The sequence below is a fragment of the Micromonospora sp. NPDC050686 genome (assembly GCF_040654475.1).
In the GTDB taxonomy this organism is placed as follows: domain Bacteria; phylum Actinomycetota; class Actinomycetes; order Mycobacteriales; family Micromonosporaceae; genus Micromonospora.
In genome coordinates, this window is the sequence record NZ_JBFAID010000056.1 from 1 (window position 1) to 43,808 (window position 43,808).

General features: G+C 74.6%; 43 protein-coding genes and 1 pseudogene. 23 read left to right on the plus strand and 21 right to left on the minus strand.

What is annotated here, in order from left to right; translation table 11 throughout:
• Nucleotides 1–404, minus strand: a 404-nt coding sequence (locus tag AB0H57_RS27030) for an HAD-IIIA family hydrolase (protein ID WP_357511230.1), incomplete at its 3' end; no start/stop codon positions are given.
• A gap of 285 nt (nucleotides 405–689) precedes the next feature.
• Between AB0H57_RS27030 and AB0H57_RS27035 the strand changes: the two genes are divergently transcribed.
• Together AB0H57_RS27035 and AB0H57_RS27040 are read left to right on the plus strand one after the other, a co-directional pair.
• Entirely contained in the window at nucleotides 690–1,136 is a 447-nt protein-coding gene (locus tag AB0H57_RS27035; protein WP_357511150.1) for an SRPBCC family protein, read from the plus strand.
• A 155-nt stretch (nucleotides 1,137–1,291) separates the two neighbouring features.
• Complete coding sequence (locus AB0H57_RS27040) at nucleotides 1,292–2,059, plus strand: polyprenol monophosphomannose synthase (RefSeq protein ID WP_357511152.1); 768 nt, start codon at nucleotides 1,292–1,294, stop codon at nucleotides 2,057–2,059.
• A gap of 150 nt (nucleotides 2,060–2,209) precedes the next feature.
• Here AB0H57_RS27040 and AB0H57_RS27045 read toward each other — a convergent pair whose 3' ends face one another.
• Complete coding sequence (locus AB0H57_RS27045) at nucleotides 2,210–3,808, minus strand: NAD(P)/FAD-dependent oxidoreductase (protein ID WP_357511154.1); 1,599 nt, start codon at nucleotides 3,806–3,808, stop codon at nucleotides 2,210–2,212.
• A gap of 72 nt (nucleotides 3,809–3,880) precedes the next feature.
• On the opposite strand from AB0H57_RS27045, the gene AB0H57_RS27050 reads away from it, so the two are divergent.
• Nucleotides 3,881–5,314, plus strand: a complete 1,434-nt coding sequence (locus AB0H57_RS27050) for an aldehyde dehydrogenase family protein (protein ID WP_357511156.1) — start codon at nucleotides 3,881–3,883, stop codon at nucleotides 5,312–5,314.
• Nucleotides 5,315–5,374: 60 nt separating this feature from the next.
• On the opposite strand, the gene AB0H57_RS27055 is transcribed toward AB0H57_RS27050, so the two are convergent.
• Nucleotides 5,375–5,797 (minus strand): ChaB family protein, encoded by a 423-nt coding sequence (locus tag AB0H57_RS27055; RefSeq protein ID WP_357511158.1) that lies wholly within the window; start codon nucleotides 5,795–5,797, stop codon nucleotides 5,375–5,377.
• 160 nt (nucleotides 5,798–5,957) lie between these two features.
• Between AB0H57_RS27055 and AB0H57_RS27060 the strand changes: the two genes are divergently transcribed.
• The 4 genes from AB0H57_RS27060 to AB0H57_RS27075 all read left to right on the plus strand — a co-directional run bounded on the left by AB0H57_RS27060 (nucleotide 5,958) and on the right by AB0H57_RS27075 (nucleotide 8,322).
• On the plus strand, nucleotides 5,958–6,938 hold the full coding sequence (locus AB0H57_RS27060) for a YihY/virulence factor BrkB family protein (protein WP_357511160.1): 981 nt from the start codon (nucleotides 5,958–5,960) through the stop codon (nucleotides 6,936–6,938).
• A gap of 87 nt (nucleotides 6,939–7,025) precedes the next feature.
• Nucleotides 7,026–7,442: a DUF2795 domain-containing protein gene (locus tag AB0H57_RS27065; protein WP_357511162.1), complete on the plus strand. Its 417-nt coding sequence runs from the start codon at nucleotides 7,026–7,028 to the stop codon at nucleotides 7,440–7,442.
• A gap of 55 nt (nucleotides 7,443–7,497) precedes the next feature.
• Nucleotides 7,498–7,959: an SRPBCC family protein gene (locus AB0H57_RS27070; protein ID WP_357511164.1), complete on the plus strand. Its 462-nt coding sequence runs from the start codon at nucleotides 7,498–7,500 to the stop codon at nucleotides 7,957–7,959.
• A gap of 102 nt (nucleotides 7,960–8,061) precedes the next feature.
• Nucleotides 8,062–8,322, plus strand: a complete 261-nt coding sequence (locus tag AB0H57_RS27075) for a hypothetical protein (RefSeq protein ID WP_357511166.1) — start codon at nucleotides 8,062–8,064, stop codon at nucleotides 8,320–8,322.
• A gap of 129 nt (nucleotides 8,323–8,451) precedes the next feature.
• On the opposite strand, the gene AB0H57_RS27080 is transcribed toward AB0H57_RS27075, so the two are convergent.
• A complete protein-coding gene (locus AB0H57_RS27080; RefSeq protein ID WP_357511168.1) occupies nucleotides 8,452–9,741 on the minus strand; it encodes an MFS transporter in 1,290 nt (429 codons plus the stop codon).
• Nucleotides 9,742–9,902: 161 nt separating this feature from the next.
• Between AB0H57_RS27080 and AB0H57_RS27085 the strand changes: the two genes are divergently transcribed.
• Nucleotides 9,903–10,115, plus strand: coding sequence for a hypothetical protein (locus AB0H57_RS27085; protein ID WP_357511170.1), 213 nt, complete (start codon nucleotides 9,903–9,905; stop codon nucleotides 10,113–10,115).
• On the opposite strand, the gene AB0H57_RS27090 is transcribed toward AB0H57_RS27085, so the two are convergent.
• Nucleotides 10,112–10,561: a hypothetical protein gene (locus tag AB0H57_RS27090; protein ID WP_357511172.1), complete on the minus strand. Its 450-nt coding sequence runs from the start codon at nucleotides 10,559–10,561 to the stop codon at nucleotides 10,112–10,114. The two genes, AB0H57_RS27085 and AB0H57_RS27090, sit on opposite strands and share 4 nt — an antisense overlap.
• Nucleotides 10,562–10,725: 164 nt before the next feature.
• Between AB0H57_RS27090 and AB0H57_RS27095 the strand changes: the two genes are divergently transcribed.
• Nucleotides 10,726–11,091, plus strand: coding sequence for a DUF6401 family natural product biosynthesis protein (locus tag AB0H57_RS27095; RefSeq protein ID WP_357511174.1), 366 nt, complete (start codon nucleotides 10,726–10,728; stop codon nucleotides 11,089–11,091).
• A 66-nt stretch (nucleotides 11,092–11,157) separates the two neighbouring features.
• Here the strand turns inward: AB0H57_RS27095 and AB0H57_RS27100 are convergent, their stop codons facing one another.
• Nucleotides 11,158–12,027 carry a hypothetical protein gene (locus AB0H57_RS27100; protein ID WP_357511176.1) on the minus strand — a complete coding sequence of 290 codons (870 nt, stop codon included), beginning with the start codon at nucleotides 12,025–12,027 and terminating at the stop codon, nucleotides 11,158–11,160.
• Between the two features lie 190 nt (nucleotides 12,028–12,217).
• Between AB0H57_RS27100 and AB0H57_RS27105 the strand changes: the two genes are divergently transcribed.
• From AB0H57_RS27105 to AB0H57_RS27115, 3 genes are all read left to right on the plus strand, one after another.
• The gene (locus tag AB0H57_RS27105; RefSeq protein WP_357511178.1) at nucleotides 12,218–14,374 is read left to right on the plus strand and encodes a SpoIIE family protein phosphatase; all 2,157 of its coding nucleotides are present in this window, start codon (nucleotides 12,218–12,220) and stop codon (nucleotides 14,372–14,374) included.
• A 10-nt stretch (nucleotides 14,375–14,384) separates the two neighbouring features.
• The gene (locus AB0H57_RS27110; protein WP_357511180.1) at nucleotides 14,385–15,062 is read left to right on the plus strand and encodes an HAD family hydrolase; all 678 of its coding nucleotides are present in this window, start codon (nucleotides 14,385–14,387) and stop codon (nucleotides 15,060–15,062) included.
• Between the two features lie 84 nt (nucleotides 15,063–15,146).
• Entirely contained in the window at nucleotides 15,147–16,436 is a 1,290-nt protein-coding gene (locus AB0H57_RS27115) for a cation:proton antiporter (RefSeq protein WP_357511182.1), read from the plus strand.
• A gap of 54 nt (nucleotides 16,437–16,490) precedes the next feature.
• On the opposite strand, the gene AB0H57_RS27120 is transcribed toward AB0H57_RS27115, so the two are convergent.
• A complete protein-coding gene (locus AB0H57_RS27120) occupies nucleotides 16,491–17,432 on the minus strand; it encodes an FAD-dependent oxidoreductase (RefSeq protein ID WP_357511232.1) in 942 nt (313 codons plus the stop codon).
• Between the two features lie 92 nt (nucleotides 17,433–17,524).
• Here AB0H57_RS27120 and AB0H57_RS27125 point away from each other — a divergent pair, with 92 nt between their 5' ends.
• Nucleotides 17,525–17,740, plus strand: a complete 216-nt coding sequence (locus AB0H57_RS27125) for a DUF3072 domain-containing protein (RefSeq protein WP_357511184.1) — start codon at nucleotides 17,525–17,527, stop codon at nucleotides 17,738–17,740.
• Here AB0H57_RS27125 and AB0H57_RS27130 read toward each other — a convergent pair.
• The 3 genes and pseudogenes from AB0H57_RS27130 to AB0H57_RS27140 form a co-directional block, all read right to left on the minus strand.
• Nucleotides 17,734–18,241, minus strand: a pseudogene (locus AB0H57_RS27130) (metallophosphoesterase). The gene AB0H57_RS27125 and the pseudogene AB0H57_RS27130 overlap by 7 nt on opposite strands.
• Nucleotides 18,242–18,362: 121 nt before the next feature.
• Nucleotides 18,363–19,142: a glucose 1-dehydrogenase gene (locus AB0H57_RS27135; protein ID WP_357511186.1), complete on the minus strand. Its 780-nt coding sequence runs from the start codon at nucleotides 19,140–19,142 to the stop codon at nucleotides 18,363–18,365.
• Nucleotides 19,139–20,980, minus strand: coding sequence for a glycoside hydrolase family 15 protein (locus tag AB0H57_RS27140; protein ID WP_357511188.1), 1,842 nt, complete (start codon nucleotides 20,978–20,980; stop codon nucleotides 19,139–19,141). Before AB0H57_RS27140 ends, AB0H57_RS27135 begins: the two co-directional genes overlap by 4 nt.
• Before the next feature lie 121 nt (nucleotides 20,981–21,101).
• Here AB0H57_RS27140 and AB0H57_RS27145 point away from each other — a divergent pair, with 121 nt between their 5' ends.
• Nucleotides 21,102–21,689 (plus strand): general stress protein, encoded by a 588-nt coding sequence (locus AB0H57_RS27145; RefSeq protein WP_357511190.1) that lies wholly within the window; start codon nucleotides 21,102–21,104, stop codon nucleotides 21,687–21,689.
• A gap of 66 nt (nucleotides 21,690–21,755) precedes the next feature.
• On the opposite strand, the gene AB0H57_RS27150 is transcribed toward AB0H57_RS27145, so the two are convergent.
• Nucleotides 21,756–22,343 carry a DUF1684 domain-containing protein gene (locus AB0H57_RS27150; RefSeq protein ID WP_357511192.1) on the minus strand — a complete coding sequence of 196 codons (588 nt, stop codon included), beginning with the start codon at nucleotides 22,341–22,343 and terminating at the stop codon, nucleotides 21,756–21,758.
• A 36-nt stretch (nucleotides 22,344–22,379) separates the two neighbouring features.
• Nucleotides 22,380–22,934, minus strand: a complete 555-nt coding sequence (locus AB0H57_RS27155; RefSeq protein WP_357511194.1) for a GNAT family N-acetyltransferase — start codon at nucleotides 22,932–22,934, stop codon at nucleotides 22,380–22,382.
• 160 nt (nucleotides 22,935–23,094) lie between these two features.
• On the opposite strand from AB0H57_RS27155, the gene AB0H57_RS27160 reads away from it, so the two are divergent.
• Both AB0H57_RS27160 and AB0H57_RS27165 read left to right on the plus strand, forming a co-directional pair.
• A complete protein-coding gene (locus AB0H57_RS27160; protein WP_357511196.1) occupies nucleotides 23,095–23,577 on the plus strand; it encodes a MarR family transcriptional regulator in 483 nt (160 codons plus the stop codon).
• 12 nt (nucleotides 23,578–23,589) lie between these two features.
• On the plus strand, nucleotides 23,590–24,570 hold the full coding sequence (locus AB0H57_RS27165; protein ID WP_357511198.1) for a pirin family protein: 981 nt from the start codon (nucleotides 23,590–23,592) through the stop codon (nucleotides 24,568–24,570).
• A gap of 59 nt (nucleotides 24,571–24,629) precedes the next feature.
• Here AB0H57_RS27165 and AB0H57_RS27170 read toward each other — a convergent pair whose 3' ends face one another.
• On the minus strand, nucleotides 24,630–24,758 hold the full coding sequence (locus AB0H57_RS27170) for a hypothetical protein (protein WP_255610116.1): 129 nt from the start codon (nucleotides 24,756–24,758) through the stop codon (nucleotides 24,630–24,632).
• A gap of 126 nt (nucleotides 24,759–24,884) precedes the next feature.
• Between AB0H57_RS27170 and AB0H57_RS27175 the strand changes: the two genes are divergently transcribed.
• The gene (locus AB0H57_RS27175) at nucleotides 24,885–26,474 is read left to right on the plus strand and encodes a phospholipase D-like domain-containing protein (protein ID WP_357511200.1); all 1,590 of its coding nucleotides are present in this window, start codon (nucleotides 24,885–24,887) and stop codon (nucleotides 26,472–26,474) included.
• Here AB0H57_RS27175 and AB0H57_RS27180 read toward each other — a convergent pair.
• Complete coding sequence (locus AB0H57_RS27180; RefSeq protein WP_357511202.1) at nucleotides 26,403–27,365, minus strand: hypothetical protein; 963 nt, start codon at nucleotides 27,363–27,365, stop codon at nucleotides 26,403–26,405. The two genes, AB0H57_RS27175 and AB0H57_RS27180, sit on opposite strands and share 72 nt — an antisense overlap.
• A gap of 376 nt (nucleotides 27,366–27,741) precedes the next feature.
• Between AB0H57_RS27180 and AB0H57_RS27185 the strand changes: the two genes are divergently transcribed.
• Complete coding sequence (locus tag AB0H57_RS27185) at nucleotides 27,742–28,569, plus strand: SigB/SigF/SigG family RNA polymerase sigma factor (RefSeq protein ID WP_357511204.1); 828 nt, start codon at nucleotides 27,742–27,744, stop codon at nucleotides 28,567–28,569.
• A gap of 77 nt (nucleotides 28,570–28,646) precedes the next feature.
• On the opposite strand, the gene AB0H57_RS27190 is transcribed toward AB0H57_RS27185, so the two are convergent.
• Nucleotides 28,647–29,375, minus strand: a complete 729-nt coding sequence (locus tag AB0H57_RS27190; RefSeq protein ID WP_357511206.1) for a methyltransferase domain-containing protein — start codon at nucleotides 29,373–29,375, stop codon at nucleotides 28,647–28,649.
• Between the two features lie 91 nt (nucleotides 29,376–29,466).
• Here AB0H57_RS27190 and hrpB point away from each other — a divergent pair, with 91 nt between their 5' ends.
• Nucleotides 29,467–32,040, plus strand: a complete 2,574-nt coding sequence (hrpB, locus tag AB0H57_RS27195) for an ATP-dependent helicase HrpB (RefSeq protein WP_357511208.1) — start codon at nucleotides 29,467–29,469, stop codon at nucleotides 32,038–32,040.
• Between the two features lie 65 nt (nucleotides 32,041–32,105).
• Here the strand turns inward: hrpB and AB0H57_RS27200 are convergent, their stop codons facing one another.
• Nucleotides 32,106–32,834: a protein phosphatase 2C domain-containing protein gene (locus AB0H57_RS27200; protein ID WP_357511210.1), complete on the minus strand. Its 729-nt coding sequence runs from the start codon at nucleotides 32,832–32,834 to the stop codon at nucleotides 32,106–32,108.
• Between the two features lie 228 nt (nucleotides 32,835–33,062).
• On the opposite strand from AB0H57_RS27200, the gene AB0H57_RS27205 reads away from it, so the two are divergent.
• The 3 genes from AB0H57_RS27205 (at nucleotide 33,063) to AB0H57_RS27215 (ending at nucleotide 38,060) form a co-directional block, all read left to right on the plus strand.
• Nucleotides 33,063–35,681 (plus strand): glycoside hydrolase family 9 protein, encoded by a 2,619-nt coding sequence (locus tag AB0H57_RS27205; protein ID WP_357511212.1) that lies wholly within the window; start codon nucleotides 33,063–33,065, stop codon nucleotides 35,679–35,681.
• A 114-nt stretch (nucleotides 35,682–35,795) separates the two neighbouring features.
• Nucleotides 35,796–36,398 (plus strand): HAD family phosphatase, encoded by a 603-nt coding sequence (locus tag AB0H57_RS27210; protein WP_357511214.1) that lies wholly within the window; start codon nucleotides 35,796–35,798, stop codon nucleotides 36,396–36,398.
• 90 nt (nucleotides 36,399–36,488) lie between these two features.
• Nucleotides 36,489–38,060, plus strand: a complete 1,572-nt coding sequence (locus AB0H57_RS27215) for a GNAT family N-acetyltransferase (RefSeq protein ID WP_357511216.1) — start codon at nucleotides 36,489–36,491, stop codon at nucleotides 38,058–38,060.
• A gap of 1 nt (nucleotide 38,061) precedes the next feature.
• On the opposite strand, the gene AB0H57_RS27220 is transcribed toward AB0H57_RS27215, so the two are convergent.
• From AB0H57_RS27220 to AB0H57_RS27240, 5 genes are all read right to left on the minus strand, one after another.
• A complete protein-coding gene (locus AB0H57_RS27220; RefSeq protein ID WP_357511218.1) occupies nucleotides 38,062–38,319 on the minus strand; it encodes a UBP-type zinc finger domain-containing protein in 258 nt (85 codons plus the stop codon).
• Nucleotides 38,316–39,896: a Na+/H+ antiporter gene (locus AB0H57_RS27225; protein WP_357511220.1), complete on the minus strand. Its 1,581-nt coding sequence runs from the start codon at nucleotides 39,894–39,896 to the stop codon at nucleotides 38,316–38,318. The genes AB0H57_RS27220 and AB0H57_RS27225 overlap by 4 nt, the downstream gene beginning before the upstream one ends.
• A gap of 35 nt (nucleotides 39,897–39,931) precedes the next feature.
• On the minus strand, nucleotides 39,932–40,897 hold the full coding sequence (locus tag AB0H57_RS27230) for a TIGR03885 family FMN-dependent LLM class oxidoreductase (protein ID WP_357511222.1): 966 nt from the start codon (nucleotides 40,895–40,897) through the stop codon (nucleotides 39,932–39,934).
• An 89-nt stretch (nucleotides 40,898–40,986) separates the two neighbouring features.
• Nucleotides 40,987–42,399: an NADP-dependent succinic semialdehyde dehydrogenase gene (locus AB0H57_RS27235; RefSeq protein ID WP_357511224.1), complete on the minus strand. Its 1,413-nt coding sequence runs from the start codon at nucleotides 42,397–42,399 to the stop codon at nucleotides 40,987–40,989.
• A gap of 12 nt (nucleotides 42,400–42,411) precedes the next feature.
• Nucleotides 42,412–42,675, minus strand: a complete 264-nt coding sequence (locus AB0H57_RS27240; RefSeq protein WP_357511226.1) for a DUF6343 family protein — start codon at nucleotides 42,673–42,675, stop codon at nucleotides 42,412–42,414.
• Nucleotides 42,676–42,872: 197 nt separating this feature from the next.
• Between AB0H57_RS27240 and AB0H57_RS27245 the strand changes: the two genes are divergently transcribed.
• On the plus strand, nucleotides 42,873–43,721 hold the full coding sequence (locus AB0H57_RS27245) for a GDSL-type esterase/lipase family protein (protein ID WP_357511228.1): 849 nt from the start codon (nucleotides 42,873–42,875) through the stop codon (nucleotides 43,719–43,721).
• Nucleotides 43,722–43,808 lie beyond the last annotated feature (87 nt).

The window sequence follows — 43,808 nt, forward strand, 5'->3', positions numbered from 1 at the left end:
CCGGCCGCCCCGGCCGCGATGACGTCCGCTCCGATGTCGCCCACCAGCACACACCGCGCCGGAACGGTGCCCAGCGCGCCGGCCGCCGCGTACACCATGCCCGGCGCCGGCTTGCGGCACCGGCAGCCGGCCCGGTCGTCGTGCGGGCAGACCTGCCAGTCGTCGAACGGGCCCAGCAGCTCCTCGACCCGCGCGTTGACCCGGGCCAGGTCGGCCGCGCCGAACAGGCCCCGGGCCAGCCCGGACTGGTTGGTGACCACGCCCAGCCGCAACCCGGCCGCCCGCAACCGGTCCAGCGCCTCCCGCACCCCCGGCAACGGCCGCACCTTCTCCGGGTCACCGTTGTACGGCACGTCCTCCACCAGCGTGCCGTCCCGATCCAGCAGCACCGCGTCGAACAGGATCCCCGGGGCACCGGGCGACGCCGCCCCGGCGGGCCGGGCGGTCGGCGGAAAGGGCCGGTCGAAGCCCGGGTCGACCCGGGCTGACCTGCGCTGATCCTCCTGGTCCCGTCGCACGGGCGGCGGGTTCCCGGGGCCAGGAGGAGTAAACGTCGGTCCCCGGCGGCGACGGCAAGGCGGCGCCGGCCCGCGGGGCAGCACCCGGTCGGTCCGGCGTTACCCGCCGCCCCGGAGAAGCTAACCCCGCCGCTCCGTTACCGGGGGTCGGACGGGGGGTACGAGGTGCCCGTGGCGATTGTGGAAAGAGTGATCGACGGCTCCCCCGAGCAGGTGTTCAAGATCCTCGCCGACGGGTGGACGTACAGCGACTGGGTGGTGGGCACGGCTCACGTCCGGGACGTCGACGACGACTGGCCGCGGGTGGGTTCCCAGCTGCACCACCGGGCCGGGCCGTGGCCGTTCTCGCTGCAGGACGCCTCCACGGTCCTGCTCAGCGACGCGCCGCACCGGCTGGTGCTGCGGGCCGGGCTCTGGCCGGCGGGCGAGGCGATCGTCTCGTTCGCGCTGGAACCGGTCGGCCCGGGCGCGACCCGGGTACGCCTCGGCGAGGACTTCGCGGCCGGCCCGCTGCGCTGGATCCGCAACAAGCTCAACGACCTGGTGCTGCACCACCGGAACAAGGAGACGTTGAACCGGCTCGCCGACATCGTGACCCGGCAGAAGTCGGACGAATGACCCAGCCGGCCCGCCGGCTTGCGCCCGACGCCGGGCGCTGACGCCCGGGCGCCCCCGACGCCGCCCGCCCCGCCGTGGGGGGGAGCCTCGGCACGCGTCGTATCGCAACTGGCTACCCTCTCAGGGAAACCCGTTGGCGAACCGAGGAAGTCGTGATGATCGAACCCGTGCAGTTGCCCTCGCCGTGGCGGGACGCGCGCCTGACCGTCGTCGTGCCGACGTACAACGAGGCGGGCAACATCCCGGTGCTGGTCGAGCGGCTCCTCGCACTGCCGCTGACCGGGCTCAAGGTGCTGGTCGCCGACGACAACTCGCCGGACGGCACGGGTGAGGTGGCCGACAAGCTGGCCATCGAGCACCCGGACCGGATCCAGGTGGTGCACCGCGCCGGCAAGGAGGGCCTCGGCCGGGCGTACGTCGACGGCATCAGCCGCGCCCTCGACGGCGGCGCCGAGTACGTCGCGCAGATGGACGGCGACCTGTCCCATCCGCCGGAGGCGCTGCCCGGCATGCTCGGCGCGCTGCTCTCCACCCAGGCCAGCGTGGTGATCGGCTCCCGGTACGTGCCCGGTGGTGAGCTGGACGAGAACTGGCCGCTCTACCGCCGCGCGCTCAGCGGCTGGGCCAACCTCTACGTGCACACCCTGCTGCGGGTGCGGATCCGCGACCTCACCGCCGGCTTCAAGATCTGGCGCGCGGACGCGCTGCGCGAGATCGGGCTGGACCGGGTCCAGTCCAACGGCTACAGCTTCCAGGTGGAGATGCACTACCTGGCCACCAAGCTCGGACACACCATCCTCGAGGTGCCGATCCGGTTCGAGGAGCGGCGCGACGGCGCGTCGAAGATGACCACCGCCACCAAGGTGGAGAGCGCGCTGATGCCGTTCATGCTGCGCAGCCGGCACCGCAACCTGCCGCGCTGAAACCCGCCACCCCGCGATGGCCGGGCCGGGAGGGGCCCGGCTTACGGCAAGTTGGCCCTATCCAGGCCGGCGGAGGACGCGAGTTGCGGCAAGTCGGGCCCCTCCCACCACCGACACGCCGGCATGGTGGCGAGCGACGCGGCCGGCCGCTCAGCGGTACACGGCGCGGTGCGCCGCGCCGACGACGCCCGCGTAGAGACCACCGGTGACTGCCCGGTCCCGGGCCAGGGCCGCCCGGGCGGCGTTCGCGCCCGGCGCGCCGTGCACCCCGCCGCCCGGGTGGGCGGACGCGCTGGCCAGGAAGAGCCGGTCGACCGGGGTGTCCGCGCGGCCCAGGCCGGGGACGGGACGCAGAAACAGCTGCTGGTACGCGGCGGCCGTGCCGCCGCCCAGCGCCCCGCCGACCAGGCTCGGCTCCGCCGCCTCAAGGTCGGCCGGCCCGGCCACGTGCCGGCCCACGATCAGCGAGCGGAACCCGGGGGCGGCCGACTCCAGCACGTCCTCCATCCGCGTCACGTGCGCGGCGACCTCCTCGGCCCGCCAGTTCCGCCGGAACGGCAGGTGGGTGTAGGACCAGAGCGACTCGGTGCCGGCCGGCGAGTGGCTCGGGTCGGCCACCGACATCTGGCCCACCAGCAGGAACGGGTCGGCCGGCACCTCACCCCGGGCCAGCGTGGCGGCGTAGCTGGTCAGCCCGTTCAGGTCCGCTCCCAGGTGCACCGTGCCGGCGGTGGCGAGGGCCCGGTTGGTCCACGGCACCGGCGCCGAGAGCGCCCAGTCCACCTTGAGCGTCGAACCGTCCCACCGGAAGTGGGCCAGATCCTCCACCAGGCGGGGCGGCAGCCAGGCGGCGCCGACCAGGTCCAGGTAGAGCGCGGGGGCCGGCACGTCGGCCACGACGGCGCGGCGGGCCCGCCAGTGGCTGCCGCCGACGGTGCGTACGCCCATCGCCCGTCCCCGGGCGGTGAGCACCCGGTCCACCCGGGCACCATAGAGGATCCGGCCGCCCCGGGCCACCAGCCGGGCCACCAGCGCGTCGGTGATCCGCTGGGCGCCGCCGACCGGTACCGGCCAGCCGACCTGCTGGCCGAGCATGGCCAGCAGCCAGCCGTACATCCCGGAGCCGGCCTCCTCGGGGGACAGGTCGCTGTGCAGCGCGCAGCCGGCCAGCAGCGCCGGCCCGCCCTCGCCCTCGAAGAGCTCGGCGCCGAGCTTGCGGACCGGGACGACCAGCCGGCGGGCCAGCCGCAGCGCGCCGGCCACCCGCAGCCGCCGCAGCAGCGCCAGGCCGCCGCGGACCGGCGGGAACGGGGTGGTGATCACGTCCAGCATCGGCCCGGCCACGGTCTGCCATTCGGCGTACGCCTGCTCCCAGCGCTTCCCGTCGCCGGGGGCGAACTCCTCCAACGAGGCGGCGGTGGCGGCCAGGTCCCGGTTGAGCACGGCGGCCCGGCCGTCGGGCAGCAGGTGGGCCAGCACGTCCGGGGCGTTGGTCCAGGTCAGCCCGTGCCGATCGAGGTCCAGCGCGCCCAGCACCGGCGAGGCGTAGCCCAGCGGGTAGAAGGAGCTGTAGAGGTCGCTGAGGTAACCCGGGGCGGTCACCCGCGCCGAGCGCACCGCGCCGCCGGGCGCCTCGGTCGCCTCCAGCACCAGCACGTCCCAGCCCGCGTCGACCAGCAGGTTGGCGGCCACCAGGCCGTTGTGGCCCGCTCCGATGACGACCGCGTCGGCGGCCTCGGTCGGCGTCATCCGATCCGCCTACCCGGCCGGTTACCGGGCGAAACGCGTTTGCCTCGCGGGGACCGGGGCATCCACCGCGACATGTACAGGGTTGAACAGCTCATCGGTGGAGTGTGGGGCGCGGGCGGCGAGGGGGGCGAGCTGGTCGTGCACGACCCGGCCGACGGCTCTCCGGTCAGCACCGTCCCGGTGGCGACGGCGGACGAGGTGGCCAAGGCGGTGGAGGCGGCGCGCGGCGCCGCCGCGGAGTGGGCGGCGACCCCGGCCGCGGAACGGGCGGCGGCGCTGCACCGCGCGGCGGACGCGCTGGAACGGGCCGCCGACGAGTTGGCGGCGGCGACGACGGCGGAGATGGGCAAGCCGCTGGGCGACGCCCGGGGCGGGGTCGAGGCGGGCATCGGCACGCTGCGACAGTACGCCGAGTTGGGCCCGCTGCGCGGCGGCCGGACCCTGCACGGCGGCGGCGACGCGATCGACTTCATGGCACCCGAGCCGCGCGGCCTGGTCGCCGCGATCACCCCGTGGAACGATCCGGTGGCGGTCTCCTGCGGGCTGCTCGGCGCCGCCCTGGTCACCGGCAACGTGGTGCTCTACAAGCCGAGCGAGCGCACCCCGGCCACCGGCTGGCTGCTCACCCGGATCCTGGACGGCGCGCTGCCCACCGGGGTGCTCTCCCTGCTGACCGGGGGCGGTGAGGTGGGCGCGGCGCTCGCCGGGCAGCCGGTCGACGTGGTCGCCCACGTCGGGGCCACGGCCACCGGCCGGGCGATCGCTGCGGCGTGCGCCCGCACCGGCGCGAAGGCGCTGCTGGAGAACGGCGGCAGCGATCCGCTGATCGTCGACGCCGGGATCGACCCGGTGTGGGCGGCCGAGCAGGCCGCGGTCGGCAGCTTCGCCAACGCCGGGCAGATCTGCGTGGCGGTGGAGCGGATCTACGCGCACCGGGACGTGGCGGAGGACTTCGTCGACGCGCTGGTCGAGCGGGCCGGCGCGCTGACCGTGGGTCCGGGGCGGGACGCGGCGACCGAGCTGGGCCCGCTGGTCGACCGGCGGCACCGCGACCACGTGCACGGGCAGGTCACCGCGGCGGTGGCGGAGGGGGCGCGGCTGCGCGTCGGCGGCACACTGCCGGAGGGCGCGGGGGCGTTCTACCCGGCCACCGTGGTGACCGACTGCCGGCACGAGATGGCCCTGGTCCGGGAGGAGACCTTCGGTCCGGTCGCCCCGGTGGTGGTGGTCGACTCGTTCAGCGAGGCGCTGCGCTGCGCCGCGGACTCGCCGTACGGGCTGGCGGCCACGGTGCTCACCGCCTCGATGAGCCACGCCCAGCGGGCCTGGCGGGAGCTGCCGGTGGGCACGGTCAAGGTCAACGCGGTGTTCGGCGGTGCGCCGGGCGGCGCCGCGCAGCCGCGCCGCGGCAGCGGCCAGGGCTTCGGATACGGCCCGGAGCTGCTGGACGAGTTCAGCACGGTCAAGGCGGTGCACCTGGAGGCGCCGGGCGGCGGCCACTGGTGACGGCTACGCCGGAGCCCGGGACCGTGCGGGTCCCGGGCTCCGGTGCGTCGTACCGGTGGGTCAGCGTCCCCCGCGGGCCTTGTTCTTCTCGCGGGTCTTGGTGGTCTGCCGGTTGTTCGCCTTCTGGATCGCCTTGACCAGTTCCGGCTTGGTCATCCGGGACCGGCCCGGCACGTCCAGCTTCTTCGCCACCTCCATCAGGTGGTCCTTCGGGGCGTTCGCGTCCACCCCGCCGGCCGTGGAGGCCCGCCGGGCGGGTCCGCCACCGGCGGCCTGCTGGTCGCTGGGGCCCTTGCGGCCCTTCGGCTCCCAGTGGTCACCGACCTTCTCGAACTCGTGCTTGACCGCGGCGAAGGCGGTGCGGTGCGCCCGCTCCCCCTCGCCGTACGTCTCGACGGCCGAATCGTGCGTCTTCTCCCAGGTTCGCTGCGCCTTGTCCGGGGAGCGCCGCAACGTGCTGGGCAGTACCTCGCGCCCGGGCATGTCGTCCTCCTCCGCGTCGATCGCTTCCTCGTTTGACGGTTCCCCCGGCCGGCACGGGCAAACTCGCGGGCCGGGTTTGTCGATTTCCGGCCCCGGGTACCGCCGGACGCGAGCCGGATGGCGGGTCGGTCGTCCGGCCGGCGGGCGACAGGGGGCGGTCATGGCAGCGACGACGGAGCCGGCCGCGACGCCCGGCCCGGCCCGGCGGCGGCTCCCGCACCGGGTACGCCAGCTGAGCTGGCCGACCTGGCGTGGGGTGCTGGCCCGCAGCGGTCGCAACTTCGTCAAGGACAACTGCGCCGACTGGGCCGCCGCGCTGACCTACTACGGGGTGCTCGCCCTGTTTCCGTCCACCATCGTGGTGGTCGCCCTGGTCGGCCTGGTCTCCGACGGGGAGCGCACCGTCGACACCGTGCTGGGCCTGGCCCGGGACATCGGCGCGGGCGCGGTGGTCGGCAACGAGAGCTTCGTGACCGTGGTACGCGGCGTGGTCGACCAGCGCAGCGGCGCGAAGGTGCTGCTGAGCTTCGGTCTGCTCGGCGCGCTCTGGTCGGCGTCGAACTTCATCGGCGCGTTCACCCGGGCCTCCAACGCCATCTACGGTGTGCCGGAGGGCCGGCCGGTCTACCGGCTGCGGCCGACGCAGATCGGCCTGGCCGCGCTCTCCCTGCTGCTGCTCGCGGTGGTGGCCACCGGCCTGATCGTCAGCGGCCCGGTGACCGACGCGGTGGGTGATCTGATCGGCGCGGGCGGCCTGGCCCGTACGGTGTGGGGCGTCGCGAAGTGGCCGGCGCTGGCCCTGGTGGTGATGGTGCTGCTGTCGCTGCTGTTCTGGATCGCGCCGAACGTGCGCCAGCCCCGGTTCCGCTGGCTCACCCCCGGCGGCGCGGTGGCCCTGGTCTCGTGGGTGCTGGTCTCGTTCGGCTTCGGCCTGTACGTCGCCAACTTCGGCTCGTACGACGTGACCTACGGCAGCCTGGGCGCGGTGATCGCCTTCCTGGTCTGGCTCTACCTGTCCAACTGCGCGCTGATGCTCGGGGTGCAGATCAACGCGGAGTTGCAGCGGGGCCGGGTGTTGCAGAGCGGGGCCGGTGATCCGGGCGAGCCGGTCCTGCCGGCCCGGGAATCGGCCGATTCGTGACGGGTTTCCTCCCGGTTCGGCGGCCGATGACCGGCCCGACCGGCCGACCCCGGTTTACCGGCCGCCCGCTCGGGCATGTCTGACGGCATGGAACGAGGCAACAGCAAGCACTCGCCCAGGGTCGACGACAACATGCGCCAAGACGTCGAGGGCCTCGTGCAGGGTCCCGGGACGGGTGGCTCGCGGGTCGAGGAGTTCCGCCAGCCGGAGCCCGCCGGCGAGGACCAGCCGGAGCCGAAGACCGTCACCGCCGGCCCGCAGCGTAGCGGCAATCCCCAGGGGATGAGCTCGGACGACGTGGAGGCGCGCAGCCGCCTCGGCAAGTTCATCACCATGACGGCCCTGCCCGGCGACCGGGAGACGCTGCTGGCCAACGCGCGGGAGAACCAGGCGCCGGCGGACATCGTCGACGCCCTGGGACGCCTGCCGGAGGGCACCCGTTACCAGACGATTTCCGAGGTGTGGGCCGCACTCGGGCACAAGAACGAGACGACCCGCTGGTGAGGGTGGGCCGGCCCACGGCCACCCCGTGCCGCCAGCGGTCAGAGGAGGAACCTGCATGAGTGGCGTTATGGAGCACGTGGACGTCGCCGTCCCGATCCGGACGGCGTACGACCAGTGGACCCAGTTCGAGGAGTTTCCCCACTTCATGGAGGGCGTGCAGGAGGTCCGGCAGCTCTCCGAAACGATGACCCACTGGACGGTGGAGATCGCCGGGGTGAAGCGCGAGTTCGACGCCGAGATCACCGAGCAGCTGCCCGACGAGCGGGTGGCCTGGAAGTCCACCGGCGGCACCCAGCAGGCCGGCGTGGTGACCTTCCACCGGCTGGACGAGGGCCGCACCCGGGTCACGCTGCAGATGGACTTCGAGCCGCACGGTGTGGTCGAGCAGGCCGGCGACAAGCTGGGCGTGGTCGACCGCCGGACCAAGGGCGACCTGGAGCGCTTCAAGCAGTTCATCGAGCGGCGCGGCCAGGAGACGGGCGCCTGGCGCGGCTCGGTCGACCGTCCCACCCCCTGACCCCTTCCCCGTTACACACCCGCGACGACGGCTGCCGGTCACCGGCGGCCGTCGCTGCGTGCGCGGCCGTTTGCCCGCCCGACGCCCGGGTACCGGACAGGGATGACGGACAACGACAGGGTGTGGCGGGACGAGCAGAAGACCCCGCTGGGCGAGTTGGACCGGGCCATCGCCCGCTCGACGATCGACGGGCAGGCCGACGACGCGACCGGCAACGACGCCGGCGAGGAGGCCGCCTTCGGGCACGGCCCCGAGCCGGTGGACCGGGGCGCCGGGCCGGAGGCCGAGCGGCGCGAGATGACCGACACCGAACGCGCGTACCGCCCGTCGACCACCGGACGGACCGGCCCCGACACCATGTGACCTTCCGCGCCCGCCGATCCGGCACGCCGCCCGCCGACGGGCCGCGGGCCGGTCGGATGTCCGGGGGTCCGCGGCGCGCAGGTCAGCGGACCGGTCCGGCGTGCCCCCCGGAGGCTCGCGGCGGCCGGGTCAGCCGTCGGCCGGGCGGGCCGGCGACCGGCCGGCCAGCAGGTGCAGCAGCAGGAGCAGCACCGCCAGCCCGGTGACGGCCGGCCCGAGCAGCGTCACAGAGGTGTGGCTGAACAGCACGCCGAGCCCGGACGGGATCAGCGCGCCGCCGAGCCCGGCCGCCCCGATCTGCAGCCCGATGGCGCGGTCGGCGTGGGCGGCGCCGACGCGCTGGGCGGTGGTGAGGGTGAGCAGCGGGAACACCGGCGCGGCGGCGAAGCCGACGACGAACAGCCCGGTCACGGTGAGCCACCCCGGGCCGGGCACCGCGACGAGCAGGGCGCCGGCGGCCATCCCGACCAGGCTGGCCCGCAGCACCAGGGCGCTGCCCAGCCGCTCGGCGACCACGCCCTGCACCACGCGGCCGACGAAGAGGCTCCCCCAGTAGCCTGAGACGCAGAGCCCGGCGGTGGCCGGGGCCAGGCCCCGTCCCTCGGTGAGCAGCAGGAACGCCCACAGACCGGTGCCGATCTCAATGGCCACGTACACCGCGAACGCCAGCCCGCCGAGCCAGACAGCCGGCAGTCGCAGCGTGTCCCGGACCCGCACCGGCGCGGGAGCCGTGGCGAGCGCCGGCTCGGCGGTGGCCACACCGGTGCCCGGGCCGTCGGTGGCACCGGCCGCCGGGCCCACGGCGGTCCCGCCGTCGACCGGTCCGCCGGGTACGGCCGGTTCCGGCGCCCGGGCCAGCCAGGCGCGCACGGTCAGCGCGAACGCCGCGGCGAGCGCCAGCTGCGCGGCGGCGACCAGCCCGTACCCCCAGCGCCAGCCGAGCCCGGCCGCGATCACCGCGGTCATGATCAGTGGGCCGATGGCCACCCCGAGCCCGAAGCACGCGTGCATCCAGTTCATGTGTCGGGGGCCGAAGGCCCCGGCCGCGTACGCGTTCAGGCCGGCGTCAACGGCGCCCGAGCCGAGCCCGAGCACCAACGCGCACCCGGTCATCAGGGCGATCCCCGGCGAGGTGGCGTACCCGGTGAGGGCGAGGCTGGCCAGCAGGGTGCTGACGGCGAGCAGCCGGCCCACGCCGAGCCGGGCGAGCGAGAAACCGGCCAGCACGCTCGACGTGAGGTACCCGACGGTGCCCACCGTGAGCAGCAGGCCGACCGTCTCGGTGGGCAGCGCGAACGTGGTGCGGATGGACGGCCAGCCGACGCCGAGCAGGCCGTCGGGCAGGCCGAGGCTGACGAAGGCGAGGTAGGCCAGCAGAAGCAGCGCGGCGCGGGGCCGGGCGGGCGTGGTGACGGACACGCAAGACCCTAACGCCGCCGCCAGCGGGAGCAGCAAGTCGCCGCACCGACCACCCCCGAAGCGGCAGAAAGTGCGGGCCGGTCGTCCGGAAAAGCGGACAGGTCATCCAGAATCGGCGGAGCGGGCTCCGGCATCCCGAGGCGCCGCGTAAGACTTTCGGAATGCAACAGGGCTCCGGCATCCTCAACCCTCGTCAGCGTCGCCTGGCCTGGCTGGGCTTCCTGCTCGCCGCGCTCCAGGCGCCCGTCGCCGCCTGGCTGGTCTCCGACGACTCGTGGCTGTTCAGCGTCTGCGTCGCGCTGATGGTGGCCACGGTGATCATCGCCGACGACGCGAAGCGCCGTCAGCCGGAGGGCGCGGGCGGGGTCGACTAGACCTCGTCGGTGGGGCGGGCCTCGTGCCCCGGCCGGCCCCGGGTCCGCCGCCGTTCCTTCATCTCCGCCTCGTACAGGTGCCGGCGCCCGCCGACGAGTTCGTCGCGGGCGTGCCGGTCCAGTTCGCGGAAGAGCGCGTAGTAGCCGTCGTCGAAGTCCTCGACGATCTGGAACGTCCACCGGCCGGCGATCACGTTGCGGCCCAGCAGTTCCTCGGAGATCCGGTCGGCGATCCCGGGATGCCCGGCGTCACGGAACCGCCGCGCCGCGTCGTCGAGCATCAGGTCGGCGTGCCCGACCATCTGGTGCAGCGCGTAGAGGTGGCCGCGCGCCCGCTCCACCGTCTCCAGCGCCTCGCTGAGCTTGCCCAAGGCCGCGACCGTCTCGTCGCTGACCCCGGCCGGCCGCCGGTGTTCGGCGTCCGGGCCGTCCCCGTGCTGTCCCATCCGTGCCTCCCGGTGCCCGCTGCGCCGGATCGCGCCCGGCTCCCCTTTGCCCGGCCGGCTCCGGATCAATCCTGGCGGAGGAGGCCGGCCGCCGGCCGGGCGGAGGGCGGACCGACCGAGCGGAGGACGCCGGCGGGGTTACCGGGCCGTTAACCTGACTCCTCATGCGAGTGCCGTACACCCGGGTCACGACCGGTACCGCCGGGCACGCGGCCCGGTCCACCCTCACGCTGCTCACCGCCTCGGTCGGCGCCACCGGCCTCGCCGCGGCCGCGGCCCGGCCGGGCCTGCTGGCCCTGGTCGACCAGCACGCCGCCGCGGTCCGGGACAGCCTCGACGGCGACCGCCGGCCGCTGACCCCGGCGGCCCTGGCCGGCTACGCCGAGGGGGTACGCGCCGCCGCCCTGGAGCACGGCTGGCAGCCGCCCATGGACACCGCAGCCGCCTGGGCCGAGCCGGACTGGACCCTCACCCGCCTGCTGGCGGTCTGCGCGCTGACCCGCTCGCTGGACCCGCGGCACCTCGTCTGACCGCGCGAAGGACGGAGGGCGCCCGCGATCACCTCGCGGACACCCTCCGTGACGTTCGGCGACGGGTCAGCCGTTGGGCCGGCCGAACTGCTGGGTCTCGTCACCTCCGGACCGGTACGTGCCCTGCTGACCGCCCCGGCCGCCGGTCATCGACGTCTCCGGCATCGCCTGGGTCGGCTGGCCACCCCGGTCGGCCATCTGGCGCTCGTAGTCGCCGCGCCCGGCGCCCTGCCCGGACCGCTGCTCGCGCATCGCCCGGGACTCCGCCTCGAGGCGGTTCAGCCAGCCGCCCCAGCGCTCCTGCATCGGCTTGACCAGGCCACCGCCGAGGCCGACGATCAGGATGCCGGCCACCGTGGCGAGCACCGCTACCAGCACCGGCGTGGTCACCGTGGTGGCGATGCCCACCTGGTTCAGCGCGGCGATCACCCCGAGCGCCAGGATGAAGATCGCCGTCAGGTCGGCCAGCACCCGGCCGTACGACAGACCGCCTAGGGCGCCGGTGATCAGGTCCCGGACCGCGTTGGCGATGGCGGCGGCGACGACCACGATGACGATCGCGATGAACGCCCGCGGCAGCCACGAGATCACGCCCCGGATCAGGTCGCTGATCGCGTTGGGTCCCCACACCCCGAAGGCGAACTGCAGGGTGAACAGCAGGACGGCGTAGTAGGCCAGCCTGGCCAGGATGTCGCTGGCGTCGTACTTGGTACGTTCCAGCGCGCGTTTGATGCCGCCGCGCTCCACGGCCCGGTCGAAGCCGACCCGCTCGAGTGCCGCATCCACGATCTTGAGGACCGCTCGTGCGATGAGCCAACCCACCACGAGGATCACGATGAATGCGATGGCCCTCGGGATGAAGAGCAGTACCGACTTCCAGAACTCGGTCAGGGCGTAGCCGATGTCGGCCTGCCCGATCGCGAGGGTTTTCGGCATGATGTCCCTCCTGTCGCATGGATTAGCGCCGTCCGCTTACCCCCTTGCTCCGGGGGCACGCCGCGACGACCACCCAGAATTTCCCGACATCTCCTACGAAAGCCGCCCTGACCTGCGACAACAGGACGGCCGGGGGCGGCCGGCCGGCATGATCGCAACAGGGGCCGCACGCTGCGGATAGGCTGCGGACATGCCAGGCACGGTCGGGCGAGTACCCACGCCATCCGCTCCCGTTCCGCCGGAGACGCCCCCCGGCGCCGTCGCCGCGGGCGCGGTGCTCGGCCACCCCTGGGCCGAGACGACGCTCGGCCCACGGGACCGCTGGGACCCGGCCGTCCGGGCCGTGGTGGACGTCGTGCTCGCCGCGCCGGTGCCCATGTGCCTGCTCTACGGCGACGACTTCCTGCTGCTCTACAACGACCGGTACGCCGAGGTGATCGGCCCCCGCCACCCCGGCGCGATCGGCCGGCCCGCCGCCGAGGTGTTCGCGGACGTGTGGCACACCGCCGGGGCGGCCGAGGTCGTCGAACGCACCTACCGGCGCGGTGAGCCGTTCCTGGAGCGGGAGGCCGTGCTGCCGATCCACCACCACCTGGGCGCCCCCGGCCAGGCGACCTTCACCCGGTGCCACTCCCCCGTCACCGACAGCACCGGGCGGGTCGCCGGGGTGCTCACCGTCCTGGTGCAGACCGGCCAGGTCACCCAGCAGCTGCAGAGCGTCAGCGACTTCGCCGCCGCCCTCGCCGGCACGCTCACCCTCGACGACGTGGCCCGGGTGACCCTGCGCTACGCGCTGGGCTCCTTCGACGCCGACCGGGTGTCCTTCGTGATCGACGAGGGCACCAACTGGCGTACGGTCCGGCGGGTCCGGGGCGAACTGCTCGACGAGGCCGACGAGCGGCTGCCGCCGCTGTGGCGCCGGGCCGTCGCCGACTCGGCCACGCCGGTGGTCGCCACCGCACGCAGCGGGGTGCCGTTCCTGGTCAGCGACGGTCAGCCGCTGCGGGAGGCCGCCGTGGACCGGCACGACGAGAAGATCCGGGCCCTCGCCGCCCTGCCGCTGCGCTCCGGGGTGATCCGGGGTGCCCTGGCGATCGGCTACCAGACGCCGCACGCCTGGACCGGCACCGAGCGGGCCCTGCTGGCCGCCGTGGTCGAGCTGGTCGGCCAGGCCGCCGAGCGGGCCCGCCGGTTCGAGACCCAGCACGGCACCGCCCAGCTGCTGCAACGCAGCATGCTGCCGGAGCACCTGCCGGCCATGCCCCGGCTGCGCATCGCCGCGCGGTACGACCCCGGCGTCGACGGCAACGCGGCGGGCGGCGACTTCTACGACGCGTTCACCCTGCCCACCGGCGGGCTCGGCGTGGTGCTCGGCGACGTCGCCGGCCATGACGTGCAGGCCGCCGCCCGGATGGGCCAGGTACGCGCCGCGCTGCGCGCGCTGGCGCTCAGCGACCCGCGGCCGGACGCCGTACTCGGTGGGCTGGACCGGCTGGTCGGCAGCCTGGCCGCCGAGGCCGGCACGGAGGAGCTCTTCGCCACCGTGGTGTTCGGGCTGATCGACCTGGAGCGGCAGCAGGTGACGCTGGCCAGCGCCGGCCACCCGGCGCCGCTGATCCGCCGCGGTGCCCCGGACGGCTCCGCCACCGCCAGGTACGTCGACCTGCCCGCCGGGCCGCCACTGGGCCTCGGCGGGCGATCCCGCACCGTCACCGTGCCCTTCACCGCCGGGGACAGCCTGCTGATGTTCAGCGACGGGGTGGTCGAGCGGCGCTGGCAGAGCCTGTCGGCGGGGCTGGACGGGCTGGCGGCGGCGGTCGCCGGCGCCGGCAGCGGCGACCCGCGGGCGCTCTGCGCGGTGGCCAGCGCGGCGGTGCCCGGCGCCACCGAGGACGACGTCGCGGTGCTCGCGGTGGAGCACGCGCTGCGGCCGAGCCGGTCGGCGCGGATGGAGGTGCCCGCCGAGCCGACCGCGCCCAGCCGGGTCCGGCACTGGCTGACCGCGCAGCTCACCGCGTGGCAGGTGCCCGAGCAGGTGATCGGCGCGGCGGTGCTGTGCACCAGCGAACTCACCACCAACGCGCTGCTGCACGCCGGCACGGCCGCCCGGGTGGAGATCGACCTCAGCGCGGAGCGGCTGCTGGTCTCGGTCGCCGACTCGGGCACCCGGGGCCAGGTCACCCGGGCCCGGACCGACACGTTGAGCAGCCGGGGACGGGGCCTGGGGCTGATCGAGGAGTTGAGCGACGCCTGGGGCACCGATCCCACGGTGCGCGGCTCGACCGTCTGGTTCGAGATCCTCGTTCCGGCGGCCCAGCCAGGCGTCGGGGGCGGGTCGTCCGGGTAGGAGGAGCACCATGCCCGATCCGAAGCGCAGCGGTGTCCTCTTCGACGTCGATGGAACCCTGGTCGACACCACGTACCTGCACACGGTGGCCTGGTGGGAGGCGCTCCGCCAGGCCGAGCACCGGGTGCCGATGGCAGTCATCCACCGGTCCATCGGGATGGGGTCGGACAAGCTCCTCGACCACCTGCTCGGCGCCGAGCGCGACCGGGGCGACGACGAGCGGCTGCGCGACGCCCACGACAGCCTCTTCGCCGGCTGGTTCGAGCGGCTGGCGCCGCTGCCCCGCGCCGCCGACCTGCTGCGCGCCTGCGCCGCCCGCGGCCTGCGGGTGGTGCTGGCCACCTCGGCGGCCGAGCACGAGGTGGCGGCGCTGCGCCGGGCCCTGGACGCCGACGACGTGCTGGACACGGTGACCTCCTCCGCCGACGCGAAGGAGAGCAAGCCGGCGCCGGACATCCTGACCGCCGCCCTGGACCAGGCCGGGCTCGACGCGGCCGAGGTGGTCTTCGTCGGCGACTCGGTGTGGGACGTGGCGGCCGCCGGCAAGCTGGACATCCCCTGCATCGGGCTGGCCTGCGGCGGCACCAGCCGGGGCGAGCTGGCCGGCGCCGGGGCCGTGGCCGTGTACGACGACCCCGCCGGCCTGCTGGTCGGGCTGGCCGAGAGCCCCATCGGCGCGCTGCGCTGAGCGTCCCGGCTTAGCGGGGCCGGCCACGGGGCAAGGTGTGACACCACTTCCCCCGAGCGTCGGCGGAGGTCGAAAGGCGGTGTCGTGGAACCGGTAGACGTGGCGCTCGCGGTGTTCGGCGTCGGTGCGCTCCTCGCGGGGATCCTGCCCCGGGTGCTGGAACGCCGGCCGCTGTCCATGCCGATCGCCTTCCTCGGGCTGGGCATGCTGGTCTTCCTCCTTCCGGTGGGGCTGCCGGTGCCCGACCCGCTGCGGTTCAACTCGCTCGCCACCCATCTCACCGAGATCGGGGTGATCGTCGCCCTGATGGGCGCCGGCCTGAAGATCGACCGGCCGCTCAGCTGGCGGCGCTGGTCGTCCACCTGGCGGCTGCTGGCCATCGCCATGCCGCTGTGCATCGCGGCGGTGGCCCTGCTCGGCTGGTGGTGGGCGGGTCTGGTGCCGGCCACCGCGCTGCTGCTGGGGGCCGCGCTCGCCCCGACCGACCCGGTGCTCGCCTCGGACGTGCAGGTCGGCGAGCCGACCGACGTGGAGGACTCCGAGGACGAGGTGCGCTTCGCCCTCACCTCCGAGGCCGGACTCAACGACGGGCTGGCCTTCCCGTTCGTCTACGCGGCCATCGCGATCGCCAGCACCGGCCTCGCCCCGGCCGGCTGGTTCGCCGAGTGGTTCGGGGTGGACGTGCTCTACAAGCTCGCCGTCGGGGTGGGCGGCGGCCTGCTGGTCGGCTGGCTGCTCGGCAAGCTGTTCTTCCGCGCGCCGAGCCAGCTCCGGCTCGCCCGGCACGCCGAGGGCTTCCTCGCGCTGGCCGCCACCTTCCTGGCGTACGGGCTGGTCGAGGTGATCGGCGGGTACGGCTTCCTGGCGGTGTTCGTGGCGGCCCGGGCGATCCAGTCGGCCGAGCGGAACCACGAGTTCCACGCGGTGCTGCACGACTTCGCCGAGCAGACCGAGCGGCTGCTCACCGTGATGCTGCTGCTGCTCTTCGGTGGCGCCCTGGTCGGCGGGCTGCTCGCCCCGCTGACCTGGCCGGCGGCCGCCGTCGGGCTGGCCCTGATCTTCGTGGTCCGGCCGGTGGCCGGGTGGCTGTCGCTGCGTGGCGCGCCCGGGCGACCCGCCGAGCACTGGGTGATCTCGCTGTTCGGCATCCGAGGCGTCGGCTCGTTCTACTACCTGGCGTACGCCACCACCAAGGCGGACTTCCCGCAGGCGGAGCTGCTGTGGGCCACCCTGGGCCTGGTGGTGCTGGTGTCGGTGGTGATGCACGGGATCGCCGCCACCCCGGTGATGCAGCTGCTGGACCGGGCGGACGAGCGCACCGCCGGCCCGGCGGAGACCACCCGCCCCCACACCCCCGCCCCCGCCGCCGGTTGACCTGTCAGGAGGGGCCCCTTCCTATACAGAAAGCGTCAACAAGGGCCCCGCCTTTCACCCGAGCCGGGTGGCAAGCGCCCGGCCGAGGTCGCGCCCGGATCGCCAGGCGGCCTGCACCCGGGACCGGCCGCCGAAGGCGTCTCCGGCCAGCCCGATGCCGTCGTCGTCGAGGTGGTGGGTCCGGTCCGTCGGGCCCTCCACCGGGCGGGCGTACGTCCAGCGGTGCACGTGCACCAGGTCCGCCGGCTCGGGCAGGCCGAACAGGTCGCGGACCGCCTCCTCGATCGCCGGCCCGGCCGCGGTGGGCTGGGTGAGGTGCCGGCCGGCGAACTCCGCGGTGGTGTGCGCGACCAGCACGGGTGCGCCGTCGCCGCGCCGGTCCCCGTCGTCGCAGACCAGGGCGAGCAGCGGATGGTCGTTGACGAACGCGCCGCGGAAGTCGGCCCAGGCCCGGCTCGGGAAGCGCAGCACCCCGCTGAGCGCCGGCGCCCAGCGCTGCGCCTGCACAGCCCGGGTGGCCTCGGTCAGCGCCGGGTCCAGCAGCAGGGCCGCCTGCGGGCCGGGCATCGCCAGCGCCACCGCGGCGCACCGCCCCCCGTCGACGGCCGGCCCGGGCTCGACGCCGAGCACCAGCCGGTCGACGGTCACCGGTAGCTCCCGGGCCAGGTGCTCGACCAGGGAACGCAGCCCGCACGGCGCCGCCCAGCGCACCGGGCCGGGCACCTCGCGGCGGCCGTCCGGGCCGTACGCGACGAACGTGTCGGTCCATTCCCGGGCCAGCCCGGCCGCCCGCCACCGGTCGACCACGGCGGCGAAGTCGGGGTCGTCGACGGTGAAGTACGCGGCGCCCAGGTCGGCGGGGCGGCCGTCGAAGCGCCTGCTGGCCATCCGGCCGCCGGGCACCCGCCCCCGTTCCCGGAGCTCGACGGGCACCCCGGCCCGGGTCAGCTCCACCGCGCACGCCACGCCGGCGATGCCGGCCCCGACCACCACCACACCCGCGCCCACCGGCTGATCGTATGCGCGGCGCCGGGCATGAAGGCGACATCGCCGGGGTACTGGACACCTGTTCGAAGAGAGGATCGATCATGACCGACCGCAACCAGCGCAACGCCAGCCCGCAGGGCGCCATCAAGGACCCGGACGAGTGGGTGACCGGCGAGGAGCCGCCGACCGCGGCCCAGGAGTCGTACCTGCACACCCTGTCCCGGGAGGCCGGCGAGGAGGTGCCGGACGGGCTGACCAAGGCCGAGGCCGCCAAGCGGATCGAGGAGCTCCAGGCGGAGACCGGCCGGGGTCAGTGAGCACGGCGCGGGGGCAGGCGGTGCAGTTCGACCTCGTCGAGCCGCCCCGCCGCCACCCGCGCGGTCAGGTACGTGGCGTACGGCTGGGCCCGCCGGTCCGTGGGCGAGCCAGGGTTGACGAGCCGCAGCCCGCCAGGGGCGACGCTGTCCCACGGGATGTGCGAGTGGCCGAAGACCAGCAGGTCGCAGTCCGGGAACCGGGCGGCGCACCGCTGCTCGCGGCGCTGCTTCGGCCCGGTCTCGTGCACCACCGCGACGCGCACCCCGCCCAACTCGACCCGGGCCACCTCGGGCAGCCGCGCGCGCAGCGGCGGACCGTCGTTGTTGCCGTACACCCCGACCAGCCGGCGCGCCCGGGCCTGCACCGCGTCCAGCAGCGCGACGTCCACCCAGTCACCGGCGTGCAGCACCACGTCCGCCGCGTCGATCGCCGCCCAGAAGCTCGGGCAGGTCCCGGGCGCGAAGCGGGACGTGCGTGTCGGCGGTGACCACCAGGCGCATGCCCCTATCCTTCCCGCCCGGACGCGACATGCGGCACCTGGCGCTTTCCCCGCCTCGGAAGGCACCGGCTTGCCGCATCCCGCCCGATCGGCGCGAGCCCGCATCGGCGCGGAGCGGCGCGTCAGGCGCCCTGGCCCTGGTTCTGCATCAGCCCGCCGTCCATGAAGTACGTCGACCCGGTCACGTAGTCCGCGTCGTCGCTGGCCAGGAAGACGGCCAGCTTGGCGATCTCCGCCGGCTCCGCGGCCCGCTTCCAGGGGATGCTCTGCACCTGCTCCTCCAGGTACTTCGGGTCGTCGATCGCGCGCTGGTTGAACGGGGTGAGCACCATGCCGGGGCCGATGTTGTTGACGTTCATCCGCATCGGCGCGACCTCCAGCGCCAGGCTCTTGGCGAACTCGAGCATGGCGCCCTTGCTGGTGTCGTAGTCCGCGCCGCCGGACCGGGCCACCTCCTGGTGGATGGAGGTGATGTTGATGAGCCGCCCGCCGCCACCCTGCTCCCTGCGGTGCCGGACGAAGCGGCGCGAGCAGAAGAACGTGCCGTAGACGTTGGTCCGGATGCACCGGTCCCAGGTCTCGGTGTCCAGGTCGGCCACGGGAATGCCGGAGGCGTCCACCCCGGCGTCGTTCATCAGGATGTCCAGCCGGTCGAACTCGGCGAGCGCCTCGTCGAACATCGCCTCGACCTGGTGCTCCACGCTGATGTCCCCCTGCACCACCATCGCGCGCCGGCCGGCCTTCTCGATCTCCGCCCTGGTGTGGTTCGCGCCCGCGTGGTCGTGCAGGTAGTGCACCACCACGTCGGCGCCCTCCCTGCCGAACTCGATCGCGGTGGCCTGCCCGATCCCCGAGTCCGATCCGGTGATCAGTGCGGTCTTCCCACTGAGTCGTCCCGTCATCGACGTGCTCCCTCCGTCGCCGCCGCGCCCCTCGGCACGGCGGGTGCCGCGGTCATCCGTCCCGCCCGCTCCGCGGCCTCGGTGAGCCGGCCCGCGGCGTTGATCAGCCCGATGTGCGAGAACGCCTGGGGGAAGTTGCCCAGCTGCTCGCCGGTGGCCTGGTCGATCTGCTCGGCGTAGAGCCCCAGGTCGTTGACCCGGCCGGCGAGTTGGCCGAAGAGCCGTTCGGCCCGGTCCAGTTCGCCGGCCAGCGCCAGGCAGCTGACCAGCCAGAACGAGCAGATGACGAAGCCGGCGGGGTCGCCGCCCCAGCGCCGCAGCAGGCCGTCGTGGCCCAGCCGGCCCTCGATCAGGTCCATGGTCGCGCGCATCCGCGGGTCGTCGGCGGGCAGGAACCCCACCAGCGGCATGAGCAGCACCGAAGCGTCCAGCCGGTCGGAGTCGAACGCCCCGGTGTACGCCCCGACCCGCTCGTTCCAGCCCCGGTCGAGCACCGCCGCGCGCACCTCGTCGCGGGCGGCCGCCCAGCGCTGCACGTCGGGCGGGTCACCGAGCCGTGGGCCGAAGCGGACCGCCCGGTCCAGCGCGGTCCAGCACTGCACCTTCGACGACAGGTAGTGCCGCTCGGCGTCCCGCGCCTCCCACATGCCGGCGTCCGGGCGGCGCCAGTCGACGGCGGCCCGGTCGGCCATCCCGCGCAGCAGCTCGCGCACCTCCGGCGCCATCGGGTCCAGGTAGTGCCGCATCAGCCAGGCGGCGTCGAGGATCTCGCCCAGCACGTCGTTCTGCCGCTGGGTCCACGCGTCGTTGCCGATCAGCACCGGCCGGCTGCCCTCGTACCCGGGCAGGTGGCGCAGGGCGTGTTCGGTGAGGTCCCGCTCGCCCTGCACGCCGTACATGATGGGCACCGCCTCGTCGCCGATCAGGCCCATCGCCCGGGACACCCAGGAGAACTGCCGATTCGCCTCGTCCGGGCAGGCCGCCCGCCAGAGCGCCTGGAGGGTAAGGCTGAAGTCGCGTACCCAGACGAAGCGGTAGTCGTAGTTGCGGTCCCCGCCCGGTTGCTCGGGCAGCGAGGTGGTGGCGGCCGCGACGACCGCGCCGCTCGGCCCGTAGGTCATCCCCTGCACCACCATGGCGCTGCGCCGCACCTGTTCGCGGTGCCGGCCACGGTAGCCGTGCAGCGCGGCCCACGACCGCCAGCCGGCCACCGTCTCGGCCACCGCCCGGCAGGCGTCGGGCAGGTCGGGTGGCCCGCCGCCGTAGGTGGGCGCGAAGCCGAGGGTGAAGCCGTACGTCTCGCCCGCGCGGACCGTGAACCGGGCGCTCGCCTCGCCACCGACGCAGTCCAGAGGCGCGTCGCCGCGCAGCGCCAGCCGGTCCGCCCCGGCGGTGGCCCGGACCACTCCCCCGTCGTCGGTCAGCAGCGCGGTGACCCGCCCGTACTCGAAGCGCGGCCGGTACTCCAGCCGCACCGGCACCGCGCCGGAGAGCCCCGCCACCACCCGGGCCAGCACCCCGGGCGACCGGACTCCGATGTCGTGGCCCCGCGCCCCGGGCTCCAGCGCCAGGGCGTCGGTCACCGCGACCGATCCGCGGGCAGTGTGGAAGACGGTACGCAGCACAAGCGTGTCGTCCAGGTAGGAGCGTTCGGTGCGGAAGTCGCCCGCCGGCCGGATCGACCAGTGCCCGGCGTCGTCGCCGAGCAGCCGGCCGAAGACCGAGGCCGCGTCGAACCGGCCCGGACACCACCAGTTCACCGACCCGGCCCGGTCGACCAGCGCCGCGCTGCGGCCGTCGGCCAGGAAGCCGTGCTCGCTGATCCGTCCGCTCTGCACAGCAGGGGTTACCCGCGGCCGGGCGGGAGCATTCGCGGTGGGGCCGGCGGATCCGTCGCCGCGCCGCGGGTTACCCCCCGGCGCCGCCGGGAACCCGGGCGGCTGACGAAGGAGGATGCTCATGACCAGACCCTCGACCCCGACCGCCGCCTGGCGTCGCGGGATGCCGGGCGGCGACAACCTCCCGTCCGGCCCGGCGGGACGGCCGGCCGCGCCCAGCGGTGACGGCCACGGCCCACAGGCCGGCCCGCCGACCGTGACCATCGGCTCGTACCCGGACTACCCGTCCGCGCAGCGGGTGGTGGACTATCTGGCCGACAACCGGTTCCCGGTGGAACGGACGTCGATCGTCGGCACCAACCTCACGTTGGTGGAGACGGTGCTGGGCCGGATGACCACCGGCCGGGCGGCGGCCGTCGGCGCCGGTACCGGCGCCTGGTTCGGGCTCTTCATCGGCCTGCTGTTCGGCATCTTCACGGCCGGCAACTGGATCGCGGTGATCCTGGTCGGGCTGGTGATCGGCGCCATCTGGGGCGCCGTGTTCGGAGCGGTCGCACACGCCATGACCGGCGGCCGGCGTGACTTCACCTCGGCCAGCTCGCTGCGCGCCGGCCAGTACGCGGTGACCGTCGAGGCGGACCTGGCCGACCAGGCCCGGCAGCTGCTGGGCCGGATGCACCTGACGCCCACCGGCGCGGCGGCCCGCTGAGGCCCCTGCGCGGCGACGCCCCCGGCGCGGTTCGCGCCGGGGGCGTCGGCGTCGTCACCGGTGCCGTCAGCGGTGCCAGCTCAGCTCGCCGGCCCGGATCGGCACGTCGACCCGGTTCTCGGGTGGCGCGAGGGGGCAGGCCCACCGGTCCTCGTAGGCGCAGGACGGGTTGTAGAGGTAGTTGCCGTCCAACCGCACCCGGCCGCCGGGCAGCACGGTCAGGCCCCGGCCGAAGGTGCCCTTGACGGTGTCGGTGAGGTAACGGCCGCCGCCGTACGTCTCCCGCCCGCTGGTGGCGTCGCGCACCGGCACGAACAGCCCGCCCCCGTACGCCTCGATCCACCACAGGGTGAGCTCGCCCCACGGGGTCTCCGCCACCGCGACCCGGCGGTAGCGCACCGTCCCGTCGGGCCCGCCGGTGTCGATGCTCAGCTCGCCGGAGGCCGGACGCAGCGGCGCCTCCACCACGGCGTCCGGGTTCGGCGGAAACCACGGCAGGCCGGTGAAGCCGGCCCGCTGCGGCGGCGGCAGCGGACTGCACGGGTGGCTGGCGAACAGCTCGTCGCGGGCCGCGCGGAAGCCGGCCAGGTCCCGGTCGGAGAGGTAGAGCCGGGCCACCCGCTCCCGCCAGTCGAGCAGGTCGAGATGATCCACCCGTCGACCCTAGGCCATGTCCTGCCCCTCGCACCCTCAACCGGACGTGGCCTGGCCGGGCGGTGGCGGGTCGGTGGCGAGCCGGGCGTGCAGGTGTTCGTCGTAGCGTCGGCCGTCGCCGAACCGGTAGGACTCGCGCAGCAGGCCCTCGGCGGCGTACCCGGCCCGCTCGGCGACCCGGCAGGACGCGACATTGGGTACGGCGTGCAACAGCTCGACGCGGTGCAGGCCGAGCCGGGTGAAGCCCCACCCGGTGAGCGCGGTGACCGCCCGGGCGGCGACGTTGCGACCGCGGGCCGGGGCGGCGGTCCAGTAGCCGATCTCGGCGTCCTCGCCGCGGATGCGGTGCAGCGCAATCCCGCCGAGCAGGGCACCGTCGGCGGCGTCGGTGACCGCGAGGGAGATCGCGGTGCCGGCGCTCCAGTCCGTCCGGTGGCGGATCCACTCGACGGCGCCCGCCTCGTCGGTGACGTCCTGCGGGTTCCACTGGGCGATCGCCGGATCGGTGACGGCGGCCAGCACGGCCGGGGCGTCCGCGGGCCGCCAGGGGCGCAGGGCCAGGCCGGGGGCGGTGAGTTCGACGTGCTCCACGGCACCGGAGTCTGGCACGTCTGGGACCGCCGGCCTTCCCCCGTACCTCCGCCGATCTGATTTCAAATCCGAAGGAATGCATCGGCGGCCTTCCTGGTTGTGCAGCTCACCTACCGATCGCAGGAGTTGTTAAATTTTGAAGGAGTGCTACTGTGATGTCGTGACCGAGAGCCTGGACCGCGCGCGGATGACCTGCTGGCGGGCGTACATCGAGTCGAGCCAGCGGCTGTTCACCCAGCTGGAGGACGACCTGCGCGCCGACAGCGAGCTGAGCTTCGCCGACTATCACGTGCTGGTGCTCCTCTCCGAGGCGCCCGGCCAGCGGCTGCGGATGGGCGAGCTGGCCGGCCGGCTGGTCTTCTCGCCGAGCCGGCTGACGTACCAGATCACCTCGATGCAGAAGCGCGGCCTGGTGGCCAAGGAGAGCTGCCCGGGCGACCGCCGGGGCAGCGAGGCGGTGCTCACCGCCGCCGGCCTGCTGACGCTGCGCGAGGCCGCACCGCACCACCTGCGCTCCGTGCGCAGCCACCTGATGGACGACCTCGACGACGCCGAGGTCGCCTGCCTCACCCGGGTCTTCGAACGGCTCGGCCGGCGCCTGCGCGCCGACCGCGACGCGTCGTCCACCCCGGCCGACAACTAGAAGGAGCCCCCGATGCCCGCGATCACCGTCGACGACGTCCTCGTCCTGCCCCGCCTGCCCCGCCTCGGCGAGTCGACCAACTACCGGCCGGTCCGCCGGCTGACCACCGCCCCCAGCGGCTACGAGGGCGAGGGCTTCCCGGTGCGCCGGGCCTTCGCCGGGGTGCCGATGAGCGAGCTGGACCCGTTCATCCACCTCGACCAGATGGGCGAGGTCGACTACGCGCCGGGCGAGCCGAAGGGCACCCCGTGGCACCCGCACCGCGGCTTCGAGACGGTGACCTACATGATCGACGGGATCATGGACCACCAGGACTCGCAGGGCGGCGGCGGCACCATCACCGACGGCGACACCCAGTGGATGACCGCCGGCAGCGGCCTGCTGCACATCGAGGCGCCGCCGGAGCACCTGGTGGTCAGTGGCGGGCTGTTCCACGGCCTCCAGCTCTGGGTCAACCTGCCCCGGGTGGCCAAGCTGATCCCGCCGCGCTACCAGGACATCCGTGGCCGGGAGTCGGCGCTGCTCACCACGCCGGACGGCGGCGCGCTGATCCGGGTGATCGCCGGTGAGGTGGCCGGGCACCGGGGGCCGGGCTCGACCCACACCCCGATCACCATCGCGCACGTGACGGTGCAGCCCGGCGCCGAGCTGAGCCTGCCCTGGCGGGCCGACTTCAACGCCCTGGTCTACGTGCTGGCCGGGCGCGGCACGGTCGGCACCGACCGCCGCCCAATCCACACCGGTCAGCTCGCCGCGCACGGTCCGGGCGACGCGCTGCGGGTCGCCGCGGCCGACCGGCAGGACGCCAACACCCCCGCGTTGGAGCTCTACATCATGGGCGGGCAGCCCATCCGGGAGCCGGTGGCGCACTACGGGCCGTTCGTGATGAACACCCGGGCCGAGCTGATCCAGGCCGTGGAGGACTTCCAGGCCGGCCGGCTCGGGGTGGTCCCGACGGAGCGGATGCCGCACACCGACGGCGGCACCGCCTGACACCAGCCGCACGGTTCGGGCGTCCCGAGGGCTCACCCCCGGGGCGCCCGTCCGGCGCGTCAGGAGACGGCGAAGATGCCGGCGATCCCCAGGAGCACCATCACCAACACCGCCACCAGCGCACCCCGTTCACCCTCCACCGCCTGCGGGCGGTGCTCGGTCACGGTGTTCGTCGTCTCGGCGGGCATGGGGTGGCCTCCTCGGTTGTCGTCGTATTCGGTTCCCCCGCGCGGTCACGTCGGCGTCGCCGGAGGTGCGGGACCGTCGCGGTGGTCATACCGTGAGGACGTCTTCGACCTCGGGAGGGCTGGAACGTGGCGCTGCGGGACTGGTTCCTCACCGCGCGGGAACGCGCCAACCCGGTCTCGGAGTTACCCGTCTGGGCGACCGGAAACCTTGCCGAGCCGTTAATTCACGGCGCCGCGTATTTCGACCGCCTGGTCAGTGAGGTATCCGCGCTCGGCCCCGGCGACCACCTCTTCTTCACCGACTGGCGCGGCGACCCGGACGAGCGGCTGCGCCCCGACGGCCCGACCGTGGCGCAGCTGTTCGCCCAGGCGGCCCAGCGCGGTGTGGTGGTCAAGGGGCTGGTCTGGCGCTCCCACCTCGACGCGCTCTCGTACAGCGAGGCGGAGAACCGCGGCCTCAGCGAGACGCTCCGCGCCGCCGGCGGGGAGGTGCTGCTCGACCAGCGGGTCCGCCGCGGCGGCTCGCACCACCAGAAGCTGGTCGTGCTGCGTCACCCCGGCGCCCCGGAGCGGGACATCGCCTTCGCCGGCGGGATCGACCTGTGCCACAGCCGCCGGGACGACGCCGGCCACGCCGGTGACCCGCAACCGGTCCTGATGTCGCCCCGGTACGGGCCGCGCCCGCCCTGGCACGACGTGCAGCTGGCGGTGCGTGGGCCGGTGGTCGGGGCGCTGGACACCACGTTCCGGGAGCGCTGGACCGACCCGATGCCGCTGGACTCGGAGAATCCGATGGCGTATCTGCGGGACCGGCTGCGCCGCGCCGACCTCAGTCCCGACCCGCTGCCCGCGCAGCCGGCCGACCCGCCGCCGTGCGGCCCGCACGCCGTCCAGGTGCTGCGCACCTACCCGGCGGTGCGCCCGCGGTACTCCTTCGCCCCGGACGGCGAGCGCACGGTGGCCCGCGGCTACACCAAGGCGGTACGCCGGGCCCGGCGGTTGATCTACCTGGAAGACCAGTACCTCTGGTCGACCGAGGTGGCGGAGCTGTTCGCCGAGGCGCTGCGGGCCAATCCGGAGCTGCACCTGGTGGCGGTCGTCCCCCGACACCCGGACGTGGACGGCCGGCTGGCGCTGCCGCCCAACATGGTCGGCCGGGAGCAGGCCCTGTCGCTCTGCCACCGGGCCGCGCCGGACCGGGTGCACGTCTTCGACGTCGAGAACCACGACGGCGAGCCGGTCTACGTGCACGCCAAGGTGTGCGTGGTGGACGACGTCTGGGTCAGCGTGGGCAGCGACAACTTCAACCGGCGCTCGTGGACCCACGACAGCGAACTGTCCTGCGCGGTGCTCGACGAGACCCGCGACGAGCGCCCGCCCACCGACCCGGGCGGGCGGGGCGACGGGGCCCGGGTCTTCGCCCGCGAGCTGCGCCTGCGGCTGTGGCGCGAGCACCTGGACCGGGACCCGGACGGTGGCGAGGACCACGACCTGCTCGACCCGGCCGAGGGGGTCGCGGCGATCACCTCGGCGGCGAAGGCGTTGCAGCGGTGGCACGACGGCGGACGGGTTGGCCGCCGCCCGCCGGGCCGGCTGCGCCCGCACCGACCGGAGCGGCTGCCCTGGTACACCCGCGCCTGGGCGCTACCGGTCTACCGGCTGGTCTACGACCCGGACGGACGGCCACTGCGGGCCCGGCGCGCCGGCACGTTCTGAGCCCGCGCCGTCCAGCGCCGGCGACGCGTCGTACGGCCAGTGCGGTCCCGGCCCGTTCCAGAACCGCCCGGGACCGGGGCCGACCGGCACCTCCGACCGGCGCCCGACTGCCGGCACGTCCGGCCCGGAGGGCTCGGCGCGTGGCCGCCCCGTGCCGGGCACGTCCCCCTCGGCGACGGTGCGCCGGGGCCGGGGCGGGTCGGCGACGACCGGCTCGCCCGCCAGCGGCCACGAGGTGAGCCCGCCCGGGTGGGCGAAGGAGGAGCGCGGGGCGTAGAACCCCCAGGTGATGGTCAGCGGGTTGGCCGGGCGCAGCGCGTACGCCGGGTGCCCGGGGTCGAGGAACTCCACCGACTCGATCTCGAACGGGGTCACCGGCTCCGCGATGAACGGGTAGACGGCGCTGACCACCTCGCCGTCGCCGCGGCTGAGGAAGCGGTGATGGCCGCTGTGGATCTGGTGACCGGTGTCTCCCACCCGGCACCGGGCGCGGATCAGCGGCTCGCCGTCGGCCTCGGTGACCGCCGTCAACTCCTCGCCCCGCACCTCGATGGTGGTCCGGCCGGCTGCCGCCGGCGCGCCCCGGGCCGCGGCGTAGTCGCGGATCAGCGGGCTGGAGGCCAGGTAGTGGGTCCACCAGCCGCCCGGGTGCCCGCCGGGGGCGTCCACTCCGGTGAGGGTGACGCCCAGGTAGGTCAGCGAGTAGGGCCCGAGCCCCGAGGACTGGGTCTCGTCGTCCACCACGTACTGGTTCATGAAGACCTGGCGGTCCGGTCGGGGGTGCAGCCCGGCCGGCACGAGGGCGGCCACCGCGTCGGGGTCCGCCGGCAGCCAACTGAAGTAGAGCGTGCGGCACTGCACCACGAGCTGGGGTGCGGCGGGGTCGAGCACAGGACCTCCAACCAGGGAATACCCCACGGACGCTACGGCGGGTCCCACCGGCGGGACAACGACGGATAGGCGACAGTCGTCGCCGGTTGTCGGGTTTTCTCTTGCCCGATCGGTCGGCCTGCGCCTCCGCCCGGCTCCGGGAGTCGGCGATCGGGGGGCGGGCGGGTGGCCCGCAGGTACCGGTAATCGTGATCACACGCCCCGGGACGCTCGCCCGATTCATGGCTTATCGCGAGGAAAATTCCTTAAGTACATCGTACTTTCGGCTAGATTTCTGCGAGACGATCGGGCTAAGGTGAGTCCCGAACGGATCAACTCAAGCTAAACCGAAGCGTCACGTCTTTTATCCGCGGACGAGGTGCAGGGAGGACCACCCATGACCGCGCCGACGACCACTGAGCAGACGGCGACCGCCGTACCGACGACCGACGAGAAGCTGGACCCGCGCGCGCTCACCGACAGCGCCGCGGACCTGCTGAACGCGATGGCCGCGCTGCCGGCGAACCACCCGTCCCGCGCCGCCATGCGGGACCGGGCCATCGAGGCGTGGCTGCCGCTCGCCAACCACCTGGCCCACCGCTACAGCGGCCGGGGCGAGCCGACCGACGACCTGGCGCAGACCGCCGCCGTCGGCCTGATCAAGGCGGTCGACAAGTTCGACCCGTCGCGCGGCGTCGACTTCGCCGGGTACGCCATCCCGACCATCATCGGCGAGCTCAAGCGGCACTTCCGCGACCGCACCTGGGACATCCGGGTGCCGCGTCGCCTGCAGGAGCTGCGACTGGCCATCTCTGATGCCAACAGCTCGCTGCTGCAGACCCTGGGCCGGTCCCCGACGGTCGCCGACATCGCCGCCCACCTCAAGCTCACCGAGGAAGAGGTCCTGGAGGGCCTGGAGGGCGCCCGCGCCTACAACGCGGTGTCGCTGTCCACCCCGACCGGTGACGGCGACCGGGCCACCGAGCTGGGCGACATGCTCGGCACCGAGGACAGCGAGTTCGAGCTGGCCGAGCTGCGGGTCGCCCTCGGCCCGGCGCTGGCCACGCTCGACGAGCGCGAGCAGAAGATCCTCACGCTGCGCTTCTACGGCAACCTGACCCAGTCGCAGATCGCCGAGCAGATCGGCGTCTCGCAGATGCACGTGTCGCGGCTGCTCGCCCGGGCGCTGACGAAGCTCCGGGGGCAGCTCGACGGCACGTACTGAGCCTTGTCAGGGGGTGGTGCGATGGCCGGGTCGGCGGGCCCGGCCATCGCCGTGTCCGCACCCGGCCCGCACCCGGCTCAGCGCAACACCAGCAGGTCCAGCGAGTCCACCACCGGCGCCCGGGGCGTCCGGGCCGCCGCCGCCCGCAGCCGGGCCAGGCCGCGCTCGTAGTCGGCGTCGTCGAGCAGCAGCAACGGGGTGTGCGCCGCCCGGCGCAGGCCGGCCGCCGCGGCTCGCAGCGACGGCGCGGTCACCTGCGGCACCGGCACCAGGGCGACCGGGGCGAACCCGACCGCGCCGAACGCCGCGCAGACGTCCGCCACCGCCGGGTAGCTCTCCACCACTCGCAGCGCCTCCGGGAACCACCGGAACAGGCTGATCCCGCCGCCCCGGCCGGCGAAGACCGATCTGATCAGCACGGGCGCCCCGGAGCGCAACGCGCGACGCAGCTCGGCGGCGGCCGTGGGCAGATCCGGCAGGTGGTGGATCACCGTCGAGATCCACGCGCCGTCCAGGCTGGCCGCCGTGACCGGCAAGGCCTCCGCGCGCCCGGCCACCATCGGGTACGCCGCCCGCCGGCGCATCGCCGCCGCGGGCTCCACCGCCAGCACGTCGGCGGCGTACCACTGCTGGAAGGCGGCGGCCCAGCAGCCCGTCCCGGCCCCGAGGTCGAGCAGGCGCAGTCCGGGCCGGGCCGGCAGGTGCCGGGCGACGGCGGCCCGCCAGGCGGTCAGCCCGGGCGAGCCCAGCTGCCGGGTGGCCGCGAAGGCCGCCGCGGCCGCCTCGTCGTACGCGATCCGTGCCATATCGATCACTCAACGCCAGCTCGTGACAGCGGTCAATATGAGATGGCGGACACCGGCCGGCAGGTGCCGCCGGTGGTGCGAGAGTGGGACCGTGCTCTCCGACGTACCGCTGGACCTGCCGGTCCGGCCGGCGCTGCCGCCGCTGCTCGACGCCCTGCGCGCGACGGGCACCGCGGTGCTGGTCGCCCCGCCCGGCACCGGCAAGACCACCCTCGCGCCGCTGGCCGTGGCCGACGAGGTGCCCGGCCGGGTGCTTGTCGCCCAGCCCCGGCGGGTGGCGGCCCGGGCCGCGGCGCGCCGGATGGCCGCGCTGCTCGGCGAGCGGGTCGGCGGCCGGATCGGGTACGCGGTTCGCGGCGAGCGGCGCACCGGGCCGGACACCCGGATCGAGGTGGTCACCACCGGCCTGCTGCTGCGCCGCCTGCAACACGACCCCGAGCTGGCCGGCGTGGCCGCGGTGCTGCTCGACGAGGTGCACGAGCGGCAGCTCGACGCCGACCTGACGCTAGCCTTCGCGGTGGAGGCGCGGGCCGCGCTGCGCCCCGACCTGTGGCTGCTGGCGATGTCCGCCACCCCGGAGGCGGACCGCTTCGCCGCGCTGCTCACCGGCGGCTCCGCCGCGGCGCCCGTGGTGCGCGCGCCGGCCGCGCTGCACTCGGTGACCCGGATCTGGGCGCCGCCGCCCCGGCCGGTGGTCGCCCCGGACCGGGCCCGGGTGGCACCCGCCCTGCTCGACCACGTGGCCGACACCGTCCGGCGGGCGCTGCGCGAACGCGACGGTGACCTGCTGGTCTTCCTCCCCGGCGCCGGGGAGATCGCCGGCGTCGCGGGTCGCCTGGCCGGGCTGCGCGACGAGGTGGCGCTGCTGCCGCTGCACGGGCGGATGTCCGGCGCCGACCAGGACGCGGCGCTGCGTCCCGGGCCCCGGCGGCGGGTGGTGCTGGCGACCGCCGTCGCGGAGAGCAGCCTCACCGTCCCCGGCGTCCGGGTGGTGGTGGACGCCGGGCTGAGCCGGGTGGCCCGGATGGACCTGGCCCGGGGCCTGGGCGGCCTGGTCACCGTCCCCGTCTCCCGGGCCGGCGCCACCCAGCGCGCCGGGCGGGCCGGGCGGGAGGCCCCCGGGTACGTCTACCGGTGCTGGTCCGAGGCCACGCACCAGCGGCTCGCGCCGCACCCCGAGCCGGAGATCGCCACCGCCGACCTGACCGGCTTCGCACTGGAGCTGGCGGCGTGGGGACGCCCCGACGGGACCGGGCTGGCCCTGCCCGACCCGCCGCCCGCGGCGGCCATGGCGGTCGCCCGGGAGACCCTGGCCACCCTCGGCGCGGTGGACCCGGCCGGCCGGATCACCCCCCGGGGCCGGTCGATCGCGGCAGCCGGCGCGCATCCCCGGCTGGCCCGGGCGCTGCTGGACGGCGCGGCCCGGGTGGGCGCGGACCGGGCCGCCGAGGTGGTCGCCGTGCTCGCCGAGGAGAGCCTGGCCGGGCCGGGCGACGACCTGCCCGCGCGCTGGCGGCGGCTGCGCGCCGGCACCGACCCCGGCGCCACCGCACGCTGGCGGGCCGAGGTACGCCGGTTGCGCGCCGCCCTGCCCGCGCCGGCCCCGGCCACCCCGCCCCGCGACGCGCCGCCGGCCCGGCCCACCCCGTCCGGCGGGCCGCCGCCGGAGACCCGTTCCGCGCCGCCCGGCGGCGGCCCGCTCCCCGACGACCTCGCGGCCGGGTTGCTGGTCGGGCTGGCGTACCCGGAGCGGCTGGCCCGGGCCCGCCGGCCCGGCGGCACGTCGTACCTGATGGCCGGGGGGACCGCCGCGGAGCTGGCGCCGGGGTCCGGGCTGGCCGGGGCCGGCTGGCTGGCCGTCGCGGTCGCGGACCGCTCCCCCGGCGCGCCCACCGCCCGGGTCCGGCTGGCCGCGCCGGTGGACGAGGCGACCGCCCGGGAGGCCGCCGCCGCGCTGCTCGCCGAGGACCGGGAGATCGGCTGGGTGGACGGCGACGTGGTGGCCCGCGAGGTGGTCCGGCTCGGCGCGGTCGAGCTGGTCGAACGCCCGCTACGCCGGCCTGACCCGCACCGGCTGGCCGCAGCGCTGCTGGCCGGGCTACGGCAGGAGGGGCTGGGGCTGCTCGGCTGGACCCCGGCGGCGCACGCGCTGCGCGCCCGGCTGGCCTTCTGCCGGCAGGCGCTGGACGGCGACTGGCCGGACGTCGGCGACGAGGCGCTGCTCGCCACGGCGCCGGACTGGCTGGGGCCGGAGCTGGCCGGGGCGCGGCGCCGGGCCGACCTGAGCCGGATCGACGTGGCCGGGGCGTTGCGCCGGCTGCTGCCCTGGCGCATCGCCGGCCGGCTGGACGAGGTGGCCCCGGAGCGGCTGACCGTGCCGAGCGGCTCCCGGATCCGGGTGGACTACGCCAACCCCGCCGCCCCGGTGCTCGCGGTCAAGCTCCAGGAGACCTTCGGCTGGCCGGCCGCGCCGCGGATCGCCGACGGCCGGGTGCCGGTGCTGCTGCACCTGCTCTCCCCCGCCGGCCGGCCGGTGGCCGTGACCGCCGACCTGGCGTCGTTCTGGCGTACCGGCTATCCGCAGGTCCGGGCCGAGCTGCGCGGCCGCTACCCGCGCCACTCCTGGCCCGCCGACCCCACCGCCGCCACCCCCACCCGGAGGTAAGGAGGGGGGCCCGCTTAACGCTTTCCGCATAGCAGGGGTCCCCGCTTAACACCTGCCGGGAGCGCTCAGTCCTCGTCGGTGACGTCGCCGACCAGCACCGTCACGTTGTCCGGGCCACCGGCGCGCAGCGCCAGCTCGATCAACTGACGGGCGCACTCGCTCCGGTCGGCCGCACCGCCCAGCACCTCGCTCAGCGTGTCCGGCCGGACCACGTTGGAGAGGCCGTCGCTGCACAGCAGCCAGCGGTCGCCCACCCGGGGGACCATCGTCGCGTACGCCGGGGAGACCTCGTCGCCCTGCAACGCCTGGGTGACCACGGCCCGGCGGGGGTGGCTACCGGCCTCCTCGGGGCTGATCACGCCCTGGTCGACCAGCATCTGCACGAAGGTGTCGTCCCGGGTGACCTGCTTGAGCACGCCCTCGCGGAACAGGTAGGCCCGGGAGTCGCCGACGTGCGCCAGGGCCAGGCAGGTGCCGGTGCGGGCGAACAGCAGCGCGGTCAGGGTGGTGCCCATGCCCTGCCGTTCCGGGTCCTCGGCCACCGCCTGGCGGATCCGGGTGGTGGCCAACTGGATGCCGCCCTGCAGCGCCTCCACCAGGGCATGCTCGGGTGTCTCGACGTCCAGTGGCCCGACCGAATCGATGGCGATCTGGCTGGCGAGGTCACCGGCGGCCATGCCGCCCATGCCGTCGGCGACGGCGACGAGCCAGGCGCCGGCGTGGAAGGCGTCCTGGTTTCCGCTGCGGATCAGCCCACGGTCGCTCGCCCCCACGGAACGAAGCTTCAGGGTCATGGGACGCAGCCTGCCAGGCCGAGGGCCGGATTGTCTCTAGGAGATCGGGACCACGGCGCGTCGCGCGGTGAATCTCACGTCGGCCGGCCCGGCAGCTCATCAAGGCAGATCAATTGACAGGAGGGTTACCCGCTGGCAGCATCGGGCTGGAAAGTGGGAGCGCTCCCAAGATTCGCGGGAGTTTCCCCTGGTCAACCGCACCGGAACCTCACCACCGGAGGAACCCCCGTGACGCCATCCACCCGTCGCCGACGCCGCCGCGCGGCGCTCGCCGCGGCGACCGTCCTGGCCCTCACCGGCGCGGGCGCCGCCCCGGCGTACGCCGCGGTGCCGCCGGACGCCCCCGAACAGATCAGCAACGGCGACTTCAGCGCCGGCGTCAGCCCGTGGTTCTCCTACGGCACCGGCCAGCTCGCCGTGACCGACGGCTGGCTGTGCACCACCGTCGCCGCCGGCACCGCCAACCCCTGGGACGCCGGCATCGGCCAGGACGCCGTCCGGCTGCTCGCCGGCGCCGAATACACCCTCGCCTTCGACGTACGAGCCACCCCCGGCGCCGGGGTCAAGGCGGTGCTCCAGCAGGGTAGCGCCCCGTACACCGGCTACTTCACCGCCGACGTGGCGGCCGGCACCACCGTGCAGCACGTCGAGCGGACCTTCACCGCGCCCACCGAGAACCCGTCCGCGCAGCTGATCTTCCAGATCGGTGGGAGCGCCGCCGAGCAGACCTTCTGCCTGGACAACGTCTCGCTGCGCGGTGGCGAGGCCGCCCCGCCGTACGAGCCGGACACCGGGCCGCCGGTACGGGTCAACCAGGTCGGCTACCTGCCCGGCGGCCCGAAGCACGCCACCGTGGTGACCGAGGCGACCGAGCCGCTGACCTGGCAGCTGCGGTCGGCCGCCGGCGCGGTGGTGGCCTCCGGGCGCAGCACCCCGCGCGGCGTGGACGCCGCCTCTGGGGAAAACGTGCAGACCGTCGACTTCTCCGCCTTCCGTACCCCGGGCGCCGGTTACGCGCTGGTGGTCGACGGCGCGGCCAGCCACCCGTTCGACATCTCCGGCACGGTCTACGACGGGCTGCGCGCCGACGCGCTCCAGTTCTTCTACGCCCAGCGCAGCGGCACCCCGATCGACGGCGACCTGATCGGCGCCGAGTACGCCCGCCCGGGCGGGCACCTCGGCGTGGCGCCCAACCAGGGCGACACCGACGTGCCCTGCCAGCCCGGGGTGTGCGACTACCGGCTGGACGTGCGCGGCGGCTGGTACGACGCCGGCGACCACGGCAAGTACGTGGTCAACGGCGGCATCGCCACCTACCAGCTGCTCAACGCGTTCGAGCGGACCAAGACCGCGGAGACCGCCGACGGCGGCGCGGGGCTCGGTGACTCGACGCTGCGGGTGCCCGAGCGCGGCAACCAGGTGCCGGACATCCTCGACGAGGCGCGCTGGGAGCTGGAGTTCCTGCTGCGCATGCAGGTGCCGGCCGGTAAGCCGCTCGCCGGGATGGTCCACCACAAGATCCACGACCGGAACTGGACCGGCCTGCCGCTCGCCCCGCAGGACGACCCGCAGCCGCGCGAGCTGCACCCGCCGTCCACCGCGGCCACCCTCAACCTGGCCGCCGTCGCCGCCCAGTGCGGCCGGCTCTACGCCCCGTACGACGCGGCGTTCGCCAAGCGCTGCCGGGACGCGGCGCGCACCGCGTACGCGGCCGCGAAGGCCCATCCCGCCGTCTACGCCAGCCCGACGGACGGCACCGGCGGCGGCGCGTACGACGACGGCGACGTCACCGACGAGTTCTACTGGGCCGCCGTCGAGCTGTACCTGACCACCGGGGAGAAGGCGTACCTGGCGGACCTGACCGCCTCGCCCCGGCACACCGCCGACGTCTTCGAGGCCGGCGGCGCGTTCGGCTGGCAGAGCGTGGCCGCGGTGGGCCGGCTCGACCTGGCCACCGTGCCGAGCAACCTGCCGGCCGCCGAGCGGGCCCGGGTCCGCGCGTCGGTCACCGCCGCCGCCGACCGCTACCTGGCCGCGCTCACCGCCCAGGCGTACGGGCTGCCACTGCCCGGCACCCCCGAGGCGTACGTGTGGGGCAGCAACAGCAACGTGATCAACAACGCGATCGTGCTGGCCACCGCCTTCGACCTGACCCGGGACGCGAAGTACCGGGACGGGGCCGTGCAGGGGGCGGACTACCTGTTCGGCCGCAACGCGCTGAACATGTCGTACGTGACCGGCTGGGGTGAGCGGCACGCCCGCAACCAGCACAGCCGAATCTTCGCCCACCAGCTCGACCCGGCGTCGCCGAACCCGCCCGCCGGTTCGATCGCCGGTGGCCCGAACGCCGCCCTCCAGGACCCGTACGCCGCGCAGCTGCTGGCCGGCTGCGCGCCGATGTTCTGCTACGTCGACGACATCAACTCGTACGCGACCAACGAGGTGGCGATCAACTGGAACTCGGCGCTGGCCTGGCTGGCGTCCTTCCTCGCCGACCAGGGCGACGCGGGCGCGGTCCCCGCCCCGAGCTGCGCGGTCGGCTACACCACCCACGGCAGCTGGCCGGCCGGCTTCACCACTCAGGTCACCCTGCGCAACACCGGCGCTTCCGCGGTGGACGGGTGGGCCGTGCGGTGGGCGTTCCTCGGCGACCAGCGGGTCACCCACTCCTGGTCGGCGCGGGTCAGCCAGTCCGGCGCGACGGTGACCGCCCGCAACGAGGAGTGGAACGCCCGGATCGCCCCCGGCGCCACCATCACCTTCGGTCTCAACGGCGCCACCGAAGCCGGCCCCAACCCCAACCCCGCCCTGCTCACCCTCAACGGAAGGGCCTGCACCCTGTCCTGACCCCCGCCCCACGCCCACCTTCACCGAAGGAGTGGCCGCCCCACCCCGGGAGGCCACTCCTTCGGTGAAGCAGGGCACTTCGACCCGCGGGTGCCGGTGCCATAGCCTGCTCCCATGGCCCTTCCGCTGCCCACGGGCGACTTCCGCGCGTACCTGTTCGACTGCGACGGCACCATCGCCGACTCGATGCCGCTGCACTACACCGCGTGGTGCGCCGCCCTGGACGAGTGGGGCTGCGAGTTCCCCGAGGAGCTGTTCTACGCCTGGGGCGGGCGGCCGATCGCCGACATCGTCGCCACGCTCAACGAGCGGGCCGGGCTGGCCATGCCGGTCGACGCGGTCGTCCGGCGCCAGGAGGAGCTGTACGCGGGCGCCCTGCCGGGGCTGACCGCCGTGCCCGAGGTGCTCGCGCACATCGAGGCCGACCACGGCCGGGTTCCGTTCGCGGTGGTCTCCGGCAGCACCCGGGCCGGCGTCACCGCCTCGCTCTCCACGCTGGGCCTGCTCGACCGGTTCGACGTGCTGGTCTGCGCCGGGGACTATCTCCGGCCCAAGCCCGACCCGGAGGCGTTCCTGCTGGCCGCCCGGCAGCTCGGGGTGGCCCCGGCGGACTGTCTGGTGTTCGAGGACACCGAGCTGGGCATCCGGGCCGCCACGGCGGCTGGGATGGCGTCGGTGCGCGTACCGGCGCCGTGGGAGCGGGCGACCGTCGGCTGACACCGCCGGCCGGCTTCGACGCCTCCGGTGTGAGCGGCGTCGCAGCCGGCGGGGCGACGGCCGAGGACCGGACCGTCCTACGGTCGGGACATGACGATCGATCTTGGCGCCGTCCGGGCCGCCGTGGTGCGGCAGGCCGAGCGGCCGACCGAGGGCATCGGGGACATGGCGCGCTACCTCGCCGCCCAGGTGGCCGACGGGTCGCACCGGGAGGTGACCGGTCCGCTGCTGCCCGGCTCCGGAGCGAGCGGTGTGGCCCGCCACCGGGGCGAGGTGGTCGCCACCTGGGGCGACCCGAACGTCCCGGAGATGCTGTTCAGCGGCACGAAGGCGGTCGTCGCCACCCTCGCCGGGGTGGCCTTCGACCGAGGGCTGCTGCACCCGGCCGCACCGGTGACGGCCACGGTCGACCACCCGTTCCTGGCCGGCCTGGGCGTCGAGGGGATCACCTGGGCGCACCTGCTCCAGCAGACCAGCGGTTGGACCGGCGAGCTGTGGGGCAAGCCGACCGAGGTGGACGCGCAGAGCCGCCGGGAGGGTTTCGAGCGGGAGGGCGCGCCGGGCACCGGCTGGGCCTACAACGACGTACGGGTGAATCTGCTCTGCCTGGCGCTGACCCTGCTGTTCCGCCGGCCGCTGCCCGACGTGCTGCGCGAGACGGTGCTCGACCCGCTCGGCGCGTCGGACACCTGGTCCTGGCACGGGTACGCCGACTCGGTCGTCGACCTGGACGGGCGCGCGGTGCCGGTGGTCAGCGGCGGCGCGCACTGGGGCGGCGGCCTGTGGATCTCCGCCGCCGACCTGGCCCTGCTCGGCGAGTTGTATGCCGGACGCGGCGCGTGGCGCGGCCAACGGCTGCTCAGCGCCGAATGGATCGACCGGGCCTGGGCGCCGTGCGAGCTGAACCCCGACTACGGCTACCTGTGGTGGCGCAACGACGCCGGCCGGGTGCAGCCGGGGGCGCCGACCGGCGGACGCTGCGCCCGCGGCAACGGCGGCCGGCACCTGCTCTGGGTCGACCCGGACCGGCACCTGGTCATCGCCTCGCACTGGGGTGAGGAGGTGGCCGAGCTGATCCGCGAGGTCTCCGCCGCCGTGCCGGCTGCCCGGGGTGGCAGCATGTCGACCGTGACCGACAAACGGACCATCACCCTGCGGCCCGGCGTACCGGCCGACGGCCCCGCCGTGGTGCGCCTGCTCGACGTCGCGACCGCCTGGCTGGTGGCGCGCGGCCGCACCCGCCAGTGGGGCACCGAACTCGCGTCGACCAACCCGCGCCGGATCGCCCAGGCAGACGAGTGGGCCGGCGGCGACGGGCTGTGGTTGGCGGAACTCGACGGCCGGCCGGTCGGCGCGCTGGTGGTCGGCGCAGCCACCGATTATGTGCCGCCGGCCACCGAGCCGGAGCTGTACGTGAACCTGCTGGTCACCGACCGGGCGCACGCCGGCCTGGGGATCGGGGCGCGGCTGCTGGCGCACGCCGGCGAGCTGGCCCGGGAGCGGGGCGTCGGGCTGCTGCGGGTGGACTGCTACGGCGGCGACGACCGGGCGCTGGTGCGGTTCTACGAGAGCTGCGGCTTCACCGCCACCGACCCGTTCATCGTCGAGCGGCCGGGCCGCGAGCCCTGGCCGGGCCAGGTGCTGGAGCGCCGGCTGGACTGAGTCAACCGATCTCCTCGTCCACGAAGCACCACCGCCACGACTCCCCCGGCTGGATCGAGCGCATCACCGGGTGCCCGCCGGCGGCGAAGTGCTTCGTCGCGTGCTGCTGTGGCGACGAATCGCAGCAGCCGACGTGCCCGCAGGTCAGGCAGGCGCGCAGGTGCACCCAGTCGGTGTTGCCGACCGCCACGCAGTCCGGGCACTCGGTGGTGGTCTCCGGCTCGGTGGTGCCCGCCTCGGCCAGGTGCTGGCAGCTCATTCCTCGTCCTCCCGGCGCAGCATCGACTCCTCCAGGTCCAGATCACGATAGGCGCGGACCAGCGCCTCCTCGGGAAGCTTTCCCGAGTCGCGGGCGGCCCGGAACACCTCCCGCTCCGCGTCGATCATCTCCTGCCGCAGCCGACCGTACGCCGCGGAGGGGGTCTCCCGCTCGGCGCCGCCGAGCCGTTCCCAGGCCGTGTTGGTGCGGTTCTCCAGCACCCGGCGGGCACGGTCGGCGACGGCGGCGGGCACCGTGTCGGCCAGTTCCTCCAGCCGGTCCCGGGCCGCCCGGCTCGCCTGCTGCTGCACCGCGGCCGCCGACAGCGCGTCCTGCACCGCGTCGTCGGGCGGCAGCCGCAGCCGGCGGGCCACCGCGGGCAGCGTCGTGCCCTGCCCCACCAGGGACGCCACGATCACCGCGAAGGCCAGCCAGATGAACAGTTCCCGGTGGTAGGGCCGATCCTCGGCGAGGGTGAGCGGCAGCGCCAGCGCGGCGGCCAGGGTCACCACGCCCCGCATGCCGGCCCAGCCGATGACGATCGGCGCCTGCACCGGCGGGGCCTCCTCGCGGCGCCGGATCCGGGGCACCAGCCGGGCCAGGTAGGTGGCCGGGAAGACCCAGACGAACCGGGACAGGAACACGGCGGCCAGCACCGCCACGGTGATCCCGACCAGGAAGCCGAACGGCTCGGCCAGGCCGGTCAGCACGTCCCGCAGTTGCAGGCCGACCAGCAGGAAGACCACGCCCTCCAGCAGGAACCGGGCGAGTCGCCAGAAGGCGCTGATCTGCAACCGGGAGGCGGCCGAGAGCAGCAGCGGCATCCTGTGCCCGATGCCCAGCCCGGTCACCACCACGGCGACCACCCCGGAGGCGTGGATCGCCTCGGCGGTGAAGACCACGGTGAACGGCACGATCAGCGACAGTGCGTTGTCCAGCAGCGGGTCGGTGATCCGCTTATGCAGCCAGGAGAAGACGACCACCCCGAGGACGCCGACCAGGATGCCCCCGCCCGTGGCGACCACCACCTCGCGGGCCACGTAGCCCACCCCGACGCCGCCGGCGGTCGCGGTGGCCGCCGCGATGGCCACCCGCAGCAGCACCAGCGCGGTGGCGTCGTTGACCAGGCTCTCCCCCTCCAGGATGGTCACGATCCGCCGGGGCAGGCCGATCTTGCGCGCCACCGCGGTGGCGGCGATCGCGTCGGGCGGCGCCACCACCGCGCCCAACGCCAGGCAGATCGCGTACGGCAGTTCGGGCAGGAACAGGTGCACCACCGTGCCCACCACGAACGCGGTGAAGATGACCAGCCCCACGGCGAGCAGCAGGATCGGGCGCAGGTTGAGGCGGAATGCCGGCACCGACGTCTCCAGCGCGGCCACCCAGAGCAGCGGCGGCAGGATGCCGACCAGCACCAGTTCCGGCTCGAGCCGCACGTGCGGCAGACCCGGCACGAAGGAGAGGGCGAGGCCCGCCACCACCAGGAGGATCGGCGCGAGCAGGCCCAGCCGCCGGGCCAGCGCCGCGCCGAAGGTCGCGATCGCGAGGAAGACCACGACCTCGAAGAGAGGCTCCATGGATCACGAGCCTAGGCCGCGCCGGTCACCCGCGGTCACCCCGCCGGTCGTAGTTTCGGCAGCACCTCGGCGCCGAAGGCGTCGATGAACGCCCGCTGCTCCTGCCCGACGTGGTGCAGGGCGATCTGGTCGAAGCCCAGCGCCACGTACTCCTCCAGCCAGCCCACGTGCCGGCCCAGGTCGGCGGAGACGTTGACGGTGGAGGTGACCTGCTCCATCGGCACCTGTTCGCTGACCACGTCGAAGTGCTCGGCGGTGTCGAGGTCCCAGCAGATCGGCGGCGGGAAGACGTTGCTGCGCCACTGCTCGTACGCGATGGCCTCGGCCTCGGCCTGGTCGGGCGCCCAACTGACGTGCACCTGCAGGTGCAGCGGTCCCCGCCCACCGGCCTCCCGGTACGCCTCGATCATCCGCTTCAGGTGGGCGGTCGGCGCGTTGACCGTGATCAGCCCGTCCGCCCACTCGGCGCACCAGCGGGCGGTCTGCACGCTGACCGCGGCGCCGATCAGCGCGGGTGACTCCTCGGGCCGGGTCCACAGCTTCGCCCGGTCCACCCGGACCAGCCCGTCGTGGCTGACCTCCTCGCCGGCCAGCAGCGCCCGGATCACGTCGACGCACTCGCGCAGCCGGGCGTTGCGCAGCTCCTTGCGCGGCCAGGCGTCGCCGGTGATGTGCTCGTTGCTGGCCTCGCCGGAGCCCAGCGCGGCCCAGAACCGGCCCGGGTACATCGCGCCGAGGGTGCCGATGGCCTGGGCGATGATCGCCGGGTGGTACCGCTGCCCGGGGGCGTTGACCACGCCGAAGGAGAGGTTGGTGGCCTGGAGGGCGGCGCCGAGCCAGGACCAGGCGAAGCCGGACTGGCCCTGCCGGGTGCTCCACGGGGAGAAGTGGTCCGACGACATGGCGGCGCCGAAGCCGGCCCGCTCGGCGTGGATCACCGCCGCCAGCAGCCGGGCGGGGTGGATCTGCTCGTGGGACGCGTGAAACCCGAACACCGTCATGGGCGGATCTCCTACCCACACCGGTCCAGATGTAAGCAGGGCCCCCGCTTAACGCATTCTGCATAGGAGGGGGCCCCGCTTGACAGTTGCTACTCGGCGTGCGCGCCGGCGCCCGCGCCGGCCTCGCCCGCGCCGATCCACACCGTCTTGGTGTTGCAGAACTCGCGCATGCCCAGCGCGGACAGCTCGCGGCCGTACCCGGAGTTCTTCACCCCGCCGAAAGGTAGTTCGGGATAGGACGTGGTCATGCCGTTGATGAAGACGTTGCCGGCGTCCAGGTCGGTGGCGAAGCGCTCCTGCTCGGCCGGGTCCTCCGTCCAGGCGTTGGAGCCCAGGCCGAAGTTGGTGCCGTTGGCGATCTCGATCGCCTCGTCGTACGAGGCCACCCGGTAAAGGCCGGCCACCGGGCCGAACACCTCCTCGGACCACATCCGCATCTCGGGCTTCAGGTCGGTGACCACGGTCGGCGGGTAGAACCAGCCGTCGCCGGTGGGCCGCTCGCCGCCGCAGAGCACGGTGGCGCCGTTGTCGACGGCGTCCTGCACCTGGGCGTGGACAGCGTCCCGGCCGCTCTCGCTGGCCAGCGGGCCGACGTCGGTGTCGGAGTCCATCGGGTCGCCGACGCGCAGCGCGGCCATCCGGGCGGCGAACTTCTCGGCGAAGGCGTCGAAGACGTCGGTGTGCACGATGAACCGCTTCGCCGCGATGCAGGACTGGCCGTTGTTCTGGCAGCGGGCGGTGGTGGCCACCTCGGCGGCCTTGTCGAGGTCGGCCGAGGGCATGACCACGAACGGGTCGCTGCCCCCCAGTTCCAGCACGGTCTTCTTCAACTCCCGGCCCGCGCTCTGGGCGATGGAACGCCCGGCGGCCTCGCTGCCGGTCAGGGTGGCGGCCCGCACCCGCGGGTCGGCGAGGATCCGGTCCACCGCGTCGGAGCCCACCAGCAGGGTGCTGAAGGCGCCCTCCGGGAAGCCGGCCCGGCGGAACAGGTCCTCCAGGTACAGGGCGGTCTGCGGCACGTTGGAGGCGTGCTTGAGCAGGCCGGTGTTGCCGGCCATCAGCGCGGGCGCGGCGAACCGCATCACCTGCCACAGCGGGAAGTTCCACGGCATCACCGCGAGCACCGGACCGATCGGCTGGTAGCGGACGAAGGCCCGCGTCGCCTTCACCGCCGGCGCGTCGGCCGGCTCGTCGGCCAGCATCCGCTCGGCGTTGGCGGCGTAGAACCGGCAGGCGGTGGCGCACTTGGTGACCTCGGCCTGCGCGGCCGCGTACGTCTTGCCCATCTCGGTGGTCATCAGCCGCGCGGTGGCGTCGCGCTCGGCGTCGAGCAGGTCGGCGGCGGCGGTCAGCCACTGGGCGCGCTGGGCGAAGGTGGTGTCACCCAGCTGCCGGAACGCCAGATGTGCCCGCTCGATCGCGGCGTCGACCTGCTCGTCCGACATCGGGTCGTACGTCTTGAGCACCTGTCCGGTGGCGGGGTTGGTGGTGGCGATCGGCATGTCGTACTCCTGTCACTCGAAGAGTGAGTGCTTCGTGCCCGGCTCCTCCCGGCGCCGGGCCGCCCGGCGGCGCTGGATGACCACCAGGTCGACCGCCGCGACCACGGCGAACAGCGCGCAGACGACGCCCAGCCACACCACCTCGGCCCGGAACGCCAGCACGGCGAAGAGCGTCATGGTGACCAGACCGAACGCCGCCAGCACCAGGCGCAGGTTGAGCGCGCTGTACGCGTGGCCGACGGTGCCACGGGCACGCCGGGGTTGCGATCTCGTCATTCCTTCGGGCTACCCCGGCACGGACCGCCCTAACCGGGCACGGCCGACCATTCGCCGGACGTGCCGAACCCGCCGCTAGCACACTTCATCGATCCATTGGCATGACTGCCTGAAACCCGACAGCAGCGCCCCGGCGCCCCGCGTCGAGCACATAGAGTTACCGCGCTGTTGCGCTGCGCCGTGGAACTGGAGTGGTCATGCCTCGACGCTGGGTCGCCGCCGTCGCCTGCCTGGCCGCCCTGGTGGCACTGGCCTGCGAGGGCGGCCAGGCGGCTCCCCGACCCTCCCGGGACGCCCCGCGCCCGGGCCTGCCGGGCGCGATGGCCGCGCTCGGCGACTCGATCACCGCCGGCTTCGGGTCCTGCCTGGTGCTCACCGAGTGCCAGCGAAACTCCTGGTCCACCGGGGACGGCCTGCGGGTGGACAGCCACTACCAGCGGCTGCGGGAACTCGACCCGGCGCTGCGCGGCCGGGCCCGCAACCACGCCGCACCGGGCGCCCGGGCCGCGGCGCTCGCCGGCCAGGCCGAGGCGGCGGTACGCGACCGCGCCGACTACGTGACCGTGCTGATCGGCGCCAACGACGCCTGCCGGGGCGGGATCGACCAGATGACCCCGGTCGGCACGTTCCGCGACCAGGTGGACCGCGGCCTGCGGGTGCTGCGTAAGGGCCGGCCGAAGGCGCGGGTGCTGGTGGTCAGCATTCCGGACCTGAACCGGCTCTGGCAGATCGGGCACGCCGAGCCCCGGGCGGTCCGGGCCTGGCGGTACGGGGTCTGCCCCGCCCTGCTCGCCGACCCCACCTCGACCGCGCCCGCGGCGGCGGCCCGCCGGGCGGCCTTCCGCCAGCGGATCGACGCCTACAACGCCCAGCTGCGGGCGGCCTGCAAGGCGTACGGGTCACGCTGCCGGTACGACGGCGGCGCGGTGCACCGGGTGCGGTTCTCGCTGGACCTGGTCAACCGGCTGGACTGGTTCCACCCCAACGCCGCGGGCCAGCGCCGCCTCGCCGAGGTCACCTGGCCCACCGCCGGCTACGTCGACTGACTGTGAGGCTGGCTTGGTCGGTCCGCAAGTGATGGGCTGATGGTCGGCAGCAGTGGGCGTGACTCTTCGTCTGACTGGCTTCGTGCC

Excerpts from the sequence above, each read along its gene's own strand:
- AB0H57_RS27090 (WP_357511172.1), bottom strand. The coding sequence starts at position 10,561 with ATGGGACAGCACGGGGACGGCCCGGACGCCGAACACCGGCGGCCGGCC.
- AB0H57_RS27055 (WP_357511158.1), bottom strand. The coding sequence starts at position 5,797 with ATGCCCGGGCGCGAGGTACTGCCCAGCACGTTGCGGCGCTCCCCGGAC.
- AB0H57_RS27050 (WP_357511156.1), top strand. The coding sequence starts at position 3,881 with ATGTACAGGGTTGAACAGCTCATCGGTGGAGTGTGGGGCGCGGGCGGC.
- AB0H57_RS27240 (WP_357511226.1), bottom strand. The coding sequence starts at position 42,675 with ATGACGAGATCGCAACCCCGGCGTGCCCGTGGCACCGTCGGCCACGCG.
- AB0H57_RS27190 (WP_357511206.1), bottom strand. The coding sequence starts at position 29,375 with ATGGCACGGATCGCGTACGACGAGGCGGCCGCGGCGGCCTTCGCGGCC.
- AB0H57_RS27210 (WP_357511214.1), top strand. The coding sequence starts at position 35,796 with ATGGCCCTTCCGCTGCCCACGGGCGACTTCCGCGCGTACCTGTTCGAC.
- AB0H57_RS27230 (WP_357511222.1), bottom strand. The coding sequence starts at position 40,897 with ATGACGGTGTTCGGGTTTCACGCGTCCCACGAGCAGATCCACCCCGCC.
- AB0H57_RS27185 (WP_357511204.1), top strand. The coding sequence starts at position 27,742 with ATGACCGCGCCGACGACCACTGAGCAGACGGCGACCGCCGTACCGACG.
- AB0H57_RS27225 (WP_357511220.1), bottom strand. The coding sequence starts at position 39,896 with ATGGAGCCTCTCTTCGAGGTCGTGGTCTTCCTCGCGATCGCGACCTTC.
- AB0H57_RS27215 (WP_357511216.1), top strand. The coding sequence starts at position 36,489 with ATGACGATCGATCTTGGCGCCGTCCGGGCCGCCGTGGTGCGGCAGGCC.
- AB0H57_RS27135 (WP_357511186.1), bottom strand. The coding sequence starts at position 19,142 with ATGACGGGACGACTCAGTGGGAAGACCGCACTGATCACCGGATCGGAC.
- AB0H57_RS27110 (WP_357511180.1), top strand. The coding sequence starts at position 14,385 with ATGCCCGATCCGAAGCGCAGCGGTGTCCTCTTCGACGTCGATGGAACC.
- AB0H57_RS27065 (WP_357511162.1), top strand. The coding sequence starts at position 7,026 with ATGGAACGAGGCAACAGCAAGCACTCGCCCAGGGTCGACGACAACATG.
- AB0H57_RS27100 (WP_357511176.1), bottom strand. The coding sequence starts at position 12,027 with ATGCCGAAAACCCTCGCGATCGGGCAGGCCGACATCGGCTACGCCCTG.
- AB0H57_RS27235 (WP_357511224.1), bottom strand. The coding sequence starts at position 42,399 with ATGCCGATCGCCACCACCAACCCCGCCACCGGACAGGTGCTCAAGACG.
- AB0H57_RS27105 (WP_357511178.1), top strand. The coding sequence starts at position 12,218 with ATGCCAGGCACGGTCGGGCGAGTACCCACGCCATCCGCTCCCGTTCCG.
- AB0H57_RS27045 (WP_357511154.1), bottom strand. The coding sequence starts at position 3,808 with ATGACGCCGACCGAGGCCGCCGACGCGGTCGTCATCGGAGCGGGCCAC.
- AB0H57_RS27070 (WP_357511164.1), top strand. The coding sequence starts at position 7,498 with ATGAGTGGCGTTATGGAGCACGTGGACGTCGCCGTCCCGATCCGGACG.
- AB0H57_RS27060 (WP_357511160.1), top strand. The coding sequence starts at position 5,958 with ATGGCAGCGACGACGGAGCCGGCCGCGACGCCCGGCCCGGCCCGGCGG.
- AB0H57_RS27040 (WP_357511152.1), top strand. The coding sequence starts at position 1,292 with ATGATCGAACCCGTGCAGTTGCCCTCGCCGTGGCGGGACGCGCGCCTG.
- AB0H57_RS27085 (WP_357511170.1), top strand. The coding sequence starts at position 9,903 with ATGCAACAGGGCTCCGGCATCCTCAACCCTCGTCAGCGTCGCCTGGCC.
- AB0H57_RS27200 (WP_357511210.1), bottom strand. The coding sequence starts at position 32,834 with ATGACCCTGAAGCTTCGTTCCGTGGGGGCGAGCGACCGTGGGCTGATC.
- AB0H57_RS27220 (WP_357511218.1), bottom strand. The coding sequence starts at position 38,319 with ATGAGCTGCCAGCACCTGGCCGAGGCGGGCACCACCGAGCCGGAGACC.
- AB0H57_RS27170 (WP_255610116.1), bottom strand. The coding sequence starts at position 24,758 with ATGCCCGCCGAGACGACGAACACCGTGACCGAGCACCGCCCGCAGGCG.
- AB0H57_RS27245 (WP_357511228.1), top strand. The coding sequence starts at position 42,873 with ATGCCTCGACGCTGGGTCGCCGCCGTCGCCTGCCTGGCCGCCCTGGTG.
- AB0H57_RS27075 (WP_357511166.1), top strand. The coding sequence starts at position 8,062 with ATGACGGACAACGACAGGGTGTGGCGGGACGAGCAGAAGACCCCGCTG.
- AB0H57_RS27095 (WP_357511174.1), top strand. The coding sequence starts at position 10,726 with ATGCGAGTGCCGTACACCCGGGTCACGACCGGTACCGCCGGGCACGCG.
- AB0H57_RS27145 (WP_357511190.1), top strand. The coding sequence starts at position 21,102 with ATGACCAGACCCTCGACCCCGACCGCCGCCTGGCGTCGCGGGATGCCG.
- AB0H57_RS27165 (WP_357511198.1), top strand. The coding sequence starts at position 23,590 with ATGCCCGCGATCACCGTCGACGACGTCCTCGTCCTGCCCCGCCTGCCC.
- AB0H57_RS27125 (WP_357511184.1), top strand. The coding sequence starts at position 17,525 with ATGACCGACCGCAACCAGCGCAACGCCAGCCCGCAGGGCGCCATCAAG.